A 57,671-nucleotide genomic window follows, 5' to 3' on the forward strand; every position below is an offset into this window, starting at 1 on the left:
CTTAATGGTGGAAGAAATCAGAGACTAAAGGCTCCTTTTCCTCAAAACAGTCCTCCAATTCCCTGAGGCACTTACGAGCCTCTTTGCAAGTTGACCTTGGGGAGCGGTAAGTGGTGTGGGAGGGTAATGTCGAACTGTTTTTGAGTCGCAGTCGCTGTTATCCGCTGATTCCTTTTGATTGATATGAATGTTGGAATCATCGGCTAAAGGCTCCTTTCCCTCAAAATTCTCATCTATCCCCTGAGGCACTTACGAGCGTCTTTACAAGTTGACCGCGATGGAGCAGTCCGATGTATTACTTATGAAAATATTTGCAAGTGAATCTAATGAAGTAGGTTGAAAGTGATGAGGATAGATGCTATATTTACCGTATAAGCGTCTATGCTCATGCATATTGAGTGGTATAGCTGCTCTCTTATAGCTTATTGAAATGATGTAAGTTCAATTTTTTTAAAAATGTTATGGAAAATATGGAGGACCTATAGACGATGAATTAATTACGGATTCCTGTACAAAACTGCAAAAGGGAAGTCAGAGAATGGCTTGCCCACACGCTAACGGCATCTTCATTTATTGGAGATTACGGTCAGGAATACGTATGTCTATAGGGTCTCTTTTTTGTATGCTAAAAAATGAATAAATAGTGCAAATTTGTCTTTCACTGACATCTAAGGACGTAGGTAGGGTGTACTTTATTTTGATATTTTAAAGCTCACCTATAAACGCCTTTAATTCTTGGTACCTGCTTTCGGAGAAGCGATTTTTAGCTATTTTTATTCATAGGCATGCCAGCATTATATGCTGATCCCTAAAATACGTAGATACGACCGTATGCCGTTAGGCTACGGTTTTTTGTTTTTGTTTAAATTAAAACGTACCTATGGAAATGGGGGATATATATGCATATTTTAAAAGCTTATGATTTATGTAAAGAGTGGAATGGTAGGGCGCTATTTCAGAATATTAGCTTTGCAGTCAAGGAAGGTGAGGTACTTGCACTATTTGGACGTAATGGTGTGGGGAAAACGACTTTGCTACGTGCATTAATGGATCAAATTAAGCTAGATGGTGGAAAGATTGAACGTGGAGTACCACTCGAGCAATGGGGTTGGCTTGAACAGGAGGTTAATCTGGATACTACGCTGCCGCTATTGCAATTTGTACAAATGGGCTTAGGCGAAGCTTCTAATGTAAAACAAGAGATGGATCGGTTACTTTTGCAAATGGCGCAGGGTCAGCAGGAGGATACTTTAATAAAATACGATCAATTGTATGAGCGTTATTTACAGTTAGGTGGATATGAGCTAGAGATAAAGGTGGAGAAAAGTCTTCAGCAAATGAAGTTAGATAGCTCTTTATGGCAGGTTCCCTTTGGCCAGTTAAGTGGAGGGCAAAAAACGCGAGCACAGCTTGCGAGTCTGATGGTACGTGAGCCTGCGTTTATCATTATGGATGAGCCAACAAATCACCTCGATCAAGCAACGTTAGCTTGGCTAGAGGATTGGGTGAACAATTACACTGGGACGATTCTGTACGTATCCCATGACCGTACGTTTATCAATCGTACAGCAACCACGGTGCTAGAGATGGAAGCTGACCACTGTCAAAGATATACAGGTGGATACGATGAATATCGTGAGCAAAAGGAGCTTGAACTTCGTACCAAGGAAACCTTATATCGGCAGCAGGAGCAAAAACGTCGAGAGCTAGAGGAAGCGATCCGTCGCTATCAGCAGTGGTTTAATAAAGCACATCGGGAAGCTACGAATGTAGATGTGAAAATTACAGCGAGTTATTTTAAAGCAAGGGCGAACAAAAATATTTCCCGATATCATGCAAAGCAGTCACAGCTGGAGCGCTTGAATGAAGAGCAGGTTATTTTGCCAAAGAAAGGTCCCAAGCTGAACATGTCTCTGACGGGGGAAACCTTTGCGGGGCAAACTTTGTTACGTATGGAGCACGTTAGTTTTAAGTATGATGAGACCCCGATTCTCAGCAATTTTAACTACCATGTTAAGCGACATGATCGGATTGCGATCATAGGTGACAATGGGACAGGGAAATCAACACTGCTGAAGCTGGCAACAGGCCAATTACAACCGGACGAGGGAGAAATCTTGCTACATCCTTCTATAAAGGTTGGTTATTTTGCGCAGGAGCTAGAAGGGTTAGATGAACATTTGAGCCTGCTAGATAGCTTGCTTCATTTGCCAAATATGACACAGACCTATGCAAGAACAATTTTAGGTTGCTTCATGTTTTCACGTGAGGATGTATTTAAGGTAATAGGCGATTTGAGTATGGGTGAACGCTGTCGTGTTGCCTTGCTGCGTCTGTTGTTTGGGAATGCAAACTTGCTTGTATTAGATGAACCTACGAACTATTTAGATGTAAGCACACGGGAGGCGGTAGAGGAAGCGCTTGTGCGATATCCTGGTGTCATTTTACTCGTTACTCATGATCGCTATTTAGCGCAGAAGATCAGTAATCGACTTCTTATTTTGAAGGGAGAGGGACGGATAAAGCGATTTGAAGGAAGTTATGAGGAATATGAGCAAAGTGGTAAAAGGAATATAGTGCTAGACGTTGAAGCACAAGCGAAGGTAAATGAATTAGAGCGACTGCAGATGCAGTTGACGATGTTACTCACAGCGCCTGAGCCTGAGGGAGAAGAAGAAACGAGAGAGCTTTTGAAGGAGATTCAGGACTTGAAGATGAGAATTGGAGAGATAAAAGCGGAGATCGCTGAACTGTAGGATAGGATGTAAAGAGTTCGAGGTTATGAATTGAAAGTTATAAGCTAAAAAAGCAGAAGATGGTAATTAAAAGAGCAATTTAAGTAATTATGCTATTACCAATCCTCTGCTTTTTAGTATGATTATTTTTATTAATTTAAATAATAAGGTAATGTTGCAGTTTTCAAAAAAAAGAGGAATATGGTAAATGTTGACGTTTGTAATCATGATCTATATTATAAATTTATAGTTAGTAGTTTTAGGATTATTTGTAAGAGAGGTGTATCTCTTGGATTCAGCACTTACAATTCGTATGTACCTACAGCAATATTTGATAAGTAATCATATATCCTTAAATCAATTTGCAGAAATCGCTCATATAAATGCTGGGACTCTAAGTAATATTATTAATAATAAACGCCCTATTGCAGTTCAACAGTTAGATCAGATTACGACAGCAATGGGTTTTGAAGAGGGTCACTTCTATGAGATATATGTAAAGGAATGTTTTGAGCAGGAAACTCCAGATTGGAGAAGGTTGGGTCCGTTATTGAGACGTTGCACAGAGGTTAATAAGCTAAATTACGTTGAGGAAATATTAAAGCAGATGCTTGATAACTTATCATATATACCATTACTTTTTGAAATGGCAGAACAATTTTTTTTGGAAGGAAAAAAAGAAGCTGCTATTCTCTTGTATGAATGTATTTCTGAAAGTGAACGTGCGCAACATTCAGAGCGTTTAGCCTTATGCCAATACCGCCTATTTACACTAAGGTTAAGTGATGATCAAGAAAATAATCTTATTGTTGCTACCTACTTCGAGCCATATATTGAAAGGCTGGATGAAGCGTTTCAGCTTGATGCGATTAATGAGTTGTTAAATATTAATGTTTCTTTGCGTAGATGGGCAAGGGTAGAGAAAAATGCCAGGAATTTATTAGATAAGGCATCAAAGCAATATAATTTTTTTGGTAGAAATAATAAGCAACGATCAACACATAAACCATTAATTTTTTATATCTTGTATTCATATTTAGCATATGGGCATGTTTATTTTAATTTACAACAATATGATCGAGCTTTAGATTATGTGAAAAAGTATGCTGATGCTTCCTGGGTGAAAGAGCCGGATCAAGAAGAAAAGGTTGTTATTGAACAGTTTAGTGAATGGTCTGAAGCTAATTATTTTATGTATGGATTAGCAGCGGGACATGTGGAGCTTCTACCTGCATATGTGGATTATATTGCTGTAAGGGAAAAGGAAATATTTACGGGCTTATATAACATAGTTAGCGCTGCTAATCGCTATGATATTGATGTTGATAAGATACTTGAACGCTTTGCTTATTATATTAAATTGCAAATACAGGAGAGTAAGATTGGTAAAATAAGCACTCATGTTACTTTAGATCACTATACAGATTTTACAAGGGAATTAGCGGTATATTATTTAAAAAGAAGGAAAGCTGATAAGGGGATGAATTACCTCCTGGATAGTTTGGCATCAGCTATTAAAATTAATAATGATAATGCAATGGTAAAGGGAATGGGCTCATACGAGAAGCTTCGTCATTTTACATCCTTACATGAGCATGAGAAGTATCAATTAATTGTAGATACTTTGTTAGAATTTAATGATAAAAAATATGTTTAGTTTATTTTTATAAATTAAATAGTCTGCAAAGAACATTCGTAGCTTTTAATACGAATGTTCTTATTTTTAAACATAGATATCATAACTCTAATCAATTTAAATCATTACTTACTTATTTATTTCTTAATCACTACCTAACTTTAATTCATAAAAAGTATCCGTCATCCAATCAAAAAACCGTTGTTTTTCTTCATAATGGGGGTAATGGGCAGATTGCTCATACAATATAAATTCTTTGTGCGGTGCTTCGATGTTATCAAAAAACTGTTTAGCTGTATTTGCGGAAGTCATGCCATCATATTTGCCCATTACAAAATAAATGGGTAAATCCATTTTTGCAATCAACGAGGGCAGAGGACGGCTCATCACCTGTTTTACTAAAGGTGGCTGATTATTCATCATGCCTAAATTATAACGTAGGGCATCTAAGCCGTTATATTCACTGCTAAAGGATAAAGCGGCAAAGCTACTATCTGGACTGGCAATCAACCTTGACGCACCCTCATATTTTGCAACCAAATCTCTTGGAGTGTATGCATTTCCCACTTTAACTGAATCAAAAATATCCTGTAATTGCTTTATTTCTTCACCATTTTTAGCTAACCGCGCTTGCTCTATAACATAATCCCAGCTCTCTAGCTCACTTTGTAAAGTATCTGCCATCTGACCGATTCCAATATAAGCTGTATATTTTTCGGGTGCGGTCTGTGCGGCAAGAGTAGCGATATAGGTTCCAAAGGAATGACCTATCAAAATGACCTTTTTCTGATCAAGACGTTCAGATATGTAATCTGTGACAGCTAGTAAATCCTGTACTAATATGTCCGGTGAGAGTGAGGCGTAATCCTCGAAAAAGTGATAGGATTTCCCACTACCCCGTTGATCATAATTTACGATCGTAAAGTTTGTCTCTAACAAATCTTGATATTTTTTAGCGTAGGCAATTTCTGATGCGCCTGGCCCTCCATGTACATATATAATAACTGGATTGCTTACATCTTTCCCCCGAATCATAATTTGTTGTTGTTCACCATTAATTTTAACTTGCTCTAATACGTTAATACTGTGAGTACCTTCAATTTTTGGTGTCCATGTAGGGAAAAAGAGGAAAAGTAATATAAGTGCTATAATCCCGATTACACTAAACAGTGCTGTTTTCTTTATTTTGCTCAACTAGAATCCTCCTTTTTCTGACCTTTTATATTTTGACAAGACGATCTATTCATTCTAATAGAAGTTAAGCTGATATGAATCATTCTGGAGACTGATTTTAGTAATACTATATTAACAGCACAAAAAAGCAGACTTTTCTTAAAAGTTACTCTAAGAGAAATCTGCTTTTAGTGTTTTCTAATTTTTCATTTATATCACTAGGTTATCGCTTTTACCTCGCCAACAAATAAACCCCAACCAAAATCACGGCAACACCTGCTAGCTTGGTCATTGTAATGACTTCACCAAATAGGAAGTAAGCAGGGAGCAATGCAATGACATAAGCCAAAGCTTGCATCGGGTACGCTTGACTTAATGGTAAGCGTGTTAATACGCCAAACCATAGTATTGTTGCAATCCCATATAAAGCGAGTCCACTTATCAGAAGTGGGGAGGTGATCATTTTTTGCCATACAAACCCACCCGCACGCTGTAATCCTAACTTAAATAAAACTTGACCTGTGACGAGCAAGACGATGTTGCCAAGCAACATCCCGTAACTAATTAATTTTGCCTTTTCCATATTTCCTCCTGTTTGAGAACAAACCTACAATTTCACTAATCAAATAAGAACCAAATATAATTAACATCCACATTTGCGGATAACCATAACGATTAAAGGCAACGAACGGGAAATAAATCACAGTGAAGTATCCAAGTGTCAGTAGGATTGGCAGGAGCTTATCCCAATGTTTACGAATTTTTGCATGATATAATGCTAAGCCGATCCCAAGCATATTGACCACCATCAACACGGTTTGAATCACGTTCATGACAGGGCGAGTAACGGGCCAAAACGGACGAGAGTAAAACGGATGGAAGTATAGCTCTACCCATCTTCCTATTGTATACCAATATAAATACTTAAATGGCTCATGCTTGAAGCCGTAAGCAATAATGTCTTTCCCCTTTTGCACCGCCGCTTGATCATAACCTTGGAAGATCGTTTTAGGATCATATTCGGGATGCTCCACAAAAAATCCTGCTGGTGGGAGTTGCCCTTTAATTCGCGTGCCTAACAAAAACGGACTACCTCCAGAGTTAGTGAACAAAATAAACTTGTTAAACGTAACCCAGTTTCTAATCCACCACGGGGTTAGTAACACAATATAGGTGATTGCCATCCACGCTACATACTTGATCATCAAACGCCAAGGTAACTTGTTTCTCCACCAAAAAATAAGGAATACAGCGGGATACAACGTAGCATGGGGCTTGAAATAAGCGGCCACCGCGGTAAGTACACCCATTAAAATATACCAGCTTGTTTTATTTTTATCGAGTGCAATAAAGGTAGTGATCACCATTAACAACATAATAGTACGGAAAATCGTTTCCATTAAAATCGAACCAGACGAGAAATAGTCAGGTAAATACAAGCAGCTTAATGCAGATGCAATTAAGGCTACACGTGTGTTAAAGGTACGTCTTGCAATACAAAATATCAAATAAATAGATAAAGCCTGTAATATACAATGAAAAATACGGAACGCAATAACTCCACCTGTTTCCTGACCAAAAACAGACATAAAACCAGCTAACATAATTGGAAACGCTGGCATTATAAAAGCAGAGGGATCTTCACCAGTGTTATAAGCAAGAACACCCTTGTTTAAAATCAATCTTGCTGAATGAATATATTTAACATCATCGTTATTTCGTTTAACAAGATCACCTAATAAAAAATAATCGTTATAATACAATACGACAATGCAAGAAATCACAAAGGTAAATAATACCATCCCAGCTAATAACATTTTTGTCCTACGGCTTTCTCCTGCTAAAGAAAACAAAATATATCCACTCCATATCTTAAAATTTCTTAGAAATCGTTTCAATCACATCAATCACAGACCCAAACACAATGTCTTATTATAACACATACGTAAGACGCACAACGAGTGGAGGAGGTTCACTATTAATGTGCTAAAACTTAAAATATTAAAAGAAGCTAGAAACCCTTCTTGGTTAAAGGGCTCCTAGCATTTGATTTTAGTGATTTCAAAATTAGAGATTTCAAAATTAATGATTTCAATGCTAGTGATATTTCAGGCTATAGCTCTAAATACTGTGCTAACAGCGTATCTAACTGGATCTCTAGCTCATCTTTTTGCGTCTGAAGCTCCATCAGCTTATCTACATCTGAGGCGATCTGAATGTCATTCATTTTAGTATGGATGTGTTCCAATTGTGCTTCAACCTCTTTAATTTGTTGCTCCAGCTTTTCCCTCTGCTTAATCAGGTTCTTTGTCTGAGCAGCTTGAGTACTTTGAGTAGACTTAATATTGTGATTTGCTGTATTGGTCCTAGTAGGCTGAATCGCTGGTGATGCTTGAGCCGTTGTGCTTGCAGCATCCTTGTCTAAATAAGTTCTTTTTGCCCGCTCATGTTCATAATCCTCATAATTTCCTTGCGTGACTAACAGCTTCTGCTGTTCAATACTCCAGATTTGAGTCGCAATTTTGTTAATAAAATACCGATCGTGAGAAATCGCCAATAGTGAGCCAGCATAGTCCAGTAACGCTTCCTCTAATGCCTCCCTGGAGTCAATGTCGAGATGGTTCGTAGGTTCATCTAATAGGAGAAGGTTAGGTTTCTTTTGCATTAGCATCGCTAAGCGTAATCTCGTCCATTCCCCGCCAGAAAGATTGGATACCGTCTTAAATACATCCGCCCCATAAAATAAAAATTTCGCTAGCTCAGCTCTAGCTTCACCTTGCTCCATCGCCACTTCATCGCAATAAGCCCGAAGTACAGTGATAGATTGGACTGGTGGTGCTTCCTCCTGAGCCAAATAACCAAGCTGCACCCTAGAGCCAACTTTAATTTCACCTTCGGTTAAAGGTACCTCACCTAAAATGCTTTTAAACAATGTGGTTTTCCCTGAGCCATTGGCTCCTATCACCACTGCCTTTTCGCTATATTGTAGCGTGTGCGTCACCTTATGGAATAACAGCTTGTTGTCATAGCTTTTACTAATCTCTTTAAGGACAAGGACATCTTTACCTGTGCGATCGTCTAGGTTTAATTTCAGTCCGATCGATTTACGCTCTAAAATAGGACGTTTTAGCTTTGTCATTCGATCAAGTGCTTTTTGCATTGAGGCGGCTCTTCGATGGAAGCCAGCGTTTGGTGGATTGGATTGATTCCCCCATTCAATAAGCTGCTTAATCGCTTCCTTCATTTTTTTAATCTTTTTTTGCTGTTCTTGATATTGTGCAAATTGTAATAGGAGTTGGCGCTCTTTTTCAACCTTATATTCACTGTAGTTGGAGTGATAGGTGAAGGCTTCTCCATCTTCAATTTCAATAATTTTGTTAACAACCATATCAAGGAAATAACGATCATGTGAAATAACCACAACTGTACCATCAAACTCCTTCAAAAACTGCTCCAGCCACAAAATCGAAGGCATATCCAGATGGTTAGTAGGTTCATCTAATAATAGTAAATCAGGTTGGCGTAGCAAAATGATGGCTAAACCGACCTTTGTTTTTTCGCCCCCAGATAAGGAGTGAACAGGTTGTGCTAGCTGACTTTCTGTTATGCCTAATCCGTTTGCAATCTTAGCAATGGATGCTTCCATTTCATAGCCGCCTTGAAGCTGGAATTGCTCCTGTAGCTTGCCGTAACGAGACAACATTTGTTCCATACTTACTTCTGGATCTGCCATTGACATCTGTTGCTCTAATCCCACCATCTCTCGTTGAATATGAAGTAAATCGTCAAAAGCAGTATGCAATACCTCATATACCGATTGCTCCTCTGCAAATCTTGGAATTTGCGCTAAGCTAGCGATAGTACTGCCACGAGCGATGCTGAGTGTACCTCCATCTGGAGTGTCGCTCCCATTTAAAAGCGAGAGTAGGGTGGACTTGCCTGTACCATTTCGGCCGATGAGCCCAACCTTATCCCCTTTTTTGATCTCGAACGAGACATCACTTAATACAAGATTGGCACCATAATATTTACGTATGTTTTGAGATTGAATAATCATTATTTTTAGGCTCCTTTAGGTAAATGCGTCTATTGCCACCACCTACACCTACCTAGACCTAAAAAGACAAACAAAAAAAGGCTGCAGGAAATCTGCAACCTTCTTTACACTCATGTGTAGCTTTATAGAGCTATTAACGTCTGAGGTTAAGGTAGGAGCGGCATTTCGCAATGTATTTTGAATATGGAATTATTGAATTTGGACAGACTGATCCCGTTATTCAAAAATACATGAGTAATGCCAAATAATGCCATTGGCAACTGGCTAATGATATTCCATACGTTATTGCGATCCATTCCTACCCACCTCCTTCTTTAAACATAATTGTTCATAGTATAGCCTAAAGTGATCATTTGGTCAAAATAAGCCTAGTTAATTGAATATAATATCACCAGAGCTTGTTTCAATTGTAATTGTATCTCCTGTAACCGCGGGGGAATCAGGGGCTAAAATGTCCCCAGACGAGGTAGATAAATGATATGTTCCTTGAAAAGCTTTATCTTCTGAGATACTTACATCGCCAGAGGAAGTTTTAATGGACAAAGAATCAGAGCGTTGTCCATCAAGTATAACTTCCCCAGAACTCGTTTGTATTTTTCCGTCTCCTATTAACTGATCAACTAAAATATCCCCGCTGGATGAACTTAGATCAATGTTCCCCTTAACATGTTCTAGCTTCATTTCACCAGATGAAGATTTTGATGTTACATTTCCAGTAGTATTCTCTAAATTAAGGTCCCCAGAGTTAGTGCTAATTGAAATTTCTTTTGCAAGAAGTTGGTTTGTAGATAAAGAACCAGATGAGCTTGCTAACGTCAATTGATCTGCAGCAATATTATCTGCTTCAATATCACCTGAAGATGTAGTCACAGTTACCTTGCGGCTGATCATCTTCTGTACTTTAATTTCACTGGAACCTGTATTTACAGTGAACTCATTTAGTGCTTGATCTTGATTTAAAGCAACAATAATTTTTATTTTATCATCATCATCCGAAAAGTTGAAAGAAAACCACTGCCACTTGTTTGAGCTATTTAGGTTTAAGTCTAAGGAATTTCCTGCAATTTTTGTAGCTTCTAAGTTATCAATTAGATATTGTGGCATTTTGCCAGTAATCTCTACATAACCTTCAGTTTTAGTGGTCGTCGTATATTCAACGTCGATATCAAAATCAGTACCAATATTTAAGCTTTGAAGAGGTTGATTGGTTAAATTAAAATTCCAGCGTTGTGAATAGCTAGAGGTTGATGCATCCTTGTTGTTTATGAAGCCCAAACCAGAGCCAAAGCCATAGTAGGATACGCCCAAAATTCCAACCAAGATCAGTGTGATTGCAAGTATAAGGGAGGGTGTTCTACTTTTTCTTGATGAATTAGATGTCTTTGGAAAATGGTTAAATTGAGCTTGTTGAGTTTGTTGAGTCTGTTGGGCTTGCTGAGCTTGTTCTTGTTGTTGGACTGATTGAGCAGATTGATCAAGTGGAGGAGCTGGAACATGCTCATCATTAGGTGCCTCCGGATTAAACCAATATATCGGCTGCTCAGGTACGTAACGGCTCCCTAATGCCTCCTTTGCTAGTTCCTCTGGATCACCTAGCTCGGCAACGATCTCCTCTTCTGTTTTACCATTTTGTAAACCAAAGGCAAAATGCGATTCATAATCCTCCATTAACTCATTACATTCTTCTGGTGGCAACACACTTAATTTCAGCCGTAACGTGGCCATAAATTGAGCTTTGGTCATATCATATTCCTCTCTCGATTAAACTTGATACACTTTGTACAAAGTGCTTCCATTCAATGGCTAACCGTCTCATGTATTGCTCTCCTAATGGGGTTAGCTTGTAATATTTACGTGGAGGGCCTTCTGGGGACTCCTGCAAATAGGTCGTACAATAGCCTTCATTTACAATTCTCCGGAGAAGTGGGTACAATGCGCCTTCAGCAACTTGAATATGGGCAGATACGGATTGAGCCAATTCGTAGCCATACCGATCACGTTCATGAATAAGCACTAATACACACAACTCCAGAGCCCCCTTTTTAAATTGGACGCTGATATCCAAGTGACAACCGCCTCTTTTCTATATTCGTTGCTATCATCAATCAATAATCACTTTTATATGCAAGCTATAATTAATGTTAGTCGGTAATAAATTTATTTCAGTAGTGATTAATATTCAGTACTATTAAAAATATGATATCATGGTATTATTAATAACACAATAGACGAGGAGGAACCTAATTCCGTACCAATCCAGTCATAAAACTAATCCCAAAATAATCCCAAGAATAATTACATATCTAGTCACCAAATTGACGTTTTCTATAATAAGACTTATACTAATTCTAAATATTAATTATAGAGAGAAGATGGTTCTGGGTATGAAGTCAATTAATTTAACAACACAACGTAGAGCCGTTTATGATGTCGTTAAAAATGCAAATGATCATCCCACGGCTGCGGAGGTTATGAATAGACTCGTTGAACAAGGATATAATTTTGCTTATGGAACTGTATATAATTCACTGCGTTATTTAACAGATAAAGAACTTATTCGTGAGCTTAAGCTAGGTGAAGCGGCAAGTCGCTACGACGCTAAGCTGGACGATCATCAGCATATTTTATGTGAAGTATGTGGACGTGTGGATGAAGTGATGACACAGGTTCCAGACAGCTGGAGTGACACTGTGGCTATAGAAACAGGGTATAAAGTACACCATGCACATGTTGTATTTGGGGGGGTATGTCCTGAATGTCAAGAGAAGAAGTAAACGACACAGTTATAGAAGCTAATCGTAATTTTACGAGTATGGAAGATATTTTTGGTGGCAAAAATGCTTGTCCAATTACACAAAGAGTAATTTTAGTCAGCCCTGCTCCGAGTAGCATTCATGAGCTCGTAAGAGACTTGTCTGATGGTTGCTTTGATGTGATGGTGTTCCATCATATGGAGCAAGCATTACGTAATGCGGGAGCCGCAGACTTACTCATATTTGATCTAACTGCCTATGGTGAGGGCCACGAGCAGGATGCCCAAGTGATTAAATCATTTCTTATGCAGGATGTGGGGGATACTCCATCTTTAATTTTGGTCAAACCCTCAATGTTGGCTCTGGGGGATCAGGCTCTGATGAATAGAGAATTACTTGTGTGGCCTGCCCATCCTCAAGAGGTGGTCTATCATGCTCAACGTATTATTCGTAATGGGAATGGACGTTCACCATCCTCCTTGTTATTAGCAGGAACTTCTCCTGCGATTTATAAGGATTTGTGGATTGACCGCAAAAAAATGGCAATTTACCGGAACGGTGAAAAAATTGAACTAACGAAAACGGAATATGAACTATTAATTACTTTGCTTGAGCATGAAGGTACTGTCCTATCTCGTGAGGAGCTTTTAGCTAAGGTATGGGGAACCAGCTTCCTTGGTGGCAGCAATACAATTGATGCTCATATCAAAAGCCTGAGAAAGAAGTTAGGGGATCGCGCTTCACAGCCTTTATATATCGCCACGGTTCGTGGAGTTGGTTATCGCCTTGCAGACTAGGACGTGTCAATAACTCGATAGCAGTTTTCGGACACGCTGATGTACAAAGTTGATTCAGACTAGCGGTATTGCCCTATAGGTTAGATGCGGCAGTATCGCTTTATTTAGGTCGTGTCTGAAAAGTCATTCAAGGTCATCTGTTAACGCCTTTTCGCCCCCTACTGCGTTACTTTTCCTTGACTTACCCCGGTAAGCCTGCGTAAAAGTGCCTTGTATAGATCGAAAATCCGCCAACATCTGTTCCCTGCTGACTTTTCAGACACTTCCTAGATTGTTTTTGTATCTACCAACTATTTAGTTCTATTCTCCGATATAGTGAGATATGTTGATAATGGTGCAAAAAAATTTTTGCAGGTAAGCGGGATATTGTCTTAAGAAGTAGAAATTGATATGATGGTACACCATGTATGTGGTAAGGAGGAGTTATATAAATGGCAAATCGAAAAAGAGCGTTGCTTCTTGGGGATTACACGCACCCTAAATTTCACCCCCTACAAGGCGTAGATGAAGAAATTACACGTATTTTACAAGATGTATTGACGGTACAATGCAGTGAAAATAAACAAATGCTAGAAAAGGATAATTTAGATTTGTTTGATCTATGTATTGCATATCAAGATACTTGGTCTGATAAGGTGTCTTCTAAGCAAGCAGCAGGACTATTGTCCTTTGTAAGTGCGGGTGGTGGTCTGTTAGTGCTTCATAATGGAATTGTGCTACATAAAAAATATGAGCTAGCACAGTTAATTGGAGCAAAAAATAAAGCAAATCCACCTATGCAAAAACTAGAAATCAAAATTGCAGATGATAAACATGATATTGTTAAAGGGATTACTCCTTTTGAAATTTATGATGAGCCATATCCATTTGAATTTGATCCATTTAATGAAACTACAGTTTTGCTGACGTATGAATTAAATGGTGAGACACATCCGGCCGCTTGGGCACATGCCTATGGTTTAGGACGTGTAGTGTACTTATTACCTGGTCGTGATCAAGCCGCATTCCAGCATCCTGAATATCGCAAGGTTGTGTTGCAAGCTGCGAAGTGGGCGGCAAGATGCCCAGAAGGTGGATTAGAATTTTAAAATGACATTTCTCTTATCTTATTAGCGAAAATTGGTTAATATACTTGTATACAGGTCGAAAGGAGAAGATGAATATGAGCGACTTTTTAAAGAAGGCATTTTCATTAGGACTTGGGTTGACCTTAGTAAGCAAGGAAAAAGTAGAACAAATCGTAGATGATTTGGTGAAGCGTGGGGAGCTAGCACCTACAGAATCTAAAGCGTTGGTTGAAAAGCTGCTAGATCGTGGTGATGAAGAACAAGCGCGTCTAAAGGATTGGATTAATGAGCAGGTAGCAAATGCATTGAAGCAAACGGGTGTGGCTAGTACGAAGGATGTCGAAGAATTAACCCGTCGGGTAGCAGAGCTTGAGATTAAACTATCTGAGCTACAGCACCCTTAAAAATGGGCAAATTCGTCCGACATACAGGCCGTTATCGCGAAATAGCCATGGTGCTTGGCCGCCATGGCTTTGGTTATATAGCCGAAGAAATAGGACTAACTCGACTAGTCTCCATCCCGTTAAGGTGGGCACATAAGGAATCACGTGCACATGAATCCATCTCGCTTGCTAGACGTATTCGCCTAGTGCTTGAAGAATTAGGTCCAACCTTTGTTAAGGCAGGTCAGCTTGCAAGTACACGTACCGATTTATTGCCAGATGCAATCATTGATGAGCTGGTGAAGCTTCAATATCAAGTGCCACCGATTCCGATAGAAGCAGTTAAGGCTGTAGTGAATGAGGAATTTGGAATGTTGCCAGAGGAGCTATTTGCTGCTTTTGACGAAACTCCACTTGCTGCGGCCTCGCTTGGACAAGTCCATCGAGCGGAGTTACTCACTGGTGAGCAGGTCGTGGTCAAGGTGCAACGTCCGAGTGTTAGTGATAGTGTTCATCGCGATTTGGAAATATTGTGGAATCTAACGCTAATGGCTAAACGTCATATTAAATGGGTGGAACAATATCAGATTGCCGATATCGTAGAGGAATTTTCACGCTCGATTAAAGCGGAACTGGATTATACGGTAGAAGGACGGAATACGGATAAAATGGCAGAGCAATTAAAAAGCATGTCAGACATCACGATCCCCTCTGTTCATTGGGAGTATTCTTCCCCTAAGGTGCTCACACTTGGCTTTTTAAAAGGCATTCATTTAAATCAAAAACAAGAAATGATAAATCAGCAGCTCGATATTTGTGAATTAGCAAAAAAATTAGTGAACACGATGCTACATCAGATTTTTGTGACAGGCTTCTTTCATGCTGATCCCCATCCAGGTAATCTACTTGCCATGGAGGACGGGGAATTAGGTTTTATTGATTTTGGTATGGTAGGTAAGCTGGATGTCATGATGCGAGAGCATTTATCTTCACTTATTATTGCACTGATGCGTAAAAATCCAGATGGCATGGTGAGCGCTATTTCACAAATGGGCTTGTTAAATGATGATGTAGATATGACAATGCTTAAACGAGATTTAGGGCGGTTACAGGACAAATATTATGATCTCTCCTTTTCAGATATGTCGATTGGGACGGCACTACAGGACCTATTTGGAATTGCAAGGGTACATGGTATTGTAATGCCTAGCGATTTGCTTCTAGTAGGTAAAGCGTTATTGACGATTGAAGGCGTTGCACTTTCACTTGATCCAAGTCTGAGTATTTTGGATTTGGCGGAGCCTTTTGGCAAGCAGCTTTTGCGTGATAAATATTCGCCGTTAAAGGTGGGGCGTAAGCTACTCCATAATGGTGTGGAACTATTTGAATCACTAAGTGAACTACCAACCCAAGCAAGAAAAATCACCTCCTTATTATCAAAGGGTAAGGTGAAGGTAGAGATGGATGTGCCTGAATTAAACTCGATGCTGAAAAAGCTAGATCGAATCGGCAATCGTCTCTCATTTAGTATTGTTTTACTGGCATTTAGTATTATTATGGTAGGATTAATTATTGGTTCTTCTTTAACACGAAAACCAACGATGTTATGGGATTTTCCGGCTATTGAGATTGGCTTTATTGTGGCTGCACTGATGGTTATTTGGTTGCTGTATTCCATATTCAGGTCAGGAAGGTTCTAGTAGCATACATTTGATGAGGTGAGAATATTGGCTAACTTTAATAACTGGGGTCTTTCTAAAGGCCTTCTAGATGCACTACAAAGGCAAGGAATTACATCACCAACTCCGGTACAGGAGGCATCCATTCCCGTTCAGCTTACAGGGCAAGATGTCATTGTACAGGCACAGACAGGGACAGGCAAAACACTTGCTTTTTTACTTCCTATGATTGAGAAAATTTCAGTGGATCGTCCTGATGCACAAGCTCTAATCATTACACCAACACGTGAGCTTGCATTACAGATTACACAAGAGGCTCGTAAGCTAGCAGAAGGAAAAGAAGGCTTATCTATTCTTGCGGCATATGGTGGACAAGACGTAGAACGTCAGCTTCGTAAGCTTAAAAATGGTATTCAGCTTGTTATTGGTACGCCGGGACGACTGCTGGATCATTTGCGACGTGGCTCGCTAACTTTAGGGGCTGTAAGGTATTTGGTGTTGGATGAAGCGGATCAAATGCTGCACATGGGCTTTTTAGCAGAGGTGGAGGATATTATTTCGGGTATTCCGCGTAGCCGTCAAACGATGTTGTTTTCTGCGACAATGCCAGATAATGTGAAGCGCTTAGCTAAGGCATACATGAAGGAACCAAAGGATATTAAAATTACGCCAGCGTCTCGTCAGACGTTAGATAGCATTAAACAAATCGTTATTAGCTGTACTGATCGTGGTAAGCAAAATGCGTTAATCCAATCGATTAAAACACAGCGTCCTTATTTAGCTGTTATTTTTTGCCGTACAAAGAGACGGGCTAGTACATTAAACGAAGCGTTGCAAGAGGCAGGATTTTCCTCAGATGAGCTACATGGTGACTTATCGCAATCGAAGCGTGAACAAGTCATGCGGGCATTTCGTGATGCGAAGCTGGAGGTACTAGTGGCAACTGATGTGGCGGCACGTGGAATTGATGTTGAAGGGGTTACCCATGTCTATAACTACGACATTCCGCAGGATGTGGACAGCTACATTCACAGAATCGGCCGGACTGGCCGCGCAGGAGAAAAAGGGGTTGCGATCACCTTTGCAGCACCAAAAGATATGGAAGCCTTACGTTTGATCGAACAAGGTATTGGCAAGCGCTTAGAGCGTCAAACCTTCCATGGTGAGACACAAGGTACATCTACATCGACTACCTCTCGTGCTAGCTCAGGTACTGGTTCAGGTCGTGCTGGCAAAGGTAGTCGCAGAGACGAAGGGCAAGGCCAAGGACGTGGTCGCAGAGAATCATCTGGAACTGGCTCAGGTCGCTCAGGCTCACGAGGAGGGCAAGGCGGCAAAAGACCAGCGCAAGGTCAAGAGCAAGGACAAGGACAGCGTGGGCAAGCTAGCTCGAATCGTCGTGAGGGACTTGGTAGCTGGGATACTACAGAGGGAACAGGTTCAGCGCGCAGATCTGGCAATCAATCAGGTGGGCGTTCCTCTAAGGGTAATGGACAAGCTAGTGGAAGAGGTCAAGGAAGAAGTAACGATAAACGTTCCTCTGGGCAATCTGGGCAAGGACAAAGCGGCGGACGTCGTGGAGGCAGAAGCTCTGATCAAGGTGGACGTGGTGGCAGCAGAGGCCGTGGAAGATAACTATATAGTAGATTTAATGGTTAACTTCAGTGGTTAATCTAAATAATTTATAATTTTTATATAAGTCCGAAATATTTTTGAAACAAGTTTATGAGATAACTAGAATATACAGTACAACAGGGAAGGAGAAACCCCATGAAGCTTAAGCATATCAAGATATTAAAAATGGTCGCAATGCTGTGTATGATCACTGTTTTATTAGCAGCTTGTGCGCCAGATATCCCTAAAAATGCTGCAAATTCTAGCACCTCTGCTCAAAATTCGAAACCAGGAACAGATAACGATAAAAATAACGTTACTGGTGGTAACGATGACGTGGACAAACCAGAGCACCAACCTGAAAATCAAGGATCTAAAGGGAGTAACGAAGTAACTCAGGGCGAACCTTCCAATACAAAGGGCAATGACGATAAAGCGGCTTCTGCGGATCCCAACAGCATGGCAGTATTGATTAATAAGGAATTTGGTTTGCCAGAGGATTATAGTCCTACGGATCTTGTTTATCCTGACGTTCCTTTTTTGTTCAAGGAAAAAATCGAGAAGCGACAAATGCGGAGTGAAGCTGCTGGAGCACTCGAGGAGTTATTTGAGGCTGCGAAAAAGGACGGTATCTATTTGGCAGGAGTATCTGCATATCGTTCAACTAAGACACAGACAGCTCTTTTTAATCGGTATGTCAAAAAGGATGGCTTAGAAAAAGCAAAAACGTATAGCGCTGAGCCAGGTCATAGCGAGCATACGACAGGGCTTGCGATTGATGTGTCTGGAAGCACAGGTAAATGTGCGGCTGAGAGTTGCTTTGGTGACACAGATGAAGCAAAATGGCTAGACAAGCACGCCACTGAATATGGTTTTATTATCCGTTATCCAGAAGGTAAAGAAAAAATTACAGGATACAAATACGAGCCATGGCATTTACGTTATGTTGGCAAGGAAATGGCAAAGGATATTGGTGAAAGAGGAATTACGCTAGAGGAATATTATGATGCGGTTCCAGTCTCAGCCAATCCATAACTTTATGAATTGCTTTGTTGAACAAGGACGAGCTAAGGTGAGCTAAAACGTATGAACTAAGATGTACAAAGCTCGATTAAGTATAATAGCTTTAACCGCAAACAGTCATTAGACACAGCTCTTAAAAAAATGGAGCTGTGTTTTTTATGTTGCAATAGCTATATTTTGGACGAAATGATCATATTCTCAAAATAAAACGCTTGAAATTTGGCTCCGTCTTGAAATGAGTGCTTGAGCGCTAACTGAAGCTAGCCAAGAGACAGAGAGATTGTGAAGGTTGTCTCTTAAAATCATATTCAACCAATACAACGACTTCAATAAAAAGGGACTCAACTTAGAAATTAGTGGTTGAGAGGAAGCAAAAATAGCGGAGGGGTAGAGGGATGGTGGAGAAGTGAACACGTCCGCCTTTACAGACTGTTTTTCAACCGATAAAAATCTAATTCAAGAAAATCAGGCTGTAACAGGGGTCGAAGCCACCCTCTGCACCGTAGCTGCTTTTCTCGGAGTTAGCAACTACTAATTTTTGTTTTGAGCCTAAAGGGAATATGATTTTAACAACAAACCGCAACAACTCTCTGGATCGTAGCTCCCCCTCTAGTTGCACTCAAGTAATAATTTCATAAATAATAGTTGACATCTGATAATGATTATCAGTATCTTTAAATTATTATATATTGTCCGTTATCTGTTTAAAGCAGCTCGTCAGTTTTGGTTCATAAAGAAAGGAAGAAGAAAATGTCCTTATTAAATACATCACATTTAGATATCGCTTATGAAGATCGACTAATCGTAAAAGATCTGAATGTATCCATCCCCCAAGGCAAAATTACGGCACTTGTTGGCGCAAATGGTTCAGGTAAATCAACGATTTTAAAAACGATGGCTCGTATTATGAACCCTAAAGGTGGAAGTGTGTTGCTAAACGGGAAATCTATCCATAAGCAATCAACACGTGAGGTAGCTAAGCAGTTAGCAATTTTGCCACAAAACCCGACGGCACCCCAAGGCTTAACTGTATATGAGCTTGTTTCATACGGGAGATTTCCTCACCAAAAAGGCTTTGGTGGTCTAAAAAGTGAAGATAAAAAAATAGTCGAGTGGGCGATTGAAGCCACAAAAATGGAGCAATTCGCAGAGCGTGCCTTAGATCAATTATCGGGTGGGCAGCGTCAACGCGCTTGGATTGCGATGGCTTTAGCACAAGAGACAGATATTTTATTCCTTGATGAACCAACCACATTTCTAGATATGGCTCACCAGCTTGAGGTATTGCAGCTACTTGAGGAATTAAATCAGATGTCCAAACGTACAATTATTATGGTTGTGCATGATCTTAATCATGCGGCTCGTTATGCGCATCATATGATTGCAATTAAACAAGGGGTTGCTGTAGCGTCAGGAACACCTGAAGAAGTTGTTACTACTCCTGTACTTCGTGAAGTATTTGGGATTGAAGCAGATATTGTGACTGATCCGCGTAGCGGTGTTCCTCTGTGTCTTCCGTATGAGCTGTATCGTGCTGCAACCAGTAAACGCAATGTTGTATCCCGTGAAGGAGAAATAGAGCAGGAGTCCAAGACTGCCTCGTTATAAGGTTTTTTCAATCAAGTTTAATTTCTGAAATTTTTTCTATAACATTTATGGCTTCTCCCTGTACAAATATAGGGGGAGGTCTTTTTGTCTTTACTTGTATGAATGATAAGGGCTGTCTTTCGGGCATATTATACTCCATAAGGTAGCTTATTTAAGTTCAGGTTCCGACTACATATTAAGGAATCTGGTTTAAATAACGATCGTTGTTAAGTATTAATTTTAAAGACAGAACCTTAATTCAAAAATATATATTTTAAATTTTATGAAAAAAAGTGTTGCGATGTGAAAAATGTCACACTATAATAGGGTTATAAGGTGAATAAATTCACAAATACGAAGACTATAAAGTGATAGTTTTCACAAAGTAAGCTTTGTAGCTATTATAGTTGTTGATAAACAAATAAATTTAACAGCATAGAGGAGGCACTACCTATGAAAGTTGCAGTAATTGGATGTACACATGCCGGAACGGCCGCTATTGTTAATATTGCTAAATTATACCCTGAAGCTGAAATCACTGTATTTGAACGTAATGATAATATTTCGTTTTTATCTTGTGGGATTGCATTGTATGTTGGTGGTGTAGTTGAGGATGCAGCAGGTTTATTTTATTCCTCTCCGCAGCAGTTAGCAGACTTAGGTGTTACAACAAAAATGTTGCATGAAGTGACCAAGGTAGACTCTGATGCTAAATATTTGGAGGCACGTAACTTAGAGACTGGCGAGCAATTCCGCCATGAATTTGATAAATTAGTTGTTACTACAGGCTCTTGGCCGATCGTTCCGAAGTTAGACGGAATTGAACTCGACAACATTATTTTGTCTAAAAACTTTAATCATTCCAACACGATTATCGAAAAAGCTAAGGATGCTAAACGCATTGCAGTTGTGGGTGCAGGTTATATCGGTGTTGAGCTTGTTGAAGCCTTCCAAATGAATGGCAAGCAAGTGACTTTAATTGATGCAGAGGATCGTGTTCTAAGTAAATACTTAGACGAAGAATATACGAATGAAATTGAAGCTTCCTTACAATCACAAGGAATTGCACTTGGGCTTGGTGAAAAGGTAACTGGCTTTGTCGGTGAAAATGGCAAGGTAAGCCACGTTATTACGAGTCATGGCAAGCATGAAGCAGACTTAGTTATTTTGTGCATTGGTTTCCGTCCAAATACAGAATTGTTAGCAGGACAAGTGGATATGCTCGAAAATGGTGCGATACTCGTTGACGAATATATGCGTACCAGCAAAGCTGATGTATATGCAGCTGGTGACAGCTGTGCCGTTCATTATAACCCTACAGGCAAACATGCCTACATTCCACTTGCAACTAACGCGGTGCGCATGGGAACATTAGTAGCTAGAAACCTTGTTCAACCAACCGTGAGATATATGGGTACACAAGGAACATCTGGTATTAAAATTTATGAAGATCATATTGCCGCTACAGGTATGACGGAGGCAGCTGCACAGGCAGCAGGCATTAACGCAGAGTCTGTGTTTGTGAAGGATAACTATCGTCCTGAATTTATGCCAACCCATGAAGAAGTGAAGCTAAAGGTTGTGTACGATAAAAATACAAGAGTTATTTTAGGCGCACAAATTATGTCAAAAGTAGATCTTACCCAATCGATCAATACGTTATCGGTTTGTATCCAAAACAAAATGAAGATGGAAGAGCTTGCCTTTGTCGATTTCTTCTTCCAACCTCATTACAATAAACCATGGAACTTTTTGAATACCGCTGGCTTAGCCGCATTGCCAGAAGTGATTAGTGAAAAAGTACCGGTATCCGTAGGTAACTAAAGCCGTATTTGAATAAAGGTAAAAGAAAAGCTTGTGGATCAAGCGGAACTTAAGACAGCCATTCCTCTGTAGGAGTGGCTTTCCTTTCTTATAATTATGTGAAATTATTCACTTATGGCTATAAATTGTATATAATTAAGTTAATAAACGTGATCTATGTTATTTTTTAAGGGTGTAGCCCACGTTACAATGATTATTGGATATTTTATAGAGAGAGAATGGGTTCATAGAGAAGAGATAAAGGAGAATGGTGTCATGGCTTATTACAAACCTCACCAGATCGCGGCGATAACGGTGGAAAACGGAACAAAAAAAGCACATAACTCATTACTTGCAGTTTTGATTTTGGGCTTTTTAGGTGGTGCATTTATTTCACTAGGATTTTTACTTGATATTCGAGTTATTGCAAGTGCACCTAAGGAATGGGGAAGCTTTGCTAACTTTATTGGTGCGGCAATTTTCCCACTAGGGCTAATTTTAGTATTACTTGCAGGTGGCGAGCTATTAACAGGGAATATGATGGCTGTCCCACTTGCTAGAATGGCTAAAAAAATTAGTACGGCCGAAATGTTGAAAAATTTAATATTGATTACACTAAGCAATTTTGTTGGTGCTTTATTTGTTGCTTATTTTTTTGGGCATGTGGCTGGGTTAACTTCTGATGGTGCCTATTTAGAAAAGTTAGTTTATTTTGCAGAACATAAAATACATGATGGTTTTATTCCTGCCTTTGTGTCAGGCATTGGCTGTAATTGGTTAGTGGCTTTAGCAGTATGGTTGTCCTATGGCGCAGATAATATGAGCGGAAAAATTTTAGGAATCTGGTTCCCAACGATGGCGTTTGTTGCAATTGGCTTTCAGCACGTCGTTGCAAATATGTTTTTAATTCCAGCAGCTATTTTTGAAGGTTACTTCACATGGGGAGACTATTTTAGAAACTTTGTCCCTGTATGGCTTGGTAATTTAGTAGGTGGCGCTATCTTTGTAGCTGGTGCTTATTATGCTGCTTATTTAAAAAATGACGATACACATAAAGGGACTCATAATGATCAACAGATGAGTGCTTAAAATAGTTTACTTATTTAGAAAGACTAGTTAGAAACTTCAGGAGACTTCCTATCGAATTGGTGGATAGGGAGTTCTTTTTTTGTTCAGAGTTATCTTGACGGGTTTCCTATTTTTAGACATACTATTATAATCTTGAATTTTACGCTCATCGTTAAAGCGTGATATGTAAGGGGGAACAACAGTGAGATGGCTATCTACATATCCAAGGGAAATTAAAGCTTTTTTAGTTGCAAGTCTGATTAACTCTGTAGGTAGCTCAATTATGTGGCCGTTAATTACGATGTTCGTGTACAAGCAGTTAGGTAGAACGGTTGCAGATGCTGGCATGGTCGTGATGTTTATGTCACTCGGCGGTATTATCGGTCAGCTTATTGGTGGCAGCTTGTATCATCGGATCGGTGTGAAGGTGCTTATTGTAGGTGGATTAGGGTTAAATGCATTGTCTTTAATATTCGTTCCATTTGTTAGTCATAATTGGTTGTTTTTTATGATAATGATGACATTATCTGGATTTTTTAATGCAATTTCAATGCCTGCAATTCAGGCGTTTATTGGATATCGATTTAAAAAGCAACGTTCAGAGCTATTTAACATCATTTATGTGGCAAACAACATTGGCGTGGCAATTGGGACATCGTTAAGTGGTGTGCTTGCTTTTGTGTCATATGAATTAAGCTTTGCGTTAAATGGCTGTACTTCACTTATTTTTGCGATTTTCTTTTTAGTATATTTAAAGCAAATTGATGCGGATGATACGGGAATGCAGACCACTCAGCGCAAAACGATACCAAAAGAGCTATCAACATGGCAATTACTTATGAATTATAAGTTTTATCTATTCATGGGTCTAGGTTCCTTCTTAATTTGGTTTGGAAATTGTATTTGGAATAATGGGGTATCCCCGTATACGATTAATCAAGGAATGGCAGAATGGAATTATAGTATTTTATGGACGTTGAATGGCGTATTAATTTTTGCAGGTCAGCCAATTACGTTATGGATTAAAAATGTGATGGCAAAAACATCTGGCTTACAGCTTATCGTGAGTGCAATTTTTTACCTGCTTGGTTATGCAGTCATCTTAATATTCCAGGACTACCCTAGTATGGTAGTGGGCATGGTGTTAACTACATTTGGTGAAATGTTAGTGTTGCCCGCAATCCCTACCTTTATTTCAGAACGAGGTGGGGCGCAGGCTCCATTTTATTTAGGGCTTGTAGGTGGAATCGGTATAGGGGGTAAAGTGTTAGGACCTTATGCTTTTGGTGCATTATTTGATTGGAATGGCTTACCACCAGTAGCATGGGTCTCTCTTAGTTCAGCGATACTGGCTGTCCTTGTGTTTGCAATTCATGCCTTCCTTCATAAAGGGGAGGAACAGCAGCTTGGTAGCATGTAGGTTCTGATACTTTCTGATGATAAGACTTATGGAAAAGTTGGAGGTGTCTAGGTTAGTGACAAAATTACAAGACATCGAGCTTCGATTTTCTAGATTTTCTGATGCAGAAGATATTATGGAATTAGATAAGCTGGTTTGGGATGAATCTACAACTCCAGGGCAGATTAAATGGAGCTCAAGGTCTCATTTTTTACAGACTTGTCCGCCAGGCAGTCAACTTGTTGCTGCTCTAAATGGGGTAGTATGTGGTTACCTTGGCTTTGCGCCACCTACCCCACTCCCAAGTAATAAGCATGTATATGAAATTAACATTGCCATACATCCTAATTTTCAGGGTTATGGGGTTGGAGTACAGTTAATTACTGAACTAAAGGAGTTAGCACGCCAGCAAGGGGTGAGAAAGCTGTCCCTGCGAGTATTATCTACTAATAAACGAGCGATTTCATTTTACAAACGTTGTGGTTTTATAGAGCAAGGGCGACTTGTGGAGGAATTTTATCTTCAAGGTAATTATGTGGATGATATATTAATGTATTATCTTTTATAGGGTTCTGGGCTATAGCTAACGCTGTGATGTTAATGATGAAATGATCATGAAATAAGTGAAGTAATGTCGTTTGAAGAAGACTATACGTAATAGACGTGAATTACTGGATTTATTATGTATCCTTAGGTATATTAATAAGAAGAAAAAACTAGATGCTAATTCGTGATTTTTTAGTGCTTATTAGTGTTCTAAACCATGGAAAGGTTGATTTTCGTGAAGGATCATACAACACCTCCCAATTTTATTAAAAATATTATTACGGAAGATTTGAAAAGTGGCAAGGTTCAAACCGTAGTGACACGTTTTCCTCCTGAGCCTAACGGTTATCTACATATTGGTCATGCGAAAGCGATTTGGATTGATTTTACACTTGCGGACGAGTTTGGTGGTAAAACCCATTTACGCTTTGATGATACGAACCCTGTGAAGGAAGACGTGGAATATGTAAATTCCATTAAAGAAGATGTAAGATGGCTTGGCTTTGAATGGGAAGAGCTTCGTTTTGCATCGGATTATTTTGACGAAATGTATGAGCGTGCGCTTATCTTGATTAAGAAAGGCAAAGCTTATGTTGATGACTCCACTCCTGAGCAAATTCGCGAAATGAGAGGGACGTTAACCGAACCTGGGGTAAACAGCCCTTATCGTGATCGTTCCATCGAGGAGAATTTAGATTTGTTTACACGAATGAGAGCGGGCGAATTTAAGGACGGAGAAAGAGTTCTCCGCGCGAAGGTGGATATGGCATCACCAAATATGAATTTGCGTGACCCTGTCATCTATCGTATTTTACATGCTACACACCACAATACAGGAGATAAATGGTGTATTTATCCGATGTACACATTTGCCCATCCACTAGAGGATGCAATTGAAGGTGTGACTCACTCATTATGCTCAATGGAGTTTGAGGATCAACGACCGTTCTATGATTGGGTTGTCAGAGAGACAGAGATGCCTCATACGCCTCATCAATATGAGTTTGGTCGTCTCAATCTTACTCAGACCATTACAAGTAAGAGAAAGCTAAAGCAGCTTGTGGACGAAGGTCATGTGGATGGCTGGGATGATCCAAGAATGCCAACCTTATCTGGTCTACGTCGTCGTGGCTTTACACCAGAGGCGATAAAAGCGTTTGTGTACGAGACAGGGATCTCGAAGTCAGATGGTACTGTAGACTGGAAGACACTAGAGCACTTTATCCGCGAGGATTTAAAGCTCAAAGCCCCTCGTACAATGGCAGTGTTAGATCCACTTAAGGTGGTTATTACAAATTACCCTGAAGGCCAGACTGAGATGCTTCAAGCTGAAAATAATAGCGAAAATGAAGAGTTGGGTCATCGTGAAATTCCGTTCTCTCGTGAAATTTATATTGAGCGTGAGGATTTTATGGAAAACCCGCCAAGTAAATATTTCCGCTTATTCCCTGGCAATGAAGTGCGCTTAAAGCATGCTTATTTCATCAAATGTAATGATGTTATCAAGGATGCTGAAGGGAATGTTACTGAAATTCATTGTACGTATGATGTGGAAACGAAGAGTGGTAGTGGTTTTACAGGACGTAAAGTAAAAGGCACGATCCATTGGGTGGATGCAAGCCAAGCTGTTCCTGCTGAATTCCGTCTATACGAGCCGTTAATTGCGGGGGAAGAAGAGGATGAGGAGCAATCTGAGGATAAAACCTTCCTAGATTACATTAACCCAAATTCACTCAAAATTGTTCAAGGCTTCGTTGAGCCAGGGATGAAGGATGTAAAACCACAGGATAAATTCCAATTTTTCCGTCATGGTTATTTTAATGTGGACTCCAAGCACACAACACCAGAAAAACCAGTGTTTAACTTGGTTGTTTCCTTGAAGAGCTCATTCCAATTGCCGAAGGCATAAGGATAAATCAAGCTTAGATGATCCGCTGATAAAGGTGATCTGCTCTACACGATTAGAGCAGCTGATAAAATACCCCCTGTATGTGTTCAAACCTAACATATACAGGGGGTATTTTTTTCTAAAAATAAAGGCAATATTTTATTGAATTAGTGGTTGTCAACATCCCAACCTAGCGGAGGGACAGAGGGATTCTGGAGAAGTGAAACGTTCATCTCTTAAAACCATGATTTCAACCCTCAAGCTGTCATAAATAAAAAGAAATCTGGTTTTAAAAATGATCGCAAGAACCCTCTGTCTTGTAGCTTCCATCTCCACCATTGACAACCACTAATTTTTATATAGCTTCCTTTATTTTGCTACATGATCTCGTGCTTAATGATCGGTTTGTATCCATTTTTATAAATACGATACCACATCGCTGCAAGTCCTAATCCACCTAACAGAGAGGAGAAGCTTCCAAACTTGTAAAGGAGCACGCCCCCTAAATTTTCAAAAATCCATCCACCTAAAAAGGCCGCTATAATCGTAGCCAAGCCACTTAATGCAAAGGCATATACTGCTTGCCCTGACGAACGAAGTGGACGTGGCACAAACAGAGCTGTTAACAATGTACCGACATAAAAGTAGCCTCCATAAGTCACCGTATGTAATAGCTGAATAAAAATAATTTGAACAGGGAGTGTTGCAAATGACATGAGCTGCCAGCGGATTGTAAATAACAAGCTGACCAGAACAATTGACCCCATAAGATAAGTAAGCTTATGTTTTAAAAGCCGTTTGAGTAACACAAAAACAGCAATTTCTAAAATCGTTGATAAAAAGATTGCTGCTCCTATTTGTACATAAGACCCACCTAGATCAAGAATATATAATGGCATGTAAATCACGTTTACAGTATTGGGAATAACAACGAGCATACTTAAGCAAATAAAGCTGACAAAGTATTTATATCTGAGCACCTGCTTAATGTCCCTTGCCTTAAACCATGGAGTAATGGGTGTAGAATTGCTTTTAGGGAGTAATAACACCATAATTATCGCTAAAGATAATAGCACAATAAAAATATAAAACAGTTTATCCATCTCGTAATAGTCCAAAATGAAGCCAGTGACAATGGCGGTAATTCCCCACCCTAATGACCCCCAGAGGCGGTAGGTTGCAAATTTATCATTGTTGTTATCGATGTAGCTTAGTGTTACATTGTTGGATTGTGACATTAAGGCACTTTGGAAAAAGTAAAGCAGGGCAATACTCACATATAACATATAATACGTATGTACAGTAAACACAAAATAGCCAGTAACAACAAGTCCAAGAAGCATTAAAAATAAAGACAGCTTTACATTGCTGTATTGGTCAGTCAGTTGTCGCCAAAAGGGGTGCGCGATTAAAGAAACAAGGGGGCCAAGCGCTAATAAGCTACCGATTTCCAGTATCCCCATGCCAATTTCATGTAAGTAAACCTGAAAAAAGGCCGCAAATAAAACCATATTCCCATATATAGCAAAGTTCAGTATTTCTAGCGTAAATAATGAGCCATAGGGCTTTTTATTACTTGTGCTTGAGAGCAAATAACCCATTCCTTTCATGCAATGCATATAATAAAACCTTTTTATAATAGTATAATTTCTACATTATTAACTTGTTATATACTACAACCCATATGTTCAATGTAACACATGCATAAATTAAGAGACAATCTATTGCTTGTGGAAACTTACCAACTTATGAAATGTTTATGAATCATTTAAAAAAATGATGTATCCGCTTACATTATACTATATAATTGAACCAGTGATACATAATCCCCTTAATTGTGTATCCTGTGGTATAAGTGGTATATGTGCTTAGATGATTTCCTCTGGTATAAGGAAGTCATCTTTTTTATGTTTAAAATATAAAAAATGGAACCCAAGATCGTAATAATACAACCATCTCGGGTCCTTAGTTATTTTATATGCTTGCCAAAGGTGGGGCTAGAGAACTTGCCCATTGCTACGAATACATTCCTTGTACCAATAGAAGGAGTCTTTACGGTATCTTTTGAGCGTACCATTACCTACATCGTCTTTATCGACATAAATAAAGCCATATCTTTTTTTCATTTCACCCGTACCTGCACTGACTACATCAATACAACCCCAAGGGGTGTAGCCCATCACCTCAACGCCATCCTCTACAATTGCCTTCTTCATTTCCTCTACATGTCTACGAAGGTATTCAATTCTATAAGGATCGTGTACGCTGCCATCCTCCTGCAATTCATCAACTGCACCTAGTCCATTTTCAACAATGAATAACGGAAGCTGATACTTGTCATATAACCAATTTAATGTAATCCGTAATCCGATGGGATCAATTTGCCATCCCCATTCGCTAGAAGGAAGGAGTGGGTTTTTATAGCCACTAATTTCGTTACCTTCGCTTTGTTGCTGGTGAGAGGGTTCGTGATACACAACGGAACTAGAGTAATAACTAAATCCGATAAAATCTACAGTTCCTTGATGTAAAATTTGCTCATCATCTGGTTTCATTTCAATATTCAGCCCATTACTTTCTATAAACGTGTAGTATGCATTAGGATACTTTCCTCTTACATGCACATCTAAGAAGAAATAGGCGCGTTGTTGTTTTTGTACACTAGTCCAGACATCTCTAGGGTCACAAGTCGCCGCATAGGAGGTTGGATGTAAAAACATACAGCCGATCTGAAATGCTGGATTAATCTTGCGACCTAGCTGAACAGCTTTTGCACTAGCAACGAGCATATAGTGGCCAGCTTGGTACATCACCTGAAGTTTATTTTCATGTTCTGCGAACTGAATACCTCCAGGCTTCCAAGGCTTGCGGACGATCATATTAATTTCATTAAATGTCATCCAATACTTAACCTTATCCTTGAACCGTTTAAATACAGCCTCACAAAAGTTAACATAGAAATCGATGAGTTTTCTATTGCGCCAGCCACCATATTCCTTCACTAAGTGATACGGCATTTCAAAGTGGGAGATTGTAACTACAGGTTCGATCCCATAAGCTAGACATGTATCAAAAAGGCCATCGTAGAAGGCTAATCCTGCTTCATTTGGCTTAAGCTCATCACCATTAGGGAAAATGCGCGTCCAAGCAATGCTTGTTCGGAAGCACTTGAATCCCATTTCATGGAATAATTTAATATCTTCCTTATAGTGAGTGTACAAATCACTTGCCTCATGACTTGGATAATAGTTTCCGTTTACGATTCCATCGGTAATTTGTCGTTCAACTCCATGAGCACCAGCGGTCATCACGTCAATGACACTTATTCCTTTGCCGTCCTTATTCCAGCCACCCTCGACCTGATTCGCGGCGACAGCACCACCCCACAAAAAGTCAGCAGGTATTGTCCTCATGTGTATCCTCCTTTATTAAACAGAAACATTTATTATGCGTGAACACGAATTAATGCTTGTTGTTGATTAATTTTGATTTCGTCTTGTTTGATTGGTTCGATCTGTTGGAAAGCAAATGTATTGGAAATAATGATAGGAACCACTGGATTATAACCCGCTTCGATAATCCCTGCCTTATCAAATTCTAATATCAAATCCCCTTTTTTAATGACTTGCCCCTGTTCAACCTTAGAAGTAAAATGCTTTCCTTTTAGCTTCACCGTATCGATTCCAACATGAATGAGCATTTCGACACCCTCAGTCGATACGATACCAATGGCATGTTTAGTCGGGAACAAAGAGATAACTTTCCCATCAAATGGAGCGTATACCTTACCATCAACGGAATCTATTGCAACACCTGAACCTAAAGCGAAAATAGGATCGTCAAGCTCATCTATATTAATCAGGTTGCCATTAATCGGCGATCCAACCTCTAGCACTGTGCCTGGTGCAGCATTTTTAATTTCTACTGTTGATGCTGATTCACTTGTTGCGTGATTATGCTCTGTAATTGCACCTTTACGTTCGTTATCAGTATCACTAGGTGTAGAAGGACCTCCAGCTAATACAGGTACATCTTCTTCACCAATTCCCCACACTAATACACTTATGAAAGCAACGATGATACTAATCGCTACACCGATAATAATGTGAATATAGCTATCTGCAATATAAGTAGGGAGCGCAAGTAAACCTGGTAAAATTAAAGCAGTTGCGCCACCTCCCCAGTAATTAATATAAGCAGCACCAATACCTCCAGCTAACATAGCAATAATAAAGGGTCTCTTATATTTAAGGTTAAATCCGAATATAGCAGGCTCAGTAATACCAAATAGGGCAGTGACACCACTGGAAAGCGCATTGGATTTGTTCATTTTATTTTTAAGTAATACAAATACAGCAAGACAAGCACCAGCTTGGGCTAAATTACCCGTAAGATTGGCTGGGGAAATGACAGAGTACCCATACTCCGCAATAAGTTGACTATTAATTGGTGTAATGGCATAGTGCATACCGAAAATAATAAGGATTGGTCTAAATGTTCCAAATAAGAAGGCACCAATAACTCCATTAACGGTATATAAATAGGTAACTAGTTTGGCAACGCTTACACCGATATAAGTCCCTATTGGTCCAATTGCAATTAATCCAAGGGGAACCATGACGAATAAAACTAACATCGGAACAAACAAAATTTTAAACATATCTGGAATTCGTTTGTTAATGAACCGATAAACATAGCTCATAACCCAGACGGATAATATAATCGGTATTATTGTTGATTTGTAGTTAACGAATAGGACAGGGAGTCCAAAGAAACTTAGACTATCAATTCCACTTTCGCTAATTTTAGCAGCACCTTGCATAATGGTTGGATACATATAGGCTCCTGCAAGCGCTACTGCAAGATATTCATTGGTCTTAAACTTTTTAGCTGCACTAACTGCCAAGAAAAATGGGAAGAAGTAAAAAATAAGATCACTAATCAAATTAAAAACTTGATATGCGCCACTTGTTGTTTCAATCCAGTTTAACGTTGTTAAAATAGCTAATACAGATTTGACCATCCCGCAACCAATTAAGACAGGGATTACAGGACCAAAAATACCTGCGATCGTTTCTACGACTCTAGAAATAACATTTTTCTTAATAGTTGTCCCTTTTACCTCAATATCTTCATCACTAAGATCAAGCATTTCACTAGCCGCGTCGAATACTGCTTTTACCTTTGCCCCGATTACAACCTGTAATTGCCCGCTCTTGAATTGCGCCTTTAGCACGCCCTCCAAGCGATCAAGCGCTTTCAAATCGATGGAAGACTCATCTTTCACGTTGAGTCTTAGTCGAGTTGCACAGTGTGTAATAAAGGTAATATTGTCACGACCAATATTGGACAATATTTGTTTGGCTAACTCTTCTGATTTCATATAGTGCCCCCGCTTCTTAATCTAGTTGTATTATTTACCTCCAGCAAAGTTATACAGCATACGTTCACGTAGCGTTGTAGTATCTTTACCGAATATTTCAGCGATTTTATAAGCAAATGGGTAGGGTGTTGCAGGTCCTTGACTCGTAACGATATTTTGATCCGCTACAACAACCTTTTCTTCAAAAATGCCACCAATTAGCTTCTCAGCATAACCTGTATAACCTGTGACACGTTTGCCAGTGATCACCTCAGCATCTGACAGTACAACAGTACCTGAGCACATCGCCCCAATATATTTCCCTTGTTCATTGAAGTATTGAACCATCTTGATCACTTCAGGATTTTCTTTTAAATTTTGACCACCAGGACGTCCGCCAGGGAGCACAATCATGTCGTATTCCTTGATTTTTTCTCCAAAGGGGTGATCTGCCTCAACATATATCCCATGCATGCCTTTTACCAGCTTATCTCCAAAATAAAAGGTATGACAGGTGAGATCAGCTCTTCTCAAAATATCAACAATCGTTAGTGTTTCGCCTTCTTCATAACCTTCTGCCATTAACACTGCAATTTTACTCATCTCTTTAACCTCCTATTCAGCATTAAAAGAATTGAAATATACCATACGGTTTTTGACCTTCATACTGTCTCCACCTAACACATCAACAAGCTTATATGCAAATGCGTAGGAGGTAGCAGGACCACGACTTGTAATGAGATTACCGTCTACAACAACAATGTCTTCCTTAAATGTTCCGGTAGTTTCAATCTTATTTTCATAACCAACATAAGCTGTGAATTGCTTGTTTTCTAGCAAGCCAGCTTCGGCAAGTGCAATCGGAGCTGCACACATTGCGGCTACATACTTGTTGCTACTATTCATTTCCTTTAACAAGCTTATTACTTGATCACTTTGTTTTAAATTGGATGCGCCTGGCATACCTCCTGGAAGCACAACCATGTCATATTGACTTGTCTCAGCGCCAAGAATAGCATCAGCTTTAACGACAATATCGTGCGCCCCACGTACTAATTCGCTGTCAATACTTATTAAATGGGCTGTAATTTCCGCTCTTCTTAAAATATCAACAATGGTCAGCGTTTCACTTTCCTCGAAACCGTCTGCCAAAAGTACTGCAACCTTCTTCACGTTTAACCCCTCCTGAATCAAAAATTATTACACCAATAAATTAGCATAATAATTAGCAACCTGAAAGCGCATTAAATTTGCTTGCATGTAACTTTTAGTTGCAGTATGCTTTTTTAAATCCTTTTGTTTGAAAAATTAGATCAAGGAGGTTCTTATGTTTAACAATTATCACTACTTTTTGGTCCTATCGGAAGAGCTTAATTTATCCAATGCTGCAAAGCGTTTATTTATTTCTCATCAAGCACTTAGTAAATACTTAAAAGGATTAGAGGAAAGTTATGGTGTGGCATTTTTTGAGCGTAAGCCCAAAATTGCTTTAACACAGGCAGGAATAACAATGCTAAATGCGTTAAGACAGGTCGAGCTTATTGAGCAAAATTTAGGCAACCAGCTCACAGATATAAAGGAGGACAAATCAGGTACGATCCATTTTGGGATTACAGAAGGGAGGTATCCGATTATTGTCCCGAAGCTACTGAAAGAATTTCGTCTGCTCCATCCCAAGGTAGAATTAGTGATTCACCGTACTACTTCACCAGAAATGCAGGATATGGTTGTTAATAATTCACTAGACATATTTTTGTCAGGTATAAGTAATATTACCGTTGCTAATCTTAAATATGAAAAAGTGATCGAAGAACATATGTATATCGTTATTTCAGATAACTTGTTAAGGCAATATTTCAGCGATCAATATCCAGCTTGTATAGAGAAATTTTCTAAAGGTGTAGACCTACGTCAATTTCAGCATGTTCCCTTTATATTAAATAAGAAAAATTTTAATTCGCGAATTATGATTGATCAGCACCTTGCGAAGCTAGGGATTACACTCAATACGATTGCGGAGCTAACACAGCCTGATATTCATTACTTATTATGTGCCGAAGATTATGCGGCTTGCTTCTGTCTAACCATGTATCTTTCAGGTATTAATCATTTAAACCAATCGCTACCTAAGGATGCTCGTCTACATGTGTTCCCAATCGCTCAATTTCAGAGTGTGAATCCACTTGCTTTGATTTATCACAAAAATAAAATATTTCCACCGTATGTCAATGATTTAAAACAAATAGTTAAAAGATTGTGTAGTCCAGATTCTTATTATTCATCACAAATTCAGTCCCTTCTTAATAAGCAAACATAAATTTTTAACTGCAAAATTTTAATTTAGAATACTAGTTCATCTGCAACAAAAAGTTGCTACAGTGAAGAAACAGTTGCTTGAATGTGTAAGCAAACGTCAATTATATTGGGGGTGTTCGATAAAGGAATAGAGGAGATGCAGATGGATTATTTAATCGATGGCTTGGCAGATTATGTAAGCCGTTTAAAGTATGAGGATCTGACAGAGAGATCCGTTGAAGTTGCAAAGCAGGTTATCACAGATAGCTATGCCAATATGGTGTTTGGGCGTTATTGCGAAGCAAGCGAAAAAATAATGAGCTATGCCTATATGATGGAAATTAATATTAAAAATGAAACACCTGTACTTTTACTTGGACAAAATAAAGAATACACAGGACTTGATACAGCTGTATTTGTGCACACCATGATGGCGCGTTGTGCTGATCTGGATGATGGCTATCGACATGCGATGGGTCACCCTGGATCAGTATTAGTTCCATTGTTACTCACAATAGCTAACCAAGAGCAGATAAGTGGGAAGGAAATGATTACAGCAATAGTAGCTGCCTACGATATTTATGCACGTTTGGGTGAGGCGTTAAACCCGTTTATGTATCGAGAAAAGGGCTTTGATGCTACGGGTGTATGTGGAGCTGTTGCCGCCGCGGCGTTAGCTTGTAAAATTAAAAAGCTAAGCATGACGCAGACGAAAGATGCGATGGGGATTGCCTCTCTATTTACAGGCGGCTTAATTGAATACCAAAATGACGGTACGTCAGGGAAAATATTGTGCAGTGGTTGGGCAGCGCTTACAGGACTAAGAGCCGTTAGACTTGCCATCTGTGGATTCAGTGGACCAAATGCTGCTTTAGAAGGAAGATACGGCTTTTTCCAAGCGTTTCAGGGTACGAGTGGTTACTGTGATACAACGTCTGTATTAAAAGATTTAGGAACAGACTTTAAAATTAATCGCATTTATTTTAAACGTCATGCATGTCAACGAGGATTACATGCCCTATTAGATGGAATTGTTGATTTAAGAGCACAACATGGGCTTCGGCCAGCTATAATTAGATCAATTCAAATCTATACTTCGTCATTTGTATATCGCTTATCGAATCCAAATCCTAGCACAGCAGTTGGTGCACAAGCTAGCACGCAGTTTACAACAGCGGTTGCCTTGAAATATGGAAAAATGGATTCGGAAGAGTTGGTATTCAAGAGCTTTACTGATCCAGAAATTCATGAGCTTGTGAAAAAGGTAGAAGTGATTAAGGATGACGAGGTACAGTCGTATTTAGATCACCACCCAACCCATTTTTGTGCTGCAAAAATCGTCATTACTACAGTGGAGGGGAACCAATATGAGAGCTGGAATCCGGTTCCGCTTGGGGATGAGGAAACTCCTTTTGGATGGGATATGCTGAGGGATAAGTTTGAAAGCTTATTCAACCATTCTCCTGCCAAAGATTCAAAGGTTTCGGTGCAAGCACGTTTTGAGCTTCTACGACATTTTGAGGAAATAAGTACAAGCAGTCAATTAAATGAGATTGAATCTTTGTTTGTCTTGTAATTGCTTTTTAAAATTGCCAAAACATAAAATAGACCTCCAACGTAGTGAAATGTTGAAGGTCTAATTTTATTGAAAAATATGAGAGTCTATTGCAAATCACTATTTAGCTGTGCGCTTTTTGAAGCCCATCAGGAATTCATAAACGATAGGTACAATAACTAGCGTTAACAGAGTGGAACTTATTAGACCACCAATTACAGTGACCCCTAGTCCCTTAGAAATAATCCCTGCACTACGCTCTAATCCTGTAATTAACGGTAGCAATGCTCCGATCGTTGCTAAAGCCGTCATTAGAATTGGCCGTAGACGTGTAGCTCCTGCTTCTAGCAACGCTTCGCGTGTAGATAAGCCCTCACGCTCTTTATGAATGACGCGGTCAACAAGGACAATCGCATTTGTTACTACGATCCCAATGAGCATGAGAACGCCCATAAGTGCGGAGACGTTGATCGTTTCGCCCGCAAGCAGTAAAGCTATCATCGCACCGATAATAATAAACGGTAATGAGAACAAGACTGCAAATGGTGCAAGCCCGCCACCAAAGGTAACAACTAGGATGAAGTAAACGATCGCAACCGCAGCGATCATCGCAATTCCTAATTGACCAAATGTATCTGCGATTTGCTCAGTTACCCCACCAAAGGTTACTTTAACGCCTTCAGGAAGCTTCAACGTATCGATTTTTTTTGAGATACTATCAGAAGCAGATTGAACATTATCAGTTAAAATATTTGCATTAACGGTTACAACCATTTTTCCACCTATACGCATAATGGAGTTTGGTGATGTTCCTTTTTCAATTTTAGCAACATCTTTAATTTTTACTTCCATTCCTAGTGGAGAGGTGATTGTTGCATTTTCCATATCCTTAATGGAAGAATAAGCTTCACTATCAGCATTTACATAAACTTTATATTCCTTGCCATCCACCTCAACATTGGTGAGCACAGGACGTTCACGTTCAGGGCTTAGCTTCATTGCAATCTGCCCTGCGGTTAAGCCAAGACTACTTAGCTTCTGTTGATTGGCTACGATTGTGTATTGCTCATAGGAAGTTGATAGACTTGTTTTTGCCTTTTCAAATGTTTTGGTATCTTCCTTAAGCCAAGTCAAAATTTGCTCAGATACCGGTTCAATATCCTTTAAGTTATCGCCAAACACATTAACAGTTAAGCCATTTCCGGTAAATCCACTAAACATTGCTGCAGAATTATCCGCCCAAGTCCCCTTTGGAACCTCTGTTTCAAGGCCAGCGATTAATTCTTTCTTCACATTTTCGAAGTCTTTTACATCGCTGTGATAACCAACAAAAAATAGAGCAGATTTACTATTAGCGGACGCCATTGTTAATTGGTTTCCTCCACCAATTGAATATTGTACTTTTTCTACATCTTTTTGCTTCAATACATATTTCTCAGCCTTAAGCATTTTGTCCTGTACGTCTTCTAAAGTATCCCCAGGGCCTGGTGTATAAGCAACGATTGCATATTTGTCACCTTGCTCGGGAATAAAGCTAACCCCGATAAGTGGGTACAATGCCGCACTACCAATTAGTAAAATAATTGCAGCACCAAACGTAATTAGCTTATGAGAAAGGCTCCAGTTTAATATTTTTTGATATTGTTTTGCAAGACCACGTGGCTTACCTTCATGATTATGTTGCTTACCCTTAACCCCTCTACGGAATAAAGTATGTGCAAGTGCAGGCACAAGCGTAATCGCAACAACAAAGGAGGCTAGTAGTGAGAATACCATCGTTAATGCAAATGGTTTAAATAGTGCCCCTACCATCCCACTAACGTAAGCTAATGGAAGGAATACGGCGATAGTTACAATTGTTGAAGATAAGATTGGGACAAGCATTTCACGTGTAGCATCAATAATCAGCTCTCCGCCTTTTATCTTCTCATTTTTTAATGAAAGGCGACGATACACGTTTTCAATGACGACAATCGAGTCATCCACTACCCGACCAATAGCTACGGTCATTGCGCCAAGCGTCATCATATTCAAAGAAATGTCCATTTCCTTTAAGGCTAATACAGCAATTAACAAGGAAAGTGGAATTGAAATAATAGAGATAATAGTTGAACGAATATCGCGTAAAAAGATTAAAATAATAAATATTGCAAAAATCGCACCAAATAATGCTTTAGATAACATCGTATTTACAGAATCAGTTACAGGTTGACCTTGATCCATAATGACATTAAATTGTACGCTCGGATAATCTTTACCAAGCCGATCAATGGTATCCTTTACTGCGTTAACCACTTCTACAGTATTTGCATCGTTAGATTTTACAACTTGGATACCAATCGCGTCTTTTCCATTTGTACGAGAAATGGAGTGGACCTTCTTGACTGTTTCAATTTTAGCAATTTCACTTAATTTTACAGTTGGAATACCTGTAGGAATTGCGCCTTGAGGCATTTGGTTTGCTTGAGCCCCTTGAGCCGCACCTTGCGCTCCTTGTGCACCCTGTGATCCTTCAGCATTTGGCATTCCTTGTGCACCTTGAGCACTTTGAGGGTTTTGCATTCCTTGTGTACGAGGGTCTTGGGTAGGCATATAAGGGATTTCAAGATTTTTTAGATTATCAATTGTGATAATATCGCCATCAACTACGACAGCTTTTTGTGCATCCTCCATCTCAAATAAACCAAGTGGGGCACGTAATACAGAGCCTTGAACGATCCCTTTCACGGTATCCTCGTCAAGTCCAAGCTGCTTCATTTTTTCTTTATTAAAAGAAAGGACAACTTCCTTATTATAGTTACCTAATAGCTGAACAGCAGCGACGCCACTTGCATCTTCAAGCTTAGGCACAATTTCATTTTCGGCAGTACGAGTAAGCTTCTCTAAATCAGAAGAATCCTTATCGGATAAGCTAAGTGTCGCAACTGGCATGGAGTTCATGCTAAAGCGTGAGATTTGTGGTTTTTTAGCACCATCAGGTAATACGAATTCATTTAAAACCTCACGTACCGTTGCGGTAGCGTTATCTAGGTTCGTATCATATTCAAACTCAATAAGTACAGATGACACGTTTTCCATCGAGGTAGAGGTCAATGTTTTTACGCCTTCAACCCCATGGAGCTTTTGTTCAAGTGGCTTAGATATGTCCTTTACGACACCTTCTGGTGCAGCACCAGGGTAAACAGTTGTAATGTTCAAATAAGGCACGTTGATATTCGGTAGTATCTCTTGCTTCATCGTAAGTCCACTGTATAGACCCACAGCAGTTACAATGATCGTAAGCAGCCAAATGGCAAACTTATTTTTCAAAGAGAACTGAATTAAATTTTTCATCACAGTAGGGTAACTCCTCTCGCTTGCTTTAAGCGTGTTGATTTTTTTCTCTTTAATGCTGATTTAGTCTTACTTGGAATTTTTACAAAAAGTATGAATCAAGTAATTGTTGAAGCTCTTGAATATAAGTATGTGTCTCAGGGAATTGACTAATATTAGCAAGCATACCTGAAATAATGGCTCTTCTAGGCTTAAGCTGCTGCAATTCAAGCTCCAAGATGGCGACCGATTCAATCGCCTGCTGGATCTCATTGTTTATCGGTCCTTGTTTAAGTACATGCTTGATATCCTTTAAAATAAGCAACGGATGTCTTTTGAAGCTGAGCTTGGAGCTAGAGGAATTAAACCACTCGTGAATCATTTGTGATGAAATCAGGGGCTTAATTTGTTTGTCAATTGCTCCATTTGCTGAAATATCTAAAATATCTGTTGCAAACTCAGCCATTTGCTGTGTACCAATTTTCACCTCTGCATCGAGAAAAAGGTTGATATAGGTAAAGAGCAGCCCATATATAATGGTGAGTAAATCTAAAGTATAAGGCGAAACCTTCTCACCATACATTTTAATAAGATGATCGATAAAGTAGCCAGTAAGCTGCTTTAATTGCTCTTGATGCATCAGCATCTCCCCAGATGGACTTTTGCCATTTGCCATAATTTCGCGAGAGTAGTTCACGATCAAGTCCTTTAACTCTAGAACGAGCTCCAAAATGACTTCGATATAACGCGTGAATCTTTGTCTTGGATTAAGCCCTTGCTCTTGTTCCACAAGTCTAAGCTGGTTTTTTAGCATTTCAAAGCAATACATATGAATACTTTTCTCTAGTTCTTCCTTCGATTTAAAATGTAGATACAGGCTTCCTTTAGATACACCACAAGCTTTTGCAATTTCCTGCATCGACGTTAACGCAACGCCTTTACTCGAAAAAAGCTGCATGGCTGTTCGTAATATCAGACTTTTTTTATCTTCTGACTTACTGATCAAGGTACAATCATCACCCTTTCTGACTAGTCGGTTCTATACATGACTCATTAGTCAAAAAAATTATATTACAAAATTTTATGAATATCAATGGCATACAACCTCTAGGAAGAAGGACAATGTTACTGTACAATAAATCTATTGCAATTAAATTGAGATTTATGAAATTAATTGAGATTAATGAAACGAACAGATACGATAATCGTATTGGCATATATGACATAAAGACAGAGGGGGCTTCTAATGAGGCGAGGATTACAGATTACTTTAATTGTGGCTACATTATTTGCCTTTTATTATTTTGGTTTTGGGGTTTTTGGTAGTTTTGGTGGGACCTTATTAAGTATTTTTCAGACCTTAACTGTGATCACGATCGGACTTGCCATTTTCATGGAAAACCGTAATCCCTCCAGTACTGTTACTTGGATGCTCCTATTAGCACTTTTGCCCGTGGTTGGACTTATTTTATATTTCTTCTTAGGGCAAAATTATTTTAAACGTCGGAAATTTGATAAAAAGGCACAAGAGGATCGCAAAAGCTATGAGGCTCTTGATCGTCCTGGAAACTTAGCTCCGCGTGACTTATCGCAATTTACACCCGAACAACAACGGCTCCTACAATTATCTCAGCGAATAGCTAGAACGCCATTTTCAATGGCAACAACTACGCAGGTGTTAACGAATGGGGAAGAGACGTTTACTTCGCTCTTACAAGAGCTAAAACAGGCTAAACATCATATTCATATGGAATATTACATTTATCGCGCAGACATGATTGGACGTGAAATCCAAAAAACATTGATCGAACGTGCACGTGCTGGGGTTGAAGTTAGATTTATGTATGATGCTGTCGGGAGTATCGGCTTGCCAGAAGCCTTTGTTAAGGAGCTTAGAGATGCTGGTGTATCTGTAGGTATTTTTGGCGAGGTTCGTTTTCTTGCGTTATCCAGCCGCGTAAACTATCGAAATCACCGCAAAATTGTTGTGATTGATGGGGATACCGGATTCATTGGTGGACTTAATGTAGGTGATGAGTACTTAAGTCGGAATAAAACGTATGGCTTCTGGCGTGACACCCATATGTTAGTGAAGGGCGAAGCCGTTCGTTCGCTGCAAATTATATTTTTACAGGATTGGCAATATGTCACCGGTGAAAAAATTATGGATCTGAAATATTTCGCCCCTGTCCCACGACTAGGTGAGATGGGTGCTGTACAAATCATACCAAGTGGACCTGATAATGAGAGCAGTACACTTAAAAATATATTTTTCTCCATGATTACGACCGCAAAAAAATCAGTTTGGCTAGCAACACCTTATTTTATACCTGATGATGATATTTTAAGCGCTTTGCGAATGGCGGCGTTATCGGGGCTGGATGTCAGCATTTTGTTCCCTGCAAGACCTGACAAATGGTTACCCTTCCTTGCTTCACATTCCTATTTTCCAAGTTTACTTGAAGCAGGTGTTAAAATTTTTGAATATGAGAAAGGTTTTTTACATTCTAAAATATTGATTGCGGATGGCGAAGTTGCAACAGTTGGGACTGCAAATATGGATATGCGTAGCTTCCATTTGAACTTCGAGGTTAATGCGTTACTCGTTGGAACGGATACGGTGGATAAGGTGGTTAAGGATTTCCAACGTGATTTATTATCAGCGAAGCTACTGCGACCTGAGGATATTAAACGGAAACGGATTATGGTTCGCTTCATGGAATCGGCAGCACGTTTGATGTCTCCACTGTTATAGTGCAAGGAGGAAATCGTACATGAATGAGACGGAAAAGAGAAAAACGGAGCATATCCGTATTTGTTTAAATGAGCAGGTCGCTGCACAAGGCATTCAAAATGGACTGGAACGGTATCGCTTTAGACATAATGCCCTGCCTGAAATAAATTTTGATGATATTGAACTTGGGACAAGCTTTTTAGGGGCGCGGATACGTACCCCATTGCTAATGAGCTCAATGACAGGTGGTAGTGAACTGGCAGGAATGATTAATGAGCGGTTAGCGAAGGCAGCACAACAGCGTGGATGGAGTCTTGGCGTAGGTTCTGTACGTGCAGCTGTCGAAAACCGTGATCTTGCCTCCACCTTTCAGGTTCGGCGATTTGCGCCGGATGTTCCTGTAATTGCGAACATTGGCGCAGTTCAGTTTAATTACGGGTTTGGCATTGATGATTGTATGAGTGCCATAAACATCACCGAAGCCGATATGCTTGTGTTGCACCTCAATAGTATGCAGGAAGTATTTCAGCCAGAGGGGAACACCTCCTTTAAAGGACTGTTACAACAAATTGAAGCATTATGTTCTGCTCTTCCCATCCCAATTGGGGTAAAGGAAGTAGGCTGGGGAATTGATACGGATACTGCAAAACGATTGTATAATGCAGGTGTTTCATTTATTGATGTAGCTGGTGCAGGAGGAACGTCTTGGAGTCAAGTTGAGAAGTTTCGAGGCGATGATGTTGTTCGTCAAGCGGCTGCGGAGGCTTTTGCAGATTGGGGAATTCCAACGGCGAACTGTATTCGTGAAGTAAGGGCTGCGCTGCCAGAGGTTGCGCTCATTGGAAGTGGGGGCATACGTACAGGGGTTGATGTTGCTAAAGCGATTGCGCTTGGCGCAGATGTTGTAGGCTTAGGGAGATCGCTACTTGCTGCTGCGGTGGAGTCGGAAGAAGCGCTAGATGCAGTGCTAGAGCGGATTGAGCTAGAGCTACGGATTGCAATGTTTGGGATTGGTGCAGAGCAAATCGAGGACTTGCGCCATACACCAAGATTAGTACGCTTAGAATAATGTTTGTTTAACTTGGAATAAAATCTTCCTTGAAATATATGAGCTAGATATGTACTATGATTGAAGAGGATAAGCAAAAACGTACAAGTTAGCGTGAAATCATCCGATATAATGTAAAATAGTTTAGATAAATCAGATTAATGAGGAGTTGTCAGTTCTTATGGCTTTAAAAGCAGGAATTGTAGGTTTGCCTAACGTTGGGAAATCTACACTGTTTAACGCAATCACACAAGCAGGTGCAGAATCTGCAAACTATCCGTTTTGTACGATCGACCCTAACGTTGGTGTCGTGGAGGTTCCAGATGAGCGTCTTGATAAATTAACGGAGCTTGTTGTGCCTAATCGTACTGTACCTACTGCATTTGAATTTGTAGATATCGCAGGTTTAGTGCGTGGTGCAAGTAAAGGGGAAGGTCTTGGTAACAAGTTTCTTGCTCATATTCGTGAAGTGGATGCGATTGTACATGTAGTTAGATGCTTTGAAGATGAGAATATTACCCATGTTGATGGTAAAATAAATCCGATTAGTGATATCCAAACGATTAATCTTGAGTTAATTTTAGCTGACTTGGATAGTGTAGAGAAAAAAATTGACCGTACGCGTAAAAATATGAAGGGTGGCAACAAGCAGTTTGCTCAAGAGGTTGAAGTGCTGGAGCGTGTGAAGGAAGCCCTTTATAATGATCAGCCTGCACGTAGTGTAGAATTAACGGACGACGAATTGCTTATTATTCGTGATTTGCACTTGTTAACCTTAAAGCCTGTATTGTATGCGGCAAATGTAAGTGAAGGTGAAGTTGCGAACACAGAAGGTAACCCTTATGTACAGCAAGTGAAGGAATTTGCGGCTGCTGAAGGGGCAGAGGTTGTGCCAATTAGTGCGAAGGTAGAAGCCGAAATTGCTGAGCTAGAAGGCGAAGATAAAGAGATGTTCCTAGAGGAGCTTGGCTTATCTGCATCTGGTCTTGATCGTTTGATTCAAGCTGCATATCGTCTGTTAGGTCTTTACACTTACTTTACAGCTGGTGTGCAAGAGGTTCGTGCTTGGACGATCCGTAAAGGAACAAAAGCACCTGGCGCAGCAGGTGTCATTCACTCTGACTTCGAGCGTGGCTTTATTCGTGCAGAAGTAGTCTCCTATGACGATCTACTTGCAGCAGGTAGCATGAATGGTGCGAAGGAACGTGGACAATTACGCTTAGAAGGTAAGGAATATATTGTGCAAGATGGCGATGTTATGCACTTCCGTTTTAACGTATAATTATGATATAATTAAAAGTCGTCTACCCTCCCAGTTGATTGGTGAGGGTACGTTGACATCAGGAAATGTTAAGGTGAGGTGATCTTCCTTGTTGGACCGACTTCAATCCTTAGCTGATCGCTATGAGAAGCTGAGCGAATTATTATGTGATCCCGATGTAGCTAGTGATACGAAGAAGCTAAGAGATTACTCCAAGGAGCAATCTGATTTACAGCCTGCGTATGAAGCTTATACGGAATATAAAAATGTCATGTCAGAGCTAGAAGCTGCAAAAGCAATGCAAGCAGAAAAGCTAGATGACGAGATGCGTGAAATGGTAAAAATGGAGATTGATGAGCTGAGTACAAGACAACGTGAGCTAGAAGAATCCATTCGTGTGCTGTTGCTCCCTAAAGATCCTAATGACGATAAAAACGTTATTGTGGAAATCCGTGGTGCAGCTGGTGGGGATGAGGCGGCATTATTTGCAGCGGACCTGTACCGGATGTATACACGTTTTGCAGATACGCAAGGCTGGAAGGTTGACTTGATGGATGTGAATGAAAGTGATCTTGGTGGATTCAAAGAGGTCATTTTCATGATTAACGGACGTGGCGCTTACAGCAAAATGAAATACGAAAGTGGTGCACACCGTGTGCAACGTATTCCTGCGACAGAATCAGGTGGACGTATTCATACTTCAACTTCAACGGTAGCGGTAATGCCTGAAGCAGAAGAGGTCGACATTGAAATCTTGGACAAAGATATTCGTGTTGACACATTTTGTTCGAGTGGTGCAGGTGGACAGTCCGTTAATACAACCAAATCAGCGGTACGTGTAACGCATATTCCTACAGGAATTGTGGCAACTTGTCAGGATGGCAAATCTCAAAACTCTAATAAAGATAAAGCATTACAGGTGCTTCGTGCGCGTATCTCTGATATGATGCGTCAAGAAGAGGAAGCCAAATATGCGGGTGAACGGAAAAGTAAAGTGGGTACAGGAGATCGTAGTGAACGTATTCGTACTTACAACTATCCACAAAGTCGCGTAACGGATCATCGTATCGGTTTAACTTTGCATAAATTGGATTCTGTGATGAACGGTGAAATTAATGAGTTTGTATCTGCATTAACCATTGCAGAGCAAGCAGAATTGATGGATAAAGGAGAATAACTCATTGAACGATTACAGATATACGTTATCTGATTCGCTCAATATTGCTGAAGCCCGAAATGAGGCTTCTTCTTTTTTAGAGCGGGCAGGTGTGAGTGAGACTAAATCTAATGTAGAGCTACTGCTTAGACATGTGTTGGGTCTGTCAGGTGCAGCTTATTTAGCTGCGCTTCGTGATCCTTTTCCGCAGGATAAATTGAAGGTGTGGGAAGAAGTTATTGAGCGTAAAGCGAAGGGAGAGCCTGCTCAATATATTATTGGGGAGCAGGAGTTTTATGGGCTACCCTTCAAGGTAACGTCTGCGGTACTAATTCCACGTCCAGAAACAGAATTGCTTGTTGAAGCTGTGATTCAGGCGGGGGATGAGGTGTGGTCGCGACGGAGATCGTCTGCAACTACTTCCTCATCAATAGCATCATTAAGAGAAGTAAAGCTCGATCAATTTGATGCCCAGCCTTTTCCCAAAGTGGTGGACATCGGCACAGGGAGTGGCGCCATTGCGGCAGCGGTGAAGCATCTACGTCCACAGTGGCAGGTAGAGGCAAGTGACATTTCTCCTGAAGCACTCCAAGTAGCGCGTGAAAATGTGGCTACACTTGGACTCGAAGTTTCATTTCGTCAAGGGGACTTGTTAGCTCCCTTTGCAGGTGAGCTCGTGGATATTATTATTTCCAATCCTCCGTATATTCCAGCTTCTGATATCGAGGAGCTACAGCCAGAGGTACGCGATTATGAGCCTAGAGGTGCACTGGATGGTGGGGATGATGGACTAAATCCATACCGAATCATGATGGAGCAGCTCCCTTTGCTGGCGCAACCTCCTAAAGTAATCGGCTTTGAGCTTGGAATGGGACAAGCAAGAGAGGTAGCTACGTTATTAAAGGAGACAGGACTGTTCAGAGAAATTCGCATTATACGTGATCTTGCGGATATAGAGCGACATGTAATTGGACTTATTTAAGAGGAAAAGGTAGGGGATGTCAGTATGAATCTAGATTTGAATGAGAATGTAAGCATGAACACGAAACAAACATCTGCTACACAATTTCATTTTGATAAATTTCCTATGCTTCATACAGAACGTTGTATTTTAAGGAAAGCAACGGACGAGGATCATGTTTTGCTGTTAGAATTGTATGGAAATCCTAAGGTGGTGGAATTTTTACCTCTGGATATCTTCACATCAATAGAGGATGCTGAGGGAGAGATCAGCTGGTATCGTTCCATTTTTAAAAACAAAACAGGGCTTCGCTGGATTATCGAGGATCGAGATTCTGGCAGAGCGATTGGCACTTGTGGATTTTTAGGTTATGAGTCTGAGCATTTTCGGGCTGAGCTTGGTTATGATCTGCTAGAGGACTATTGGGGAAAAGGGCTAATGAAAGAGGTTATACAGGAAGTCGCTACGTTTGGCTTTGAACAAATAGGCTTAAATAAAATTGAAGCCAAAGTCACACCCGAAAATATGGCTTCACAACGGTTGTTAGAAAAGCTCGGGTTTTCCCGTGAAGGGCTACTAAGACAACATGAATTTGAAAAAGGAAGCTTTGTGGACATACTCGTGTTGTCTAAGCTGAGAGCAGAACATATTCGTTAATACTTTAGGAACATAGATGTTAATAAAATGATAAAAAGGGTCATGTGATACGTATTTGCATGGCTCTTTTTTTGATGTAAATCAAAATAATGATTATTGTCACAAGGAAAGTAAGGGATTGGTGTTAGTATTAAATAAATGTAAATTTTAGAAACTTTTGAATATAAATATTTGATAATTAGTTTATCTTATTAAATAGGAGAAGGGGCTGGTGTGCATGTTTAAGCTAAATAGTAAACTTGTTATAACTATTTTAGTTTTATTTTTTTTGATCACTGTGATTAACTTGATAACAAGTAGTGAGTCAAGTGGTTTAGCTTACGGAATAATAAGTTATGCGTTGTTTTTGATAAATACATCTAAAATCACAAAATATGATTATATCTTTGTAAGTAGTTTAGTTTTTGGAGGTATTTTAGATGTGGTTACAATATTCTATAAAAACATGCTAATAACAAATTTATATTCTGTACTTATTACTGCTTTAGCTATTTTCGTGTATTTCAAAAAGGGAACTAGTCACGAGTAAAATTAGTCCCCGTACTTTATTATGCACTTAAACAGGGCTATTTTATTGGAATGTATAAATCTATCATAGAATCAGGATGATCATAACCTAAGTATCGGTGATCATATAACTCTAAATCCTCTCGATCATCCACCTCCTCCTTGGTGTTAAGCAGCCATGTCCCCCAAATATAATTGAAGGTTTGGAGAAGATTATGTATAGAGCCTTTATGCGTGAATACAGCGTAACGTCCACCTGTAATCGTCTTTTGAACAAAATTTTCAGGAAGCCCATTAAAAGAGTCTACCTCTATACCCACAACCTCTGTATATCGTATTTCAGGACTCATTGAATATATATCGTTCTCGTTACAAGCTTCACAGATACCAAAACAACGCTGTGGCATAGAGAGGTGGGGAATTTGAGTATGCATTCTAAAAAAATGCTGCCATAACATAGCGATTTTATTGTCCTTAAGTGAAGTCTCTCCACGTATTCCAGCCACTTTAATCTCAGGAATCTCTACAATCTCAGGATGTACAGTAACATTCGAAGTAATATGCTCCAATAAGTGGGGACGCAGCTCAATTTTAGATCCAACAAACGTTTCAAGTCGATTGATACGGTATTCCTGTGGACTAACCTTGTATATAAATTTAAAGGCGCGACTATAAGACTCGGGAGATTCAAAGCCGCTTTCAAGGGCAATGTCTATAATCTTTTTATTAGTAAATAGCAAGCTCTGTGCGCTATTCGCTAGACGTCGCTTCTTAATGTAACTTCCGATGCTTTCACCTAATATGGCAGTGAATTGACGGTTCAAATGATAATATGAGTAGCCCGCCGCCTTCGCAACCTCCTCTACCTTAATTGTCCCACCGAGATTTTCCTCAATATATACAATGGCCTGCTCTAAAGTTAATCGATAGTCCACAGGAGTCCTCCTCTTTTAATTACATTAAATTATGAACTTGAAACATCTCTTTAGGTGCTTTCTCCATAATAATTTGAATATGGTTTATCGAATCTGGTAAGGGCTGCTTAATATCATATGTTCTCCACCCATTCTCTGCTCGGCCACCCCAACATAGTTCTAATAAACCGTCTGCGGGCGAAATCACCATACTTTTCGTGGTACCAAAGAAGTCCTCAAAGTAATGAGAGCATAGCCCATCTGGATATTTAGACAGTAGCATATTCTTCAGATGCTCGCTGGTTATCCCAGATAACCCTTCTAACTGTGACTCGATCCATTTGCCTCGTACCAGAGAGTGAACTGCTGCTATAGGCTCATGGGGAAATAACTGTGGGAAAACGGGATGATTGGTTGCCCAAAGGGATTGATCTAGTGTATCCGAATGAATCAATTTGGTTGCCTGATGCCCATCTATTATTTCTACTAAGGCTGCATTCCCCTTTTTATCTACTAGCATAAGGTTAATATTGCATGCAATTGGCATCCCCTTCATATACTTTAGACATTCTTCTACATCCTTACAATTCTCAAGTAAAGCCCGAATGACAGCCCAGAAATGAAGACCTTTGATTTTTGGCGCACGCATAAAGGGGAGAGCTCCTACAGGGAATCCACAAGCGCTCATGGTAACAGCAAGTCCATGCTCATTAAATCCATCATCTCGCCCAAAGCCGATCGTACTAGTACCCATGTGTGTATATTTGCCTCCCACCGAAGTTCTAACGAGCACAAAATCTTCAATTTGGTGATTGAATTCATAGTTACGGGCTAACAAAGGCTTATTTTGTGCAGTTATGCTTGGTAGAACAGCAATTTGACTACATCTCGGAATCAGATATGTCATTGCATAGTATGCGATTTGTCCCGAATCCACTTCTAGTGCATCTGCGAAGCCTTGAATTTCTTCTGTAACTCCAGGACACCACTTATCTAATAAGTTCATTACTTCTTGAACCTGTTCTTGGCCAAAGCCTTCAAGTGGACGTGTATGACTCTCTTTGAGTGCAGGGATTTGGGCAGCTATTGCCCCCAATTTAAAGCCGATCTCATAATTGGAACCTTGTAAATTAAGTGTATGGGTTGGAATATTTAACATGGTGTTTGCCTCCTTTTTCCTCAGTTTAACGTTAAGAAGGGAGGTGTACATGATATTTTCTGCTGTTTTTAATTGTAAAGCTCAATTTGAAACTTTTCCGCGTTTATTTTCGTTTAATTATTCATAAGCAATGAAATAGCCATGAAATCAAAATAAGGCATTTTTGTTATTAGACTTAAGCACCGTTGTGCCGTACAATAGAACAGAAATGAGCTAGTGGCTAGGAGGAGAACATACAAATGCTAAATAAGCTCAAAAAGATTGATTTTGTCATTGTAGTTATTTTGGCATTATTAATGGTGATCAGTATAGCTGTGTTATACAGTGCAACGATGAACACTGCCTATCATGGGTATCATATAAAAATGCTTCGTTTTTATTTGTTAGGTTTTGTTGCCTTCGCTGGGATTTCATTAGTTGATTTTAAAATCTATATGAAATATGCACCGTATATTTACGGAGTAGGTCTGTTATTGATCGTCGTCGTTATGTTTATTGGTAACACGTACCATAATGCAACAGGCTGGATGACCTTGCCTGGGGGGATTAGCTTTCAGCCCGCCGAATTTTTTAAATTAGTACTCATTATTTCATTAGCTCATATCCTTATTCGTAAACGGAAAAAGAGCTTGCTTTTTTGGCGAGACGTCTTACCGATTTGTCTAATAACCTTTATTCCTTTTGCCATTGTAATGGCACAAAACGACTTAGGAAATGCACTCAGCTACCTTGTTATACTAGTTGGCATGCTGTGGATTGGAAATGTAAAGTATACTCATGCGTTGATCGCCTTCGTGATTTTTGCGGGTTCCCTATTTGGAGGAATTACTGCGTATAAAACCTACCATGATGATCTCTATAAATATTTTGAGAAAATTAAACGTGAGCACTGGGTTGAACGGATTGATCCTTGGTTGGTGCCAGAAAAGGCGACAGCCAAAGCGATTTATCACACCAAAAATGCGAAGCTAGCGATCGCATCGGGTGGTATGACAGGTGAAGGCTTTATGAAGGGCGAAACCGTTCAGTCTGAGCGTGTACCCCTTACCTATTCAGATTCTATTTTTGTTGTAGTAGCAGAGGAATTTGGATTTATTGGTTCGTCGATTTTGCTATTACTGTATTTTGTCCTTATTCACCGACTTATTTTGATTTGTCTGGAATCGCGAGACCATACAGGGCCGTACCTCATTGTCGGTATTGTAGCCATGCTGCTGTATCAGATTTTTGAAAATATCGGTATGTTTATTGGCTTAATGCCACTAACAGGAATCACGTTGCCATTTATTAGCTTTGGCGGTACGTCACTGATCATTAATATGGCTTGTATGGGTATAGCGATGAGTGTCAAAATATATGGAAACGAAAAAGAAGCGGAGCATGTTAGCGAATCCGGTTATACAATGTCCAAAGTATAAATGTCTGAGAAGAATGATGGAGCTATTACTTCAAGCACAGATTACTGTGTCAGTAATGGCTCTTTTTTTGAACTCTTTTAAAAGTTTAATAGATTACTAGTTTAGATCCCCTCATTGCTGGACATACTGAAAACATAAAGCAATGAAGCGATGAAGGGGTGCTTATAATTATGAATTCATCTAAAAAGCAAGCTGCAATTATCGTATTTATCATTTTAATGCTAGTGATGTCATGGGAGTCTCAAAAAATAGATGCTGCTGTTGTAGATAACCAAATTCCGAGTGATGCGATTCGTCTTAGAATTTTAGCAAACTCTGATGGGGCAGGGGACCAAGTATTGAAGCGCCGTGTGCGTGATGCGGTTGTTGAACAAATGAATGAGTGGGTGAAGCAGCTAGATGAACCCCAAAACGTTGATCATGCTCGTAAGCTGATTGCTTCTCATTTATCCGAAATCGAAACGACGGTAGGTAATACTTTGAAATCAAGCGGGTATAACTATACTTATCATGTAGAGTTAGGTAAGGTTCCTTTCCCTACTAAAATGTATGGGGGTGCTGTTTATCCAGCGGGTGATTATGAGGCGGTTAGAGTAACTTTAGGCAAAGGGGAAGGGAAAAACTGGTGGTGTGTATTGTTCCCGCCGCTTTGCTTCGTAGATGCAGGAAGTGGAGATGCATTAGCTTCTGCGGATGCTGCAAATGTAACTGATGGTACACAAGCAAGTGCAGAAAATACAGAAGTTCGCTTTTTCCTTTGGGACATGCTTACCTCCTTGTGGGGATGGGTTACAGGTTTGTTTGCCTAATCCTTCGTGTTATAATCTAATATTATTAAACTATAATGACATAGATTCGGGATGATAGAATTGACAATTACAGATAACAATGGTGAACAGTATAATTTTAAGGCTATCGACAAGCAAGGCTGGGGAGGGACACGTTGGTGGAATGTGTTGCCCTTAAATGCAAGCTTTGAAAGCCATGGAGAAGAAAATTTTGATGACAGCTCAGGTGAGCTAGAGGATGCTAGAGCGGCGATGCTTGAAGCGGCGGAGGTGCTTGCGCTTGGCGGGACTGTTGCATTTCCGACAGAAACCGTATATGGGCTTGGGGCAGATGCAAGAAATACAGAGGCGGTACAACGTATTTTTACTGCAAAGGGTAGACCCTCTGACAACCCCCTTATCGTTCATATTGCGAAAAAAGAGCAGCTAGCTGAATTGGTGATGGGTATAAATAAAACCGAAGAGGTATTGATCCAGCATTTTTGGCCAGGACCGTTAACCTTAGTGCTCCCTGTAAAGCAGGGGGCTGTTTCGCCGTTGGTCACAGCAGGATTATCTACAGTTGCGGTACGAATGCCTGATCATGAGATCGCATTACAGCTTATAGCAGCGTCTAACTGCCCAATCGCAGCACCAAGTGCGAATCGTTCTGGTCGCCCAAGCCCAACAAAAGCAAGACACGTTGGTGAGGATTTAGCAGGGTCAATTTCTGGTATCGTCGATGGAGGAGCAACGGGAGTTGGTGTCGAATCTACAGTAGTGCAGGTGGAAAAAGAAGGAAATATTACAATTCTTCGCCCAGGTGGAATTACATTGGAGCAATTGTCTGATCTGCATTTAGGTGAGGTTAAGTTGGACCCAGCTCTGCTAATGGATACAACGAGCCTAAACCCTGACGGGACACTGGAAAATGACATAAAAAGCTTCTTCATGGAAAATGCATCAAATAAGAACCATGAACAAGCTCCTATCGCACCTAAGTCACCAGGTATGAAATACAAGCATTACGCACCGCGTGGACAATTATACATTGTCAGAGGGGATGACCCTAAGCAGGTTTCAGCTTATATTCAGGCAGGCCTAACACGAGCCAAGGCACAACAGGAAAAGACAGGTGTAATTGCGTTTGAAGAACAGATTGCCAACTATGATGCAGATGTAGTGGTTTCTTTAGGGGCAATGAAGCATTTGGAGACAGCGGCTCATCGGTTGTACGATGCATTAAGAACAATGGACGAGCAAGAGGTCACTTTTATATTAGCAGAAGGTTGTCCAGAGCAAGGGGTTGGTGCTGCAATCATGAATCGGTTGTTAAAGGCGGCGGGCCATCGGATCGTTGATCTTTAATTTTTATATAAAAAATGAAAGGAGAGTGATCGCCTATGGAGATGTTTGAAATTGTACTCATTATGCTTATATTAATTGGGCTTTCTAACGTGCTTAATCGTTTTATTCCATTTATTCCGGTTCCCTTATTTCAAATTGTATTAGGAACAGGAGTTGCATTGCTCCCTACAGGTATACATATGGAGCTAAATACTGAGCTGTTTTTGCTCATGTTCATTGCTCCGCTACTTTATAACGATGGAAAAAGAACGCCTAGAGAAGAATTGTGGAACTTGCGCTCGCCTATATTGTTGTTAGCATTAGGGCTAGTATTTGTAACTGTATTTGCTGGTGGTTATCTAATTCATTGGTTAATTCCAACGATGCCGATGCCAGCCGCATTTGCACTTGCCGCGATCTTATCTCCTACAGATGCTGTAGCTGTTAGTGCTTTAGCGGGGAGAATATCACTACCCAAAGGCATATTACGCCTGCTTGAAGGAGAATCGCTTGTTAATGATGCTTCAGGGTTGGTTGCTTTTAAATTCGCAGTGGCGGCGATGGTCACTGGCACATTTTCGATTGGTGAAGCGACATGGAGCTTTATTTATATCGCTGTTGGTGGTTTTTTGTGTGGGGTTGTTGTCTCCTTCCTGATCGTATGGTTAAGAGTATTCTTACGCCGTCTAGGGATGGAGGATGTGACGATCCATATGCTGCTACAGCTACTCACGCCCTTTGTCATTTATTTATTTGCCGAGGAGTTGGGGTTTTCAGGAATTTTAGCGGTGGTTGCAGGTGGAATTGTGCATGCGATTGAGCGTGATCGTACAGAATCGCTTCAGGCAGAGCTTCAGGTCGTGTCTAAAAATACATGGAGCGTCATCATTTACATTTTAAATGGGCTCGTATTTGTCATTATGGGATTGCAAATCCCAGATGCGACAGCAACAATTTGGCAAAACCCTGATTATAGCAACCTTCAAGTGTTAGGGTTTATCGGCATTATTTCTTTATCCTTGATTTTAATCCGCTTTATCTGGGTGTATTTATTTTGGGAAGGCTCTTGGTTGCTGGGGAGTGGCAAACAGATGGGGAAACCTAAGCTGATGTCTTCAGTACTCATTTCCTTGTCAGGTGTACGCGGGGCTGTCACCCTGGCCGCGGCATTGTCGATTCCTTATGTCATTTCAGGAGGTGCCCCTTTTCCAGAAAGGGATCTCATTATTTTCATCTCGGCAGGTGTCATTTTATTTTCACTAGTAATTGCAAGTGTCATGCTTCCACTTCTATCTCAAAACCCGTCGGAGCATGCCGCAGAAGAAGCTAAGTGTGAGGATGAAGCGAAAGCTGCATTGCTTAAAGCAGGTATATTAGCCATTCGGGAGCAGACCACCCCAGAAAATAGCTTTGCGGCCAAACTCGTTGTAGCGGAATATGAGAATCGCTTGAGAAAATTGGAAAATAATGAAGAAGAGATTCTTGATGTGAAGCGTCATAAGCAAGAGATTAAGCTTAGAATGATTGGGCTTGAGGCGGAACGAGCCGCCATTCAAAAAATGATAGATAATGAAGAGCTTACAGGAGAGCTTGCCCAGCGAATTGAACAAACGATGAATCAAATGGAAATGATTATTTCTAGTCGCGTCAAGATGGTGATCATGGTTTCTTGGATTCGTTTGCGTCGACTGCTCTTCAAACAATTTTATAAAAAGCAAGCTGAATTACATGAATGTGATCTCCAGCGATTAAGACAAGTTCGGGTTGTGTCTTCTCAAGCTGCAATTAAAGCGATAAAAGGTCAAATGAATGTTACTAATCGGGTTGCAGGGTTAAACATTATTCAGCATTATAAGAACCTTATTGCACGATTGGAGCAGCAGGATATGACTCGATCGGTGCAGGATGAATGGTTTAGTGAGCATAAAAATGAGCTACAAATAGCTGCCATTCAAGCAGAGCGAAATGAAATTCAGCATATGTTCCAGCGTGGTGAAATTACTCGTGACTATGCTGCTAAGCTTCGTCAATACATTAATTATATCGAAGCGGGCATTTTGTATTCTGATTTAGAAGAAGAATAGAAGAAAAGTTGAAGAAAGAGTGTCTGTTTTAGCTCTGATAAGGTCTGATTTTCCTCCTTTGTGCATAGGTTGTACAAGACTAGTGAACATGGGGGAAAAGATAATGGCAGTTGCTTATGCTTATCTAGGTGAATGGGTCACGATCATATTGATGGCTTTAGCACTAGGCATGGATGCCTTTTCATTGGGAATTGGCATTGGAATGAAAGGGATTCGTAAAAAAGAAATTTTGCTTATAGCGAGTGTTGTTGCTTTTTTTCATATATTAATGCCCTTATTAGGAGTAGCAACCGGACAATATGTAGGTCGCTTGCTAGGGGAGCTATCCCAATATGTGGCAGGTGGTTTACTAGCTGTACTTGGTGGACATATGATTTATAATGCATTGAAGGACGGGGAAGTACAGATGATCTCTCACCAGTCCTTTCTTGGTATTTTATTATTTTCACTCAGCGTAAGCATTGATTCCTTTTCTATTGGGATCACATTGGGAATGTTTCATGCCAATTTATGGCTTATCGTTTTATTGTTTGGATTTTGTGGTGGGTTATTATCTATGTCAGGACTAATGTTAGGCAAAAAGGTTGGTCGTAATTTAGGGGAATATGGTGAAGCAGTTGGTGGTGCAATCTTGTTGGCCTTTGGACTACTATTTATATTTTGATAAATAATACTAATTTGATAAACTATACGAATAAGTGAAGCAAAACAAGACAAGCTTCTGGGGGTGAACAATCAATGATGCGAATCTTATTTGTTTGTACAGGGAATACATGTCGTAGCCCAATGGCGGAAGGGATTTTGCGTAAATTGGCAGCAGAGCGCAAGCTGGAGGTTGAGGTTTCCTCTGCGGGAGTAGCTGCGGTGGATGGTCTTCCAATTTCTAAGCATGCTCAAGGCGTGCTTGCAGATCAAGGGATTCAAGATGAGATTAGCTCCAAAAAATTAAGCGCAGAATTAGTGGAATGGGCGGATATCATTTTGACATTAACTGGTGCTCATCGCCGTTACGTTATTCAGAGCTTTCCAGAGGCAGTGGAAAAGACATATATTTTAAAGGAATATGTGACAGAGGATACAGAGCAAGCTGAGCTACGTGAGCTAATGGCTGAATTTGAGATGAGTAAGGCGATTGGGAAGGAACTTGAACCCGCGCGGTTAGAGCGACTTAGAGAGCTATACCATGCGATGCCAGGTTATGATGTTTCGGATCCGTTTGGTGGCTCAAGAGAAGATTATGATATTGTAGCTCAGGAGATTACAGAAGCAATTAATAAGCTATTGGACAAGCTTGCTGAGTAAACTGCTAAAAAATCAAGGTTGATTTTACTGCTATCATGTTTTATTCTTAATGAAGATAGCAAGGATCCGATGTAACTGGCGACGAAATGGAGTATACCATGATGGAGCATCGGAACATACGGCCGGTCGCCTGGGCAAAGAGCAAAACACAGTTACCTGTGTTCTGCTCTTTTTTTCAAAATATAGAGATATATGAGAAAGGACTTGCAGAAATGGATACAGCTTTCGTACCAGATCAAATTGCAAAGCAAGCAACACTTGTATTAAAGGAGTTAGTTGAGGTAGGTCATCTTGGTCAAGGTAGCTTAGTCGTAATTGGAGCTAGCACAAGTGAGGTGGCGGGCAAAAAAATTGGAACAGCCGGTCAAATCGACATCGGTGCGGAGTTGTATGCAGGATTAGCGGAGGTAAGCCGTGAGCTTGGACTTCATCTTGCCTTTCAATGCTGTGAACATTTAAATCGTGCACTTGTTGTTGAACGTCATGTTTTACGCCAGTTCAGTTTAACAGAGGTTGCGGCGGTGCCAATTCCTGGCGCTGGGGGTTCAATGGCAGCAACGGCGTATAAATTGATGGATACTCCTTGTTTAGCTGAAAGCATTCAGGCTGACGCAGGCATCGATA

47 protein-coding genes and 1 riboswitch (1 of these 48 running past the window's edge) are annotated in these 57,671 nt (G+C 40.0%); of the genes, 30 read left to right on the top strand and 17 right to left on the bottom strand.

Annotated elements, in window-relative coordinates; translation table 11 throughout:
* Positions 1-261: 261 nt before the first annotated feature.
* Positions 262-393, bottom strand: a complete 132-nt coding sequence (locus ABE099_RS14450; protein ID WP_430031843.1) for a hypothetical protein — start codon at positions 391-393, stop codon at positions 262-264.
* Positions 394-899: 506 nt separating this feature from the next.
* Between ABE099_RS14450 and abc-f (ABE099_RS14455) the strand changes: the two genes are divergently transcribed.
* Entirely contained in the window at positions 900-2,756 is a 1,857-nt protein-coding gene (gene abc-f, locus ABE099_RS14455; RefSeq protein ID WP_430031844.1) for a ribosomal protection-like ABC-F family protein, read from the top strand.
* A 292-nt stretch (positions 2,757-3,048) separates the two neighbouring features.
* Positions 3,049-4,392: a helix-turn-helix domain-containing protein gene (locus tag ABE099_RS14460; protein WP_430031845.1), complete on the top strand. Its 1,344-nt coding sequence runs from the start codon at positions 3,049-3,051 to the stop codon at positions 4,390-4,392.
* Between the two features lie 123 nt (positions 4,393-4,515).
* On the opposite strand, the gene ABE099_RS14465 is transcribed toward ABE099_RS14460, so the two are convergent.
* The 7 genes from ABE099_RS14465 to ABE099_RS14495 form a co-directional block, all read right to left on the bottom strand.
* Complete coding sequence (locus ABE099_RS14465) at positions 4,516-5,565, bottom strand: alpha/beta fold hydrolase (RefSeq protein ID WP_430031846.1); 1,050 nt, start codon at positions 5,563-5,565, stop codon at positions 4,516-4,518.
* Between the two features lie 211 nt (positions 5,566-5,776).
* Positions 5,777-6,127 carry an EamA family transporter gene (locus ABE099_RS14470; RefSeq protein WP_430031847.1) on the bottom strand — a complete coding sequence of 117 codons (351 nt, stop codon included), beginning with the start codon at positions 6,125-6,127 and terminating at the stop codon, positions 5,777-5,779.
* Positions 6,105-7,397 (bottom strand): ArnT family glycosyltransferase, encoded by a 1,293-nt coding sequence (locus ABE099_RS14475; RefSeq protein ID WP_430031848.1) that lies wholly within the window; start codon positions 7,395-7,397, stop codon positions 6,105-6,107. The genes ABE099_RS14470 and ABE099_RS14475 overlap by 23 nt, the downstream gene beginning before the upstream one ends.
* A 260-nt stretch (positions 7,398-7,657) precedes the next feature.
* Positions 7,658-9,601, bottom strand: coding sequence for a ribosomal protection-like ABC-F family protein (abc-f, locus tag ABE099_RS14480; protein WP_430031849.1), 1,944 nt, complete (start codon positions 9,599-9,601; stop codon positions 7,658-7,660).
* 146 nt (positions 9,602-9,747) lie between these two features.
* Positions 9,748-9,897, bottom strand: coding sequence for an RAxF-45 family protein (locus tag ABE099_RS14485; RefSeq protein ID WP_430031850.1), 150 nt, complete (start codon positions 9,895-9,897; stop codon positions 9,748-9,750).
* A 76-nt stretch (positions 9,898-9,973) separates the two neighbouring features.
* A complete protein-coding gene (locus ABE099_RS14490) occupies positions 9,974-11,344 on the bottom strand; it encodes a DUF4097 family beta strand repeat-containing protein (protein WP_430031851.1) in 1,371 nt (456 codons plus the stop codon).
* 1 nt (position 11,345) lies between these two features.
* Positions 11,346-11,666 (bottom strand): PadR family transcriptional regulator, encoded by a 321-nt coding sequence (locus tag ABE099_RS14495; protein ID WP_210091356.1) that lies wholly within the window; start codon positions 11,664-11,666, stop codon positions 11,346-11,348.
* A 319-nt stretch (positions 11,667-11,985) separates the two neighbouring features.
* Here ABE099_RS14495 and ABE099_RS14500 point away from each other — a divergent pair, with 319 nt between their 5' ends.
* The 13 genes from ABE099_RS14500 to ABE099_RS14560 all read left to right on the top strand — a co-directional run bounded on the left by ABE099_RS14500 (position 11,986) and on the right by ABE099_RS14560 (position 27,229).
* Positions 11,986-12,375, top strand: coding sequence for a Fur family transcriptional regulator (locus tag ABE099_RS14500; RefSeq protein WP_430031852.1), 390 nt, complete (start codon positions 11,986-11,988; stop codon positions 12,373-12,375).
* A complete protein-coding gene (locus ABE099_RS14505; protein WP_430031853.1) occupies positions 12,357-13,151 on the top strand; it encodes a winged helix-turn-helix transcriptional regulator in 795 nt (264 codons plus the stop codon). Before ABE099_RS14500 ends, ABE099_RS14505 begins: the two co-directional genes overlap by 19 nt.
* 431 nt (positions 13,152-13,582) lie before the next feature.
* A complete protein-coding gene (locus ABE099_RS14510; RefSeq protein ID WP_430031854.1) occupies positions 13,583-14,239 on the top strand; it encodes a ThuA domain-containing protein in 657 nt (218 codons plus the stop codon).
* A 74-nt stretch (positions 14,240-14,313) separates the two neighbouring features.
* On the top strand, positions 14,314-14,622 hold the full coding sequence (locus tag ABE099_RS14515; RefSeq protein WP_430031855.1) for a phasin family protein: 309 nt from the start codon (positions 14,314-14,316) through the stop codon (positions 14,620-14,622).
* Between the two features lie 2 nt (positions 14,623-14,624).
* A complete protein-coding gene (locus ABE099_RS14520) occupies positions 14,625-16,301 on the top strand; it encodes an ABC1 kinase family protein (RefSeq protein ID WP_430031856.1) in 1,677 nt (558 codons plus the stop codon).
* A 27-nt stretch (positions 16,302-16,328) separates the two neighbouring features.
* Positions 16,329-17,915: a DEAD/DEAH box helicase gene (locus ABE099_RS14525; RefSeq protein WP_430031857.1), complete on the top strand. Its 1,587-nt coding sequence runs from the start codon at positions 16,329-16,331 to the stop codon at positions 17,913-17,915.
* A 135-nt stretch (positions 17,916-18,050) separates the two neighbouring features.
* Positions 18,051-18,929: a M15 family metallopeptidase gene (locus tag ABE099_RS14530; protein WP_430031858.1), complete on the top strand. Its 879-nt coding sequence runs from the start codon at positions 18,051-18,053 to the stop codon at positions 18,927-18,929.
* A 738-nt stretch (positions 18,930-19,667) separates the two neighbouring features.
* Positions 19,668-20,525: an ABC transporter ATP-binding protein gene (locus ABE099_RS14535; RefSeq protein WP_430031859.1), complete on the top strand. Its 858-nt coding sequence runs from the start codon at positions 19,668-19,670 to the stop codon at positions 20,523-20,525.
* Between the two features lie 432 nt (positions 20,526-20,957).
* Positions 20,958-22,328: an FAD-dependent oxidoreductase gene (locus ABE099_RS14540; RefSeq protein WP_430031860.1), complete on the top strand. Its 1,371-nt coding sequence runs from the start codon at positions 20,958-20,960 to the stop codon at positions 22,326-22,328.
* A 255-nt stretch (positions 22,329-22,583) separates the two neighbouring features.
* Complete coding sequence (locus ABE099_RS14545) at positions 22,584-23,396, top strand: formate/nitrite transporter family protein (protein ID WP_430031861.1); 813 nt, start codon at positions 22,584-22,586, stop codon at positions 23,394-23,396.
* Between the two features lie 181 nt (positions 23,397-23,577).
* Positions 23,578-24,795: an MFS transporter gene (locus ABE099_RS14550; protein ID WP_430031862.1), complete on the top strand. Its 1,218-nt coding sequence runs from the start codon at positions 23,578-23,580 to the stop codon at positions 24,793-24,795.
* Positions 24,796-24,850: 55 nt separating this feature from the next.
* A complete protein-coding gene (locus ABE099_RS14555; protein ID WP_430031863.1) occupies positions 24,851-25,342 on the top strand; it encodes an N-acetyltransferase family protein in 492 nt (163 codons plus the stop codon).
* A 195-nt stretch (positions 25,343-25,537) separates the two neighbouring features.
* Entirely contained in the window at positions 25,538-27,229 is a 1,692-nt protein-coding gene (locus ABE099_RS14560; protein WP_430031864.1) for a glutamine--tRNA ligase/YqeY domain fusion protein, read from the top strand.
* A gap of 356 nt (positions 27,230-27,585) precedes the next feature.
* Here the strand turns inward: ABE099_RS14560 and ABE099_RS14565 are convergent, their stop codons facing one another.
* The 5 genes from ABE099_RS14565 to ABE099_RS14585 all read right to left on the bottom strand — a co-directional run bounded on the left by ABE099_RS14565 (position 27,586) and on the right by ABE099_RS14585 (position 33,743).
* Entirely contained in the window at positions 27,586-28,818 is a 1,233-nt protein-coding gene (locus ABE099_RS14565) for an MFS transporter (RefSeq protein WP_430031865.1), read from the bottom strand.
* 387 nt (positions 28,819-29,205) lie between these two features.
* The gene (locus ABE099_RS14570; RefSeq protein ID WP_430031866.1) at positions 29,206-30,621 is read right to left on the bottom strand and encodes a 6-phospho-beta-glucosidase; all 1,416 of its coding nucleotides are present in this window, start codon (positions 30,619-30,621) and stop codon (positions 29,206-29,208) included.
* Positions 30,622-30,653: 32 nt separating this feature from the next.
* Complete coding sequence (locus ABE099_RS14575; RefSeq protein WP_430031867.1) at positions 30,654-32,591, bottom strand: glucose PTS transporter subunit IIA; 1,938 nt, start codon at positions 32,589-32,591, stop codon at positions 30,654-30,656.
* Between the two features lie 30 nt (positions 32,592-32,621).
* Entirely contained in the window at positions 32,622-33,173 is a 552-nt protein-coding gene (locus tag ABE099_RS14580; RefSeq protein WP_430031868.1) for a DJ-1 family glyoxalase III, read from the bottom strand.
* A 12-nt stretch (positions 33,174-33,185) separates the two neighbouring features.
* Positions 33,186-33,743, bottom strand: a complete 558-nt coding sequence (locus ABE099_RS14585) for a DJ-1 family glyoxalase III (protein WP_430031869.1) — start codon at positions 33,741-33,743, stop codon at positions 33,186-33,188.
* Between the two features lie 154 nt (positions 33,744-33,897).
* Here ABE099_RS14585 and ABE099_RS14590 point away from each other — a divergent pair, with 154 nt between their 5' ends.
* Both ABE099_RS14590 and ABE099_RS14595 read left to right on the top strand, forming a co-directional pair.
* On the top strand, positions 33,898-34,887 hold the full coding sequence (locus ABE099_RS14590; protein ID WP_430031870.1) for a LysR family transcriptional regulator: 990 nt from the start codon (positions 33,898-33,900) through the stop codon (positions 34,885-34,887).
* 141 nt (positions 34,888-35,028) lie between these two features.
* Entirely contained in the window at positions 35,029-36,441 is a 1,413-nt protein-coding gene (locus ABE099_RS14595) for an MmgE/PrpD family protein (protein ID WP_430031871.1), read from the top strand.
* A 99-nt stretch (positions 36,442-36,540) separates the two neighbouring features.
* On the opposite strand, the gene ABE099_RS14600 is transcribed toward ABE099_RS14595, so the two are convergent.
* Both ABE099_RS14600 and ABE099_RS14605 read right to left on the bottom strand, forming a co-directional pair.
* On the bottom strand, positions 36,541-39,753 hold the full coding sequence (locus ABE099_RS14600; RefSeq protein ID WP_430031872.1) for an efflux RND transporter permease subunit: 3,213 nt from the start codon (positions 39,751-39,753) through the stop codon (positions 36,541-36,543).
* Positions 39,754-39,835: 82 nt separating this feature from the next.
* A complete protein-coding gene (locus ABE099_RS14605) occupies positions 39,836-40,738 on the bottom strand; it encodes a TetR/AcrR family transcriptional regulator (protein WP_430031873.1) in 903 nt (300 codons plus the stop codon).
* 240 nt (positions 40,739-40,978) lie between these two features.
* Here ABE099_RS14605 and cls point away from each other — a divergent pair, with 240 nt between their 5' ends.
* From cls to ABE099_RS14635, 6 genes are all read left to right on the top strand, one after another.
* Positions 40,979-42,487, top strand: a complete 1,509-nt coding sequence (gene cls / locus ABE099_RS14610) for a cardiolipin synthase (protein ID WP_430031874.1) — start codon at positions 40,979-40,981, stop codon at positions 42,485-42,487.
* A 19-nt stretch (positions 42,488-42,506) separates the two neighbouring features.
* Entirely contained in the window at positions 42,507-43,535 is a 1,029-nt protein-coding gene (gene fni, locus ABE099_RS14615) for a type 2 isopentenyl-diphosphate Delta-isomerase (RefSeq protein WP_430031875.1), read from the top strand.
* 160 nt (positions 43,536-43,695) lie between these two features.
* Positions 43,696-44,796: a redox-regulated ATPase YchF gene (ychF, locus tag ABE099_RS14620; protein ID WP_430031876.1), complete on the top strand. Its 1,101-nt coding sequence runs from the start codon at positions 43,696-43,698 to the stop codon at positions 44,794-44,796.
* Between the two features lie 88 nt (positions 44,797-44,884).
* Positions 44,885-45,952, top strand: coding sequence for a peptide chain release factor 1 (gene prfA / locus ABE099_RS14625; RefSeq protein ID WP_430031877.1), 1,068 nt, complete (start codon positions 44,885-44,887; stop codon positions 45,950-45,952).
* Positions 45,953-45,956: 4 nt separating this feature from the next.
* Complete coding sequence (prmC, locus tag ABE099_RS14630; protein WP_430031878.1) at positions 45,957-46,913, top strand: peptide chain release factor N(5)-glutamine methyltransferase; 957 nt, start codon at positions 45,957-45,959, stop codon at positions 46,911-46,913.
* A 24-nt stretch (positions 46,914-46,937) separates the two neighbouring features.
* Positions 46,938-47,549 (top strand): GNAT family N-acetyltransferase, encoded by a 612-nt coding sequence (locus ABE099_RS14635; RefSeq protein ID WP_430031879.1) that lies wholly within the window; start codon positions 46,938-46,940, stop codon positions 47,547-47,549.
* A gap of 566 nt (positions 47,550-48,115) precedes the next feature.
* On the opposite strand, the gene ABE099_RS14640 is transcribed toward ABE099_RS14635, so the two are convergent.
* A complete protein-coding gene (locus ABE099_RS14640) occupies positions 48,116-48,991 on the bottom strand; it encodes an AraC family transcriptional regulator (RefSeq protein WP_430031880.1) in 876 nt (291 codons plus the stop codon).
* A 19-nt stretch (positions 48,992-49,010) separates the two neighbouring features.
* The gene (locus ABE099_RS14645; protein WP_430031881.1) at positions 49,011-50,129 is read right to left on the bottom strand and encodes a C45 family autoproteolytic acyltransferase/hydolase; all 1,119 of its coding nucleotides are present in this window, start codon (positions 50,127-50,129) and stop codon (positions 49,011-49,013) included.
* Positions 50,130-50,368: 239 nt separating this feature from the next.
* Here ABE099_RS14645 and ABE099_RS14650 point away from each other — a divergent pair, with 239 nt between their 5' ends.
* From ABE099_RS14650 to ABE099_RS14680, 7 genes are all read left to right on the top strand, one after another.
* Positions 50,369-51,547: an FtsW/RodA/SpoVE family cell cycle protein gene (locus tag ABE099_RS14650; protein WP_430031882.1), complete on the top strand. Its 1,179-nt coding sequence runs from the start codon at positions 50,369-50,371 to the stop codon at positions 51,545-51,547.
* 170 nt (positions 51,548-51,717) lie between these two features.
* Complete coding sequence (gene spoIIR, locus ABE099_RS14655; protein ID WP_430031883.1) at positions 51,718-52,356, top strand: stage II sporulation protein R; 639 nt, start codon at positions 51,718-51,720, stop codon at positions 52,354-52,356.
* A 51-nt stretch (positions 52,357-52,407) separates the two neighbouring features.
* Complete coding sequence (locus ABE099_RS14660) at positions 52,408-53,682, top strand: L-threonylcarbamoyladenylate synthase (protein WP_430031884.1); 1,275 nt, start codon at positions 52,408-52,410, stop codon at positions 53,680-53,682.
* 35 nt (positions 53,683-53,717) lie between these two features.
* Entirely contained in the window at positions 53,718-55,745 is a 2,028-nt protein-coding gene (locus tag ABE099_RS14665; RefSeq protein WP_430031885.1) for a Na+/H+ antiporter, read from the top strand.
* A gap of 103 nt (positions 55,746-55,848) precedes the next feature.
* On the top strand, positions 55,849-56,409 hold the full coding sequence (locus tag ABE099_RS14670) for a manganese efflux pump MntP family protein (protein ID WP_430031886.1): 561 nt from the start codon (positions 55,849-55,851) through the stop codon (positions 56,407-56,409).
* A 74-nt stretch (positions 56,410-56,483) separates the two neighbouring features.
* A complete protein-coding gene (locus ABE099_RS14675; RefSeq protein WP_430031887.1) occupies positions 56,484-57,047 on the top strand; it encodes a low molecular weight protein arginine phosphatase in 564 nt (187 codons plus the stop codon).
* A 61-nt stretch (positions 57,048-57,108) separates the two neighbouring features.
* A riboswitch (ZMP/ZTP riboswitch) is annotated at positions 57,109-57,190 on the top strand.
* Between the two features lie 69 nt (positions 57,191-57,259).
* Positions 57,260-57,671, top strand: partial view of a TIGR01440 family protein gene (locus tag ABE099_RS14680; RefSeq protein ID WP_430031888.1) — the 5' portion only. It continues 179 nt past the right edge of the window; 412 of the gene's 591 nt are visible here — the first part of the coding sequence; it begins with the start codon at positions 57,260-57,262; its stop codon lies off the right edge, out of view.

Origin of the sequence: Paenibacillus turicensis (assembly GCF_050461185.1) — a bacterium.
GTDB classification, from domain to species: domain Bacteria; phylum Bacillota; class Bacilli; order Paenibacillales; family Paenibacillaceae; genus Fontibacillus; species Fontibacillus turicensis_A.

Excerpts from the sequence above, each read along its gene's own strand:
- ABE099_RS14450 (WP_430031843.1), bottom strand. The coding sequence starts at position 393 with ATGCATGAGCATAGACGCTTATACGGTAAATATAGCATCTATCCTCAT.
- abc-f (WP_430031844.1), top strand. The coding sequence starts at position 900 with ATGCATATTTTAAAAGCTTATGATTTATGTAAAGAGTGGAATGGTAGG.
- ABE099_RS14460 (WP_430031845.1), top strand. The coding sequence starts at position 3,049 with ATGTACCTACAGCAATATTTGATAAGTAATCATATATCCTTAAATCAA.
- ABE099_RS14470 (WP_430031847.1), bottom strand. The coding sequence starts at position 6,127 with ATGGAAAAGGCAAAATTAATTAGTTACGGGATGTTGCTTGGCAACATC.
- abc-f (WP_430031849.1), bottom strand. The coding sequence starts at position 9,601 with ATGATTATTCAATCTCAAAACATACGTAAATATTATGGTGCCAATCTT.
- ABE099_RS14485 (WP_430031850.1), bottom strand. The coding sequence starts at position 9,897 with ATGGATCGCAATAACGTATGGAATATCATTAGCCAGTTGCCAATGGCA.
- ABE099_RS14490 (WP_430031851.1), bottom strand. The coding sequence starts at position 11,344 with ATGACCAAAGCTCAATTTATGGCCACGTTACGGCTGAAATTAAGTGTG.
- ABE099_RS14500 (WP_430031852.1), top strand. The coding sequence starts at position 11,986 with ATGAAGTCAATTAATTTAACAACACAACGTAGAGCCGTTTATGATGTC.
- ABE099_RS14505 (WP_430031853.1), top strand. The coding sequence starts at position 12,357 with ATGTCAAGAGAAGAAGTAAACGACACAGTTATAGAAGCTAATCGTAAT.
- ABE099_RS14510 (WP_430031854.1), top strand. The coding sequence starts at position 13,583 with ATGGCAAATCGAAAAAGAGCGTTGCTTCTTGGGGATTACACGCACCCT.
- ABE099_RS14515 (WP_430031855.1), top strand. The coding sequence starts at position 14,314 with ATGAGCGACTTTTTAAAGAAGGCATTTTCATTAGGACTTGGGTTGACC.
- ABE099_RS14520 (WP_430031856.1), top strand. The coding sequence starts at position 14,625 with ATGGGCAAATTCGTCCGACATACAGGCCGTTATCGCGAAATAGCCATG.
- ABE099_RS14530 (WP_430031858.1), top strand. The coding sequence starts at position 18,051 with ATGAAGCTTAAGCATATCAAGATATTAAAAATGGTCGCAATGCTGTGT.
- ABE099_RS14535 (WP_430031859.1), top strand. The coding sequence starts at position 19,668 with ATGTCCTTATTAAATACATCACATTTAGATATCGCTTATGAAGATCGA.
- ABE099_RS14540 (WP_430031860.1), top strand. The coding sequence starts at position 20,958 with ATGAAAGTTGCAGTAATTGGATGTACACATGCCGGAACGGCCGCTATT.
- ABE099_RS14545 (WP_430031861.1), top strand. The coding sequence starts at position 22,584 with ATGGCTTATTACAAACCTCACCAGATCGCGGCGATAACGGTGGAAAAC.
- ABE099_RS14560 (WP_430031864.1), top strand. The coding sequence starts at position 25,538 with ATGGAAAGGTTGATTTTCGTGAAGGATCATACAACACCTCCCAATTTT.
- ABE099_RS14565 (WP_430031865.1), bottom strand. The coding sequence starts at position 28,818 with ATGAAAGGAATGGGTTATTTGCTCTCAAGCACAAGTAATAAAAAGCCC.
- ABE099_RS14570 (WP_430031866.1), bottom strand. The coding sequence starts at position 30,621 with ATGAGGACAATACCTGCTGACTTTTTGTGGGGTGGTGCTGTCGCCGCG.
- ABE099_RS14575 (WP_430031867.1), bottom strand. The coding sequence starts at position 32,591 with ATGAAATCAGAAGAGTTAGCCAAACAAATATTGTCCAATATTGGTCGT.
- ABE099_RS14580 (WP_430031868.1), bottom strand. The coding sequence starts at position 33,173 with ATGAGTAAAATTGCAGTGTTAATGGCAGAAGGTTATGAAGAAGGCGAA.
- ABE099_RS14590 (WP_430031870.1), top strand. The coding sequence starts at position 33,898 with ATGTTTAACAATTATCACTACTTTTTGGTCCTATCGGAAGAGCTTAAT.
- ABE099_RS14595 (WP_430031871.1), top strand. The coding sequence starts at position 35,029 with ATGGATTATTTAATCGATGGCTTGGCAGATTATGTAAGCCGTTTAAAG.
- ABE099_RS14600 (WP_430031872.1), bottom strand. The coding sequence starts at position 39,753 with ATGAAAAATTTAATTCAGTTCTCTTTGAAAAATAAGTTTGCCATTTGG.
- cls (WP_430031874.1), top strand. The coding sequence starts at position 40,979 with ATGAGGCGAGGATTACAGATTACTTTAATTGTGGCTACATTATTTGCC.
- fni (WP_430031875.1), top strand. The coding sequence starts at position 42,507 with ATGAATGAGACGGAAAAGAGAAAAACGGAGCATATCCGTATTTGTTTA.
- ychF (WP_430031876.1), top strand. The coding sequence starts at position 43,696 with ATGGCTTTAAAAGCAGGAATTGTAGGTTTGCCTAACGTTGGGAAATCT.
- ABE099_RS14635 (WP_430031879.1), top strand. The coding sequence starts at position 46,938 with ATGAATCTAGATTTGAATGAGAATGTAAGCATGAACACGAAACAAACA.
- ABE099_RS14645 (WP_430031881.1), bottom strand. The coding sequence starts at position 50,129 with ATGTTAAATATTCCAACCCATACACTTAATTTACAAGGTTCCAATTAT.
- ABE099_RS14650 (WP_430031882.1), top strand. The coding sequence starts at position 50,369 with ATGCTAAATAAGCTCAAAAAGATTGATTTTGTCATTGTAGTTATTTTG.
- spoIIR (WP_430031883.1), top strand. The coding sequence starts at position 51,718 with ATGAATTCATCTAAAAAGCAAGCTGCAATTATCGTATTTATCATTTTA.
- ABE099_RS14660 (WP_430031884.1), top strand. The coding sequence starts at position 52,408 with ATGATAGAATTGACAATTACAGATAACAATGGTGAACAGTATAATTTT.
- ABE099_RS14665 (WP_430031885.1), top strand. The coding sequence starts at position 53,718 with ATGGAGATGTTTGAAATTGTACTCATTATGCTTATATTAATTGGGCTT.
- ABE099_RS14670 (WP_430031886.1), top strand. The coding sequence starts at position 55,849 with ATGGCAGTTGCTTATGCTTATCTAGGTGAATGGGTCACGATCATATTG.
- ABE099_RS14675 (WP_430031887.1), top strand. The coding sequence starts at position 56,484 with ATGATGCGAATCTTATTTGTTTGTACAGGGAATACATGTCGTAGCCCA.